Here is a 56,030-nt window from a genome sequence, read left to right on the forward strand (position 1 = left end):
GCCGCCCGGACCGGCCGAACCCATCTGCGAGGATTGCCCCCATGAACGACCCAGCGACCGCCGCACTGTGGCCCGGGGAGGGCACCGAGGCGGCACGGCGGCTGCTGCTGGCCGCCGTGGACTCCTTCGCCCGCCGCGGCTACCACGCCACCACCACCCGGGACATCGCCACCGCCGCCGGCATGAGCCCCGCCGCGCTGTACATCCACTACCCCTCCAAGGCGGCCCTGCTCGCCGAGATCTCCCGCACCGGCCACCGGGCGACGCTGGACCTGGTGGAGCAGGCCGAGGCCTCCGCCGCCGAGCCCGTCGCACAAATGCGCACCCTCGCCGAGTCCTTCACCACCTGGCACGCCCGCGGCCACACGGTCGGACGGATCGTCAACCACGAACTGCACGCGCTGCCCGAGGAGGACTTCGCGGCCGTCGCCGAACTGCGCATCCGGATCGAGGAGACGGTGCTGCGGATCATCGCGCGCGGCGTGGCGGACGGCGTCTTCCAGGTGCCCGACCAGCGGACGGCGGCCCGCGCCGTCACCTCGCTGGGCATCGACGTCTCCCGCTGGTACACCGAGCGCAGCAGCGAGTCGCCGGAGGAACTGGGCCGCCGCTACGGGCAGTTGGTGCTGCGCATGCTGGGTGCACCGGCTGCGGAGATCGACGGCTGACGACGGCCGAGCCACCATCGCCGCGCGCTCCGCTGGACGCCCCGGCTCCCGTTGACTTAGGTTAGCCTCACCTAATCAACAGGAGGCTCCCTGTGCTGCCCCAGCCCGCCCGCCGCAAGCCTTCGGCCGCCGAACGCGCCCGCACCCTGCTGGAGTTCGCCTCCTCCGCCGTCCTGGACATCCGCGGCGCCGACCTGGCCGCCCGCCCCGGCCTGCCCCCGCAGGTGCGCTGCACCCTGCGGCCGGACGGCGCGGTGGCCGTCCTGGTCGGCCGTGAGTCCGCCCTGCACCGGATCACCGCCCTCGCCCGCGGCCCCCTCACCGCCGAACTCGAATGCGTGGATGTCGCTCCCGTCGCCCTGCCGCACCGCATCCGCGGCCGGCTCCACGCGCAGGGCCTGCTCACCCGCTCCCCCGGCGAGACGCCGCCCGTCGGCGGGGGCGTCCTGCTGCGTCTGGACATCGACCACCTGGCGCTGGACGACCTGTGGGGCGACGAATGCTGCCTCGACCCCGCCGACCTGGCCGCCGCCGCCCCCGACCCGGTCGCCGCCGAGGAGGCCCGCCTGCTCCAGCACCTGGCCGCCGCCCACGCCGACCAGCTCCTGCTGCTCGGCACCCGGGCCCTGACCCGCCCCGACACCCCGCCGCTCCGGGCCGAGCACCTCCACGAAGTCCGCCCCGTCGCCCTCGACCGCCACGGCCTGCGCGTCCGCCTCCTCACCACCGACCCGGCCACCGCGCTGGACGCCCGCTTCGACTTCCCCCACCCGGTGACGCACCCCGACGACCTCCCGGAGGCCATGCACCGCCTGTTCGCCCACACCACCACCGCGGTGCGACCCGACTGAGCGTCAGCGGGGCGCGGCCAGAATGGAGAAGCGGCCGCCCTCGGGGTCGGCGAGGCGGGCGACGCGGCCGTAGCGGGAGTCGGCGGGGCCGTCGAGGACGCGGCCGCCGAGGGTGGTGGCGCGGTGGGCCGTGGCGTCGGTGTCGGAGACCGAGAAGAAGACCTCCCAGTGCGGGGCGAGGTCGTGGGCGAGGCGGAGTGCGGCCACGCTGCGGCCCTCGGAGCGCAGCACGACGCGCTCGTCCTCGTAGCGGACCTCGAACTGGGCCGGGTCGCGGCCGTCCCAGCGGAACACCTCGCCGTAGAAGAGCGCGGCGGCGAACGGGTCGGCGGTGCGCAGTTCGATCCAGGCGGGTGCGCCGGGGGCGGCCATCCAGGTGTCCTCGCCGGGCTCGCCCTCCCAGATGCCGAAGGTCGCACCGAACGGGTCGGCGGCCAGCGCCACCCGGCCCGCGTCGAACGCCAGCGGGCCGACGGCGAGCGTGCCGCCGCGTTCGCGGACGCCGTCGGCGGCGCGGTCGGCGCTCTCGATGCCGAAGTAGGTGGTCCAGGCGACCGGGCGCTCCCACGCGGCGTCCAACTGGCTGAGCCCGGCGACCTCGACGCCGTCCACGGTGGCACGCACGTACGGGCCCCAGCGGTCCGGGCCGGGGACGAACTCCCAACCCAGCAGCGGCCCGTAGAACCGCTGCGCGGCGTCCATGTCATGGACCGTCAGGCCCGCCCAGCACGGCACCGCGGGTACACAGCGCACCGTGGCCGTTCGCTCCGCCACCATCCCTCGGGCTCCCTTCGCCGCCGCCCCGGCCGCCCGGCCGGACCCGCGACCCAGCCTAGGCCGACGCCCCGGCCCGATCGCGCTCCGCCTCGCGGGCGAATCCGCCCCGTGTCCCCACCCGGCACGGCTCCCCGGCCGAGGGCACGGCAGTGCAAGCCGGACGGCAGACCCCCCTCCTCAACCCATCCCCCACACCCACCACCCGAACCACCCGACAGCCGAAGGCAGATCCCCACCCCCCACCCGGCGCGGGTCCCCCGGCCGGGGGCGTGGCGGTGCACGCCAGATAGCCGACCCCCCTCAACCCCTCCCCCACACCCGCCGCCCGGCCTCCCCCGACCACTCCGAACACCGCAGGCCCACCGCCCGAACCACCCGACAGCCGAAGGCAGATCCCCACCCCCCCACCCGGCGCGGGTCCCCCGGCCGGGGGCGTGGCGGTGCACGCCGGACAGCAGACCCCCACCCCTCAACCCGTCCCCCACACCCGCCGCCCGACCAACGCCGACCACCCCGAACACCGCAGGCCCACCGCCCGAACCACCCGACAGCCGAAGGCAGATCCCCACCCCCCCCCCACCCGGCGCGGGTCCCCCGGCCGGGGGCGTGGCGGTGCCATGGTCGGGGAAGTCGGATGGCGGGAAGGAGATTGGGCATGGACACCGGAATCGTGATCGTCGGGGCGAGCCTGGCCGGGGCGAAGGCGGCCGAGGCGCTGCGCACGGAGGGCTACGGGGGGCCGATCACGCTGGTCGGCGACGAGAACGAGCGGCCGTACGAGCGGCCGCCGCTCTCCAAGGGGTACCTGCTCGGCAAGGAGGAGCGGGAGAAGATCTACGTGCACCCCGCCGACTGGTACCGGCAGCACGACGTCACCCTGCGGCTGGGCGTCGCGGCGACCGCGATCGACCCGGCCGCGCACACCGTCACCGTCGAGGGCGGCGACCGGCTGCCGTACTCCAAGCTGCTGCTGACCACCGGTTCGTCGCCGCGCCGGCTGCCCGTGCCGGGCGGCGACGGGGAGTTCGTGCAGACGCTGCGGCGGGTCGGTGACAGCGAGCGGTTGAAGGCGGCGTTCCGGCCCGGCGCCCGGGTGGTGATCGTCGGCGCGGGCTGGATCGGCCTGGAGACGGCGGCCGCGGCCCGCGCCGCGGGGTCGGAGGTCACCGTGCTGGAGGCCGCCGAACTGCCGCTGCTGCGCGTCCTCGGCCGGGAGGTCGCCCAGGTCTTCGCCGACCTGCACCGCGCGCACGGCGTGGACCTGCGGTTCGGTGTCAAGGTCGAGGAGTTGCGGGCGGACGGTGTGCGGCTGGGCGACGGCAGCACGGTGCCGGCGGACGTCCTGCTGGTCGGCGTCGGTGTCAGCCCCAACACGGCGCTCGCCGAGCAGGCCGGGCTGACCGTCGACAACGGCGTCCGCACCGACCAGCACCTGGCCGCCTCGCACCCCGACATCTATGCGGCGGGCGACGTGGCAAACGCTTTCCATCCGCTGTTCGGCAAGCCGATCCGGGTCGAGCACTGGGCGAACGCGCTCAACCAGCCGGCCGTCGCCGCGGCGGCGATGCTCGGCAAGGACGCCGTGTACGACCGGGTGCCGTACTTCTTCACCGACCAGTACGACCTGGGCATGGAGTACACGGGGTTCGCGGAGCCCGGCGGCTACGACCGGGTGGTGTTCCGCGGCGATGTCGCCGGGCGGGAGTTCATCGCGTTCTGGCTGTCCGGCGGCAGGGTGCTGGCCGGCATGAACGTCAATGTGTGGGACGTGACCGACCCGATCCGTGAACTGGTCCGCTCCGGGCGCGGCGTGGACCCGGAGCGGTTGGCGGACCCGGACGTGCCACTGACCGGTGTCTGACGGGCCTGTCGGGTCAGTTGGGCTGTCTGACTTCCTCGTGGGCCTTGGTGAGCAGCTGCATGGCGAGGTCGTTCAGGGCGCGGGCCCCGGCGACCTCCTCGCCGACCCGCAGCTGTGGGCGGTCGGCGTGGTGACGGGTGGAGTAGCCGTGTGCGCGGACCTCCGTTCCGTCGGCGAGGCGGACCATCGCGGCAGCCTTGGTGCGGTTGCCGTCCTCCTCGAACTCCATTTCGATGTGCCATCCGACCAGCGTCCGCATGGCCGCCACCTCCCGGGTGGGTACAGGGTGTTCAGCTTTCCGGCTGGTTCGCCGTGCTGGGCTCCTCGGAGGCCGGTTCGCAGTCCTCGCGGCCGGTCTCCGTGTGCACCACCCGGATGGGGTGGTGCGGGTCGTCGATGTGGATGACCTGCTGGGGCTGGCCGCAGCGCGGGCAGAGCAGGGGGATCGGGTGCATCTCGGCCGTCCACGCGCCCCGCGGCGGGCGGCTCCCGGGCCCGCGTGGCCTCCTCATCCACCAGTGTGCCGCGCCCGGGTGCTCAGCGCTGGGCGGGCGGTGCGGGGTGCACGGGAACGGCGACCAGGACGGCCGAGCCGGAGTGCACCTCGAAGCGGGCGATCGCCGACGGGGCCAGTCCGGTGCCGCCGCCGGTGCGCAGTTCGGTGCGGCCGCCGTAGCCGGTGGCGGGGACGGCCCAGCTGGTGACGGTCTGCCGCGATCCGTCCGTACCGACGGCGACCAGGCTGCAACTCTGCGGGCCCGACACGTGGCCGAGGTCGAGGCTGATCCGGCTGCCCCAGGCGGCCGGGTCGACGCCGACCGTGGCGGACACTCCGGTGTTCGCGTCGGTGGCACTGAACTGCTGGGCCGCGACGGCGACTTGGGGCCCTTCGGTGAGCGCCCAGGTGACCGCGGGCCCGCCCAGCGCGAGGATCGCCGCCACCGCGGCCAGCACCAGCCGCCGCACCTTGGCGCGCCGCCGCTCGGTCACCACCTGCCCGACCAGCCGGTCCAGCAGCTCGGGCGGCGGCCCGTCCGGCTCCGCGACGGCCGGGGCGTTCTCCGGGCTTGCGGCGGGCGCGAGTTCGGCCAGCAGCTCGGTGACGGGGCCGAGCCGGGCGGCCTCGGCGATGCAGCGCGGGCAGTGCGCGAGGTGGGCGGCGAACCGGGCCTCCTGTTCGGGTTCGAGCACGCCGAGCAGGTGGGCGGCGAGGTCCTGATGCGGATCCCCGGCCGGACCGAGGTGCTCGTGGGGGGTGGTCATGGTGTCACTCCCCGTTCCTCCAGGGCGAGCCGGAGGGCTCGCAGGGCGTAGTAGAGCCGGGACCGGACGGTGCCGGGCGGGACGCCCAGGACGGCGGCGGCCTCGGTGGCGGTGCGTCCGCGCAGATACGTCTCGGTGATCGCGCTGCGGTGCGCCTCGGACAGCGAGTCGAGCGCGTCAGTGAGGGTCATCAGCCGCAGCACGCGGTCGAGTTCGTCCTCGGCGGGGATCCGTTCCAGTTCGCCGTCGGGGACTTCGCGGGGCCGGGCGCTCTGGCCGCGCCGGCTGTCGATGACGATCCGCCGGGCGACGGTGGCCAGCCAGGGCCGCAGGCTGCGGCGGTCGGTGTCGAGCCGGTCCAGGTGCCGCCAGGCGCGGACCAGGGTCTCCTGGACGACGTCCTCGGCGCGTTGGCGGTCGCCGCCGACCAAGTGCAGCACCATCCCGTACAGCGGGCGCGCGTGCTCGCGGTACAGGAGGCGCATCAGCCGGTCCTCGGCGGCGGGACCGGTGGGGCCCGCGGGACGGGTCCGGCCGGTCGCGGCGCCGTCGTGACCGGTGGTGCGGGGGTGCTCGGCCACGGCGCCATCCTCGCGCGGGTGCCGGTGCGGGTCGATCCGGGACGGCGGGTGCGGGGCGCGCGGCTGCCGGTGCGGGGCGCGCGGCGGGCCGGGGTTCTCAAGTCCGGCCCGGCCGGTGTCGATAATCGTGCCAGGGGTGCGGCGCGGGCGCCCGCGCCGCACTCCCTCGGCTCCGGCCGCCATTCCCGGGCCCGATCAGTACCCGCCGCCGGACGGCATGCTCGGCCCGGAGCCGGACATCGGCATCGCCTTGTCGCCGGTCGGGGTGGTCGCCCACCAGGTGCCGCCGACGCCCTGGCCGTTGGTCTGGCCGGGCTTGGTGTCGGGGGTGTAGCGGTACAACGGCCAGCCGTTCAGGGTGACTTGATGGGTGCCGTCGGGGCGGGTGACGGTGGAGACCAGCTTGGCGTCGATGCCCTTGAGCGCGGGCGCGCCGCTGCCGGTGGTGAGTTCGGGCGGCCAGAGGGTGGCACAGTCGCCGGTGCAGTGCGAGGCCGACGGGTTGTTGGTGTCCTGGTCGAAGCGGTACAGGGTGAATCCCTGCCCGTCGGTGACCAGGGTGCCGAGGGTGCCGTTGTGCTCGGTCATCAGCGTGGTCTGGGCCTGGCTGCCGCTGTGCATGGTGGTGGAGGAGCTGCTGCCGCCGCCACTGCTGCCGCAGCCGGCGATCAGTGCGGCGGCGGCCAGGGCACCGGCGGCGAGCATGGTGACGCGGCGGGCGCTGGGGGCCGTTCGGCCGGTGGTGGTCATGGGCTTTCTCCCGTCCGGGAGGGGGCGGTCGGCCGGGCCGCCGGATTGCCGGGCCCGGGGTTCGACCGGTTCGCCCGGGGGTACGTACGGCAGGTCCCGAACGTTCAGCGGAAGTCGGGCGCCCGGAATAGTTCCGCAGGTGGCGGGGTTGTGGCGGGCGTGGGTCCGAGACCGGGCCCGCTTCGGAGAGACCCGGCTGTGGAAGGCAGGTGGCGGCGATGAGCACGGTGGAACTGACCAAGGACAACTTCGACGAGGTGGTCCAGGGTGAGGACGGCAAGGGGTTCGTCCTGATCGACTTCTGGGCGGCCTGGTGCGGTCCCTGCCGCCAGTTCGCGCCGGTCTTCGAGCGGGCCGCCGAGAAGCACACGGACATCACCTTCGCGAAGGTGGACACCGAGGCGCAGCAGGAGCTCGCGGCGGCGTTCGAGATCCGGTCGATCCCGACGCTGGCGATCATCCGCGAGGGTGTCCTGGTCTTCGCCCAGCCGGGCGCGCTCCCCGAGGCGGCCCTGGAAGATCTGATCGGCCAGGCCCGCAAGCTCGACATGGCCGAGGTGCACGCGGGCGTGGCGGCGCAGAACGCCGCGAAGAACTGACGCGCACCGCAGGCCGGTTGACGGCTTGACGCCACGGAAGGGGCGCCGGGAATCTCCCGGCGCCCCTTCGTCGTGCCCGCATCCGTCGCGCTTCCGCCGTATCCGCCGCGTTTCGCGTGGCGTGCTTCGCGTGGCGTGCTTCGCGTGGCGTGCTTCGCGTGGGCAGCGCAAAGGCCCGCCGGGCGGCTCGGAAGCCGCTCGGCGGGCCGTGCGGGTGGGCTCAGCCGAGGGTGGGCTCAGTTGAGCGTGGCGTTCATCTCCCACTGGAGCAGCTCGGCCCCGTCCGGCCCGGCGGTGACCCGCTGGCCCTCGGCGCCGGTGATGCGCAGGGCGTCGCCCTCGTGCAGCAGTCCGGCGCCTTCGACGGCGGCCTCGCCGCGTGCCACGTAGAGGTGGACGAACGGGGCGGTGGCGAGTTCCAGCGTCTCGTTCGGGCGGACCCGGGCGACGTGCAGCGCGGCGTGCTTCTGCCGGATGCCGATCGCCCGCTGGTTGGCGTGCTTGCCCATGCCGGACGCGAGGGTGGTCCAACCGCCCTGGGCGAGCTGGTCGTTGATGTCGAGCTGCTCGTAGCCGGGGACGATTCCGGCGGTGTCCGGGATGGTCCACATCTGGATGAAGCGGACCGGGTTCTGGTGCTGCGGCTCGCCGGTGATCGTCCAGGAGTCGTTCTTCTCGCTGTGCAGGATGCCGGTGCCGGCGCTCATCCGCTGGGCGAGGCCCGGGTAGATGACGCCGTTGTGGCCTTCGGAGTCCTGGTGGACCAGGCCGCCGTCGAGCACCCAGGTGATGATCTCCATGTCCCGGTGCGGGTGGGTGTCGAAGCCGGTGCCGGGGGCGACGATGTCGTCGTTGGAGACCAGCAGCAGGCCGAAGTGGGTGTTGGCCGGGTCCCAGTGGCGGGAGAACGAGAAGGAGTGCTTGGAGTCCAGCCAGCCGGCGCGGGTGTGGAAGCGCTGGTCGGCGCGGCGCAGGTCGATCGTGGATGCCATCGGGTCCTCCTCCGTCGGGGTGTTGTTGAATCGTAAACCATTCTCCGGCTCGGTGCATTCCGCCACGCCCCGGCCGCCGGTCGCGGCGCGCTGCCGTGCGACTGTCGGACCCCCGGAGGAGACTGCTGCGGGACCGTGCACAACCGAGTTCCGGATGGTTCACGATGAGCGACGTACGGGATGTCCTGCTGGCCGTCGGCACGCAGAAGGGCCTTTTCCTGGGCCGCAGTTCGGGCCGCGAGAAGTGGGAGTTCAGCGGCCCGCACTTCCAGATGAACGCGATCTACTCGGTGGGCATCGACCGCCGGGGCGGGCGCACCCGGCTGCTGGTGGGGGCGGACAGCAGCCACTGGGGCCCGTCGGTGTGGTGGTCGGACGATCTCGGCGTCACCTGGCAGGAGCCGTCCAGGCCGGCGGTGCGCTTCCCCGAGCGGACGGGCGCCTCGCTGGAGCGGGTGTGGCAGTTGCAGCCGGCCGGCGAGGAGGCGCCGGGGGTGGTGTACGCGGGCACCGAGCCGGCCGCGCTGTTCCGCTCCACCGACGGCGGCGAGTCCTTCTCCCTGGTCGACGCGCTGTGGGACCACCCTCAGCGCGAGCACTGGGGCGCCGGTTTCGGCGGCCAGGGCATGCACACCGTGGTCACCGATCCCCGCGACGCGGACGTGCTGGCGGTCGCGGTCTCCTCCGGCGGCGTCTACCGCACCACCGACGGCGGGCGCAGCTGGGAGCCGTCCAACACCGGGATCCGGGCGGACTTCCTGCCGGACCGCTTCCCCGAGTACGGCCAGTGCGTGCACAAGATGGCCCGGGACGCGGGCGATCCCGACCGGCTGTACCTGCAGAACCACGGCGGGGTGTATCGCAGCGACGACACCGGCCGGACCTGGGAGTCGATCTCCGGCGGCCTGCCCGCCGACTTCGGTTTCAGCGTGGCCGCCCACCCGCACACCCCGGGCACCGCGTACCTGTTCCCGCTGGACGCCGACTACGCCCGCCTGCCGGTGGAGCGCCGCTGCCGGGTCTTCCGCACCACCGACGCGGGCGAGACCTGGCAGCCGCTGGAGACCGGCCTGCCGCACGAGAACCACTACGGCGTCGTCCTGCGCGACGCCCTGTGCACCGACGACGCCGAGCCGGCGGGCGTCTACTTCGGCAACCGCAACGGCGAGGTGTACGGCTCGGCGGACGGCGGCGAGAGCTGGTCGCTGCTCACCGCGCACCTGCCGGACGTGCTCTGCGTGCGCGCCGCGACCATCTGACCGATCGATCAGGCGTCGGCGGCGCGCAGGCGGTCGGCGACGGTGCCGAGGCTGTCGGCCAGGGCGGCCAGCTGCTGCGGGGTGAGCACGTCGATCAGCGTGTCGCGGACAGCCGCGACATGCCCCGGCGCGGCGGCCCGGAGCGTCCGCCAGCCCTGCTCGGTGAGTTCGGCGAACACGCCGCGCACGTCGCTGGGGCAGGAGCGGCGGCCGACCAGTCCGGCCTTCTCCAGCTGGGTGACCTGATAGGTCAGGCCGCTCTTGGAGGTGACCAGCCGGTCGGCCAGGTCGGTCATCCGCAACGAGCCGCCGGGGGCGGCGGACAGCTGCACCAGGATCTCGTACTGGGTGTGCGACAGCCCCGCGTCGTCCTTGAGCTGACGCTCCAGTCGGCGGGCGACCAGGTTGGTGGCCTCGACGAATCCGCGCCAGGCGGCCATCTCGGTCTCGTCGAGCCAGCGGGGTTCGTCCATGCCTCGCATCCTACTCCGGTTGTTCAAATTTGAACTCAGGTGTACTGTCGAAAGCGTGGTTCAAATTTGAACCACACCCGGACGGCACGCACCAAGCCAGGAGGACGGACCCATGAGCACCGCCACCACCGAGCGCATGCCCGCTCTCTACCTCTCGCACGGCGCGCCCCCGCTCGCCGACGACCCGATCTGGCCCGGCCAGCTCGCCGCCTGGTCCGCCGACCTGCCCCGCCCCAAGGCGATCCTGATGGTCTCCGCGCACTGGGAGGAGGCACCGCTGGCGATCGGCGCGGTGCGGACCATCCCCCTGGTGTACGACTTCTGGGGCTTCCCCGAGCACTACTACCAGGTCCGGTACGCCGCCCCCGGCGCGCCCGAACTCGCCGACTCCGTCCGCAAGTTGCTGCGCACCGCCGGCACCCCCGTGCAGGACGTGCCGGACCGGGGCCTCGACCACGGCGCGTACGTCCCGCTGGTCGAGATGTACCCCGGCGCCGACATCCCCGTCCTGCAGATCTCGCTGCCCACCCTCGACCCGCAGGAACTGCTGGCAATCGGCCGCAAGCTCGCCCCGCTGCGTGACGAGGGCGTCCTGATCGTCGGCTCCGGCTTCTTCACCCACAACCTGCGCGCCCTCTCCCCCGAGGGCCGGATCAGCTCCGTGATGGCCGAGTTCGACGACTGGGGCCGCCGCGCCCTGGAGGCCCGCGACCTCGACGCCCTGCTCGACTTCGAACACAAGGCCCCCGCTGGACGCCTCGCCCACCCCCGCACCGAACACTTCGCCCCGCTCTTCGTCACCCTCGGCGCGGGCGAGGCCGACCTCGGCGAACAGCGCAGCGTCATCGACGGCTTCTGGATGGGCCTGGCCAAGCGCTCGATCCAACTCGGCTGACATACCCACAGGAACATCCACCCGTCGCCCCCCTCTGGCAGGATGACCCGCCGGAGGGGGGTGCACTGTGATCGAGAACCGGGCGCCGCGGTGGTTCCGGGCGCGGTACTGCCTGCTGCTCACCGTCCTGGCCTGGACGGCAAGCGCACTGGCCCTCGTCCCCGCCGACGCGGCCGAGCGCCGGCTCGCCCGCTGCCTGGACAGCCCGGGCGTGCCGATGTGGGCGATGGTGCTCGCGGTCGCCGGGATCGCGCTGAACATCGCCACGATCGGCTGGGCGGTCGCGCAACTCGTCGTGGTGCTGCGCCGCGAGCACCGGCGGGTCAGCACCGGGCACGCCGTACTGGCGGTGGTGCTGCCGCTGTCGCTGCTGGCCGTGGTGCTGCAACTACTGGTACTGACTGCCGTCCACGACGGGCTGGGACCGCACCCGAGCCCCTGCTTCGGCTCCGCCCCGCTGCTGCCCGGCGCTCAGTAGCCGCAGGTGAAGCGCTCGCCGTGGTGGCGGGGCGTCTCCAGTTCGTCCACCAGAGCGGTCGCGAAGTCCGGCAGGGAGATGGTGGACAGGCCGTCCGGGGTGGCGACCAGTTCGTCGGTGGCGGTGCGGTAGGCGCCGGTGCGCTCGCCCGGCAGCAGGCTCTGCGGCGGGCTGAGCACCGTCCAGTCCAGGTCGCTGACGGTGCGCAGGTACTCCAGCGCGCGACCGTGCGCCCGCATCACCTCCAGCTGGCGCGGCGTCACCGACGGATCGTCCCACAGCCGGGTGCCGGCCGGGGTGGTCAGGCTGCCGGCGCTGCCGACAACCAGCAACCTCGGTGCCCGATCGGCGAGTTGACGCAGCCCCGCGACCAGCGCGTGCGCGGCCGGTTCGATCAGCCGCCCCCGGCCCGGACCGTCCCCGCCGCCGACCGCGCTCACCAGTACCTCGACCCCCGCCGCGACCCGCGCCACGTCCGCCGGGTCCAGCACGTCCCCGCGCTCCACGCTGATCGCCAGCCCCTGGTACTCCTCCGGCCGCCGCACCACCGCCGTCACCTGATGCCCCCGCGCCAGCGCCTCGGTCACCACACACCGACCGATCTCCCCGTTGGCCCCGACCACCACCACCCGCATACCCGACCAGCCTCCCGCTCCACCAGCCCGACCCCCCATCAGACCACGACGCCGGCCACCCGACCGGCAACGAAACCCGCTGCGCAACCCGCTGCGCGGGGCCGGGAGCGGGGGCAGGAGCGAGGCCGGGAGCGGGGCGGAGCGGGGCCGGGAACGGGGCGGGGCGGGGGCGCAAACCGCTGCACGGGGCTGGGAACGGGAGCGGGGGCAGGGGCAGCAGCGGGGGCGGGAGCAGCGCAGGAGCACGGGCGGGAGCGGGGCCGGGAACAGCGGCAGGAGCAGGGCTGGGAGCGGGGGCGGGAGCAGGGCCGGGAGCGGGAGCGGGGACGCAAACCGCTGCCCCGGGCCGGAAACCGGGGCGGGAGCGGGGGTGCGGACCGCTCCGCCGGGCAGCAGCGGGAATCCGTCGCGCCCGCAGGGCCCGCGGGGCCACGGGCGGCGCGCATGGGGGATGGTGCGCCGAGTTGCACGCGGGCCCCGCCGAGGAGCCGCCCCGCCCGCGTCCGGCTGTCGGCGCCGAAGCCCACTCGCTGCGCGGGCCGGTGCGGTCGGGGGTGGCGGGGTAGGAGTGTGGGCACCGGACGGCGAGAGGGGTGGCGGGTGGACGGGCTGGTGGCGGATCTGATGGCCGAGGGGGCGGAACTGGACTCCCTGGTGGCGGAGTTGGGGGCGGCAGGGTGGGAAGTGGGGACACCGGCGGCGGGGTGGACGGTGGCGCACCAGGTGTCGCATCTGGCGTGGACGGACCGGTGGACGCTGCTCGCGGCGCGGGACCCGGAGGGGTTCGCGGCCGCGCTGGAGCGGGAGTTCGCGGACGGGATGGCGGCGGTGGACCAAGGGGCGGCGGAGGGGGTCGGCGAGGAGCCGACCGCGTTGCTGGAGCGCTGGCGCGCGGGCCGGGCCGAGGTGGCCCGGGTGCTGGCGAAGGTGCCGGAGGACGTGCGGTTGCCGTGGTTCGGACCGCCGATGAAGGCCCGGTCGATGCTGACGGCCCGTTTGATGGAGACCTGGGCGCACGGGCAGGACGTCGCGGACGCGCTCGGCGTGGACCGCACCCCCACCGACCGTCTGCGGCACATCGCCCATCTGGGCGTCCGCACCGTCGGCTTCGCGTTCGCCGCGCACGGCCTGCCCGCCCCCACCGACCCGATCCGCTTCGAACTCCGCTCCCCCGGGGGCCAGTTGTGGACGTGGGGCGAGGAGGACGCCGACGACCGGGTGTCCGGCCCGGCGCTGGACTTCTGCCTGCTGGTCACCCAGCGCCGTCACCGCGACGACCTCGCCCTGACCGTCGAGGGCGACATCGCCCGTGCCTGGCTGCCGTACGCCCAGGCGTTCGCGGGGCCGCCCGGCGAGGGGCGCGAACCGCTGCGGTGAGGCCGACTCGACGGCTGGTCAGTTCCCTTCGAGACAGGCCGGCCCACCGGGCGTCGATGTGTAACTGCCCGAACCGCTGACCGTGAGCAGATCGATGTTGTGCGAGCCGCCAGGGCCGTAACCGAGCTCGGTGATGCGCCGGCACAGGGCCCGAGCCTGGTCCCGGGTGGTGTCGTCCGCGACGTGGACCTGGACGGTGTACGAAGCGCGGCCGGTGACGGACGTCTCGGCCGGCATGGAGGAGTAGGTGCCCTCGGCAACGTGCGGCAGGCAGCGAATCTCGTCCGGGAGCGGGCCCGCTCAACCGCCCATCCAGCTCTCGGTGGGGCTGGGCGCCACGCTGCAGGCGGGCCCGGGCCCGATCGGGCACACACCGTACCGGTGCCGGCAAACGCTTTCCGAAGCCGGTCCGGAGATCGCTGCCGGGCCGTCAGACACCGCCGGGGCCCGACGCGGCAACCGGTCAGGGCCGGCAGGCGGGCAGGCCGGGCAGTGACCTGTAGGTGGCGGGTCCTCTGACGGTGAGCACGTCGATGTGGTGCTCGCCGCCGGGGGTGTACCCGAGTGCGGTGATGCGCAGGCACAGCGCCCGGGTCTGGTCGCGGGTGGTGCCGTCCGTGACATCGACCGTCAGGGTGGTCGCGCCTGGGCGGGTTGAGGAGAGGTCGGTCGGCAGGTAGGAGTAGATGCCCCCGAGCACGTGCGGCAGGCAGCGGATCTCGTCCGGGAGCGGGCCCGACCAGCTGCCCTCCGCGCTCATGGTGGGGCTGGGTTCGGCGCTGCAGGCGGGCCCGGGAGCGGCAGTGCCGACGGGGGCGGCCTGCTGCTTGTCGGCGGTGCAGCCGGTGACGGCGAGAGCGGCTGCGGCGAGGGTGACGGCGAGACGTCCGGACATGGCCTCTCCTCCACGGTCGGGGTACACACCGTACCGGCGTCGATGAGCGCGCACAGCAGGTCGAGACGACCTGACGTACCGTCAAATGCCAAGCCGCAGCGGCGAGATGCGCGTCGCGACCAGATTCGTCGCGCCATGGGTGCGTTCGACGGTGCCGTGGATGAGCAGGCCGGCGCGTTCCAGGACGGTGCGGCGGTGGGCCTCCCACACGGGGCGGTTGCAGATGACGTTGATCAGGCCGGTCTCGTCCTCCAGGCTGAGGAAGAGGACGCCGCCGGCGGTGGGTGGGCGTTGGCGGTGGGTGACCAGGGCGCCGATCACCACGGGGGTGCCGGGCGGGACGTGCTGGAGCTGGGCGGCGGTGACGGCGCCGGAGCGGTGCAGGGCCTCGCGCAGGTGTTGGACGGGGTGGCTGGTGGCGGAGCTGCCGGTGGCCCACAGGTCGGCGATGGTCTCCTCGACGGGGGTCATCGCGGGCAGTGGCGGGGCGTCGGCGCCGGGGAGGGTGCCGGGCAGTGAGTCGGGGTCGGTGGCGGCGTACAGGCCGGCCGACCAGAGGGCCTGGCGGCGGCTCAGTCCGAAGCAGGAGAACGCGCCGGCGGTGGCGAGGGCCTCCATGATCGGCCTGGGCAGGGCGGTGCGGCGGGCGAAGTCCTCCAGGTCGGTGTAGGGGCGCCCGGCGGCGATGGTCTCGGCCTGGGCCTGGCCGAGGCCGCGGACCGAGGTGAGGCCGAGCCGGATCGCGGCCTGCGGGGTCCCGGCCGTGAGGGGATGCGGGTAGGACGGGTGCCGCCCGGGTTCCAGGGTGGGGCCGGGGGCGCTGACCGCGACGTCCACCGCGCGCACCCGTACGCCGTGCCGGCGGACGTCGGTGATCAGGCTGAGCGGGGAGTAGAAGCCCATCGGCTGGTTGGCGAGCAGCGCGCAGGTGAACGCCGCCGGGTGGTGGTACTTGAGCCAGGCGCTGGCCCACACCAGGTAGGCGAAGCTGATCGCGTGCGACTCGGGGAAGCCGTAGCTGGAGAAGGCCTCGATCTTGGTGTAGACGTCCTCGGCGGTCTCCGGCGGGATGCCGCGTGCGGCCATGCCTTCCAGCAGGCGGCCGCGCAGCACGGCGACCCGCTCCAGGGAGCGTTTGGCGCCCATCGCCTGCCGGAGCCGGTCGGCCTCGTCGGGGCTGAATCCGGCGCAGTCGATGGCGAGTTGCATCATCTGTTCCTGGAACAGCGGGACGCCGAGGGTCTTGGCGAGGGCGCGTTCCATGCTGGGGTGCGGGATCTCGACGGGTTCGACGCCGTCGCGGCGGCGCAGGTAGGGGTGGACGGAGCCGCCCTGGATCGGGCCGGGGCGGATCAGTGCGACCTCGACCACCAGGTCGTAGAAGTGCTGGGGTTTGAGCCGGGGCAGGGTGGCCATCTGGGCGCGCGACTCGACCTGGAACACACCGACGGTGTCGGCCCGGCAGAGCATCTCGTAGACCTTGGGGTCGTGTTTGGGGATGGTGGCGAGGTCGAGCCGCTCGCCGTAGTGCTGTTCGATCAGGTCGCAGGCGTCGTGCAGGGCGGCGAGCATGCCGAGGCCGAGCAGGTCGATCTTGACGAGTCCGGCGCCGGCGGTGGAGTCCTTGTCCCACTGGAGGACGGAGCGGCCCGGCATCCGGGCCCATTCGGTGGGGCAGATCTCGCCGACGGGTTCCCGGGTGAGCACCATGCCGCCGGAGTGGATGCCCAAGTGGCGTGGCAGGCCGTGGAGTTGGCTGCCGAGGTCGAGGACGTCGGCGGGGATCACGGCGTCGTCCTGGACGGTACCGTGGAACTCGACCTGCCGGGTGAAGGCGTCCACCTGCTCGGACGGGTAGCCGAGCGCCCGCGCGGCGTCGCGCAGCGCGAGCCGGGGCCGGTAGGTGATGACGTTGGCGACCTGGGCGGCGTGGGCGCGGCCGTAGCGCCCGTACACGTACTGGATGACCTCCTCGCGGCGGCGGTTCTCGATGTCGAGGTCGATGTCGGGCGGCCCGTCGCGGGCCACGCTGAGGAAGCGTTCGAACAGCAGGCCGTAGTGGACGGGATCGACGGCGGTGATGCCGAGGGCGTAGCAGACGGCGGAGTTGGCGGCGGAGCCGCGGCCCTGGCACCAGATGTTCTCGCGGCGGCAGAAGTCGACGATGTCGTGGACGATCAGGAAGTACCCGGCGAGGTCGCGGGTCTCGATCACGTCGAGTTCGCGGGCGAGTTGGCGGCGGGCCTTGTCGTTGCCGGGGTCGAAGCGCCGCGGTCCGGCCTCGGCGACCAGGGCGCGCAGATGGCTGCTCTCGGTGCGGCCGTCGGGGACGGGGTAGCCGGGCAGTCGCGGGTCGAGGGTGGAGAAGTCGAAGGCGCAGGCCCGGGCGAGGTCGACGGTGGCCTGCTGGACGCCGGGGAACCTGCGCAGCCGGTTCGCCATCTCCCGCCCGGAGCGCAGGTGCGCGGTGCCGGCGGCCATGGTGTACGGGGCGGCCTGCTCCAGGGTGCGGCGTTCGTGCAGGGCGGCCAGGGTCTGGGCGAGCCGGCCCTGCGCGGGCGCGGCGTGGTGGACGTTGTTGGTGGCGACCAGCGGCAGCGCGGTGCGGGCGGCGAGGGCGGCGAGGCGGTCGTTGCGCAGATCGTCGCCGGGCAGCCGGTGGTCGGTCAGTTCGACGTACACGTTCTGCGGCCCGAACGCCTCGGTGAGGGTGCGGAGTTGCTGTTCGGCGGCGTCCTCGCCGGCGGTCTCCAGGGCGTGCCGGACCCGGCCGCGACGGCAGCCGGAAAGCACCGCCCAGTGGCCGTGGTGGGCGTCGGCGAGCTCCTCGAACGCGTAGCGCGGGTTGTTCTTGGCGCCGCCGCGCAGTTGGGCGGCGCTGATCGCGGCGGACAGCCGCCGGTAGCCCTCCGGGTCGCGGGCCAGCACCAGCAGGTGGTCCTCCGGGCCGAGGGTGAGTTCGGCGCCGAACACGGTGCGGATGCCGGTGCCCTTGGCGGCCTCGGCCAGCCGGACCGCCCCGTAGAACCCGTCGTGGTCGGTGATCGCCACCGTCTCGATTCCCAACGCGACTGCCTCGTCGAGCAGTTGCTCCGGATCGCTGGCGCCGTCGAGGAAGCTGAACGCCGAATGGACGTGCAGCTCGGCCCACGGGACGGCGCCCTTCGGCGGCGCGGGCCGGGGGCGTTCGGGCTCCTCGGGGGCGTGCGGAACGGGGGTGCCCGCGCCGGACATCCGGCGTTGCAGCTCCGTCCAGGGGAGCGAGGGGTGGCTGGTGAATCCCATCGCGGGTGGTGCTCCGGTCTCGGGGTGGTCGGTGCGGGCGCTCCCCCCGAGCGCGCATGAACTGATGTTCCGTCAACTTCGTTCAGTCGTATGCTCCTTCGACGTACCAGCGGCCGCCCTCCACGGTGAGCAGCAGGGCGCGGCCGCCCTCCACCGCGACCTGGAACCTGGCCCGGCGGCGGGCGGTGCGCGGGTCCCACCAGCGTTCGACGGCCGGCCACGGGCCGGTCCAGCCGAGCACTTCGAGGGTGCGTCCGTGCAGCTCGACCCGGTCCGGCGGGGCGGACACCTCGGCGCGGCCGTCCACCGCGACGGGCTGCCCGTCGCGGTCCAGCACCAGCACCGGCACCGGGTCGGGCGGCACCACGGACGGCGACGGGTCGGTGAGTCGGCCCGGCCAGGGCGCGTCCGCTTTTGTGCTCTCGCGGAGTTCGGCGCTCTCGCGGAGTTCCGCCTCGTCCCACGGCAGTCGCGCCTGCTGCTCGCCGGGGGCCCGGCCACCCTCGGGGGCGCCGCGCCGCAGCCCGGCGTAGCCCAGCAGCGACTGCACCCGGGCCACCGCCCGCTCCACCCGGTCCTCCGCGACCGCCTCGCCCCACAGCGCCAACTGCCGTCCCCGGTCCGGGAACAGGCCGTCCGGGACGAGACGCAGCGCGGTGAACGCGCCGTCCGCATCGGTGAAGGTGCCGGTGGACTGCCAGGCGTTCAACTGCCAGCGGATCCGCTCGGCGAGAGCCGCCGCCGTCAGCCGTCCCTCGTGCTGCCACAGCCGGGCGACGGTACGGCCGCCCTCGCAGGACACCTCGACCGCCACGCGCTGGCAGGCCAGGCCGACCTCGGCCAGCCGGGCATGCAGACGCTCCGCGAGGGTGCGGCCGACGAACACCAGGGGCTCCGCCAACTCCTCAGGCGGGTCGAAGAGTTGCTCGACCGCGAGGTCCAGGCCCTGGTCCTTGGGGGCCAGCGGACGCGGGTCCAGCCCCCGGGCCTGCCGATGCGCGGCGCTCCCGATCGGGCCGAACCGGTTCGCCACCATGTCCGCGGCCAACTCCGCGAACGCCCCCACCGTCTCCACGCCCAGCCGGTGCAACAGCTCCGCCAACTCCGGCTCGCCCAGCGTCGCCACCGGGTACGGCGCGAGGAACTCCGGCGTCCGCCCGGCCGGCACCAGCAGCTCCGCGCGGGCCGCCAGCACGGCGGCGAACAGGCCGTCGGCGACACCGAGAAGGCCGCGAGGGGGTTCCGGCTGCGGCTGCGGCTGCGGCTGCGGCTGCGGCTGCGGCTGCGGCTGCGATGGTGGTTCCGGCGTGGACTTCGGCGTGGGCTTCGGGGCGGGCTTCGGGGCGGCGGGGGTGACCAGGGCGAGCGGGGCGGGGGCGTGCGGCGGGGTGGGCTCGGCGGAGCCGCCATCGATCACCGTGAGCGGGGGACGCGAAGCCTCCTGCTCGGTGAACACCTCGTTCACCCAAGCGGGTTCGGTCTCGTCGGCCAGCTCGTCGGTGGGCTCCTCCGGCACGGTGACCGGCCAGGTCAGGGCCAGGACGGCGGCAACCGCGTCCCGGATCCCGACCGTGAGCGCCTCCTCACCGCCGAAGTACCGGGCCGGGCCCTTCACCGGGATCGCACACAGCCCCGGCCGGAGCACCTCCACCCGCGGCGTGAACGCCTCCACCGCCGCGACCACCGGCTCGAACCGGCGCGCCTCCGCCTCCTCGTCCCGCTCACGCAGCCGCAACTCCGGGCAGAACCGCTGCGCCAACCGCAACGGCTGCCCACGGCGAACCCCCGCCGCCCGGGCCGTCTCCGAGGACGCCAGCACCCGGCCGCCCTCCACCACCGCCACCGCCCCCGCATCCCCACCCACCGGCGCGGTCGCGACCAACGGCCAGTCCGGACACCACACCACCAGCACCCGCTGCGCCGCCGGCCCCCACCCCGCACCCCCCTCCCGCGCGGTACCCCACAACGGCCCGCCGCCACCACGGCTCACGGACGACGCCGGCTTACGAATCGGATTGGGGTGCTTCATGGCTGGTCACTCGGAGAGAATCGGCGGAACGGAGAACGGGATCAGCGAACGGTCAGGAACACCCCCCAAAGCCGGGGGGCACCCGCCTGCACCACAGTCCGGACCCGAGGGGCCGCATCGGCGGAGGCGGCGGCCCAAGACGGCGAAAACGCCGTCGGCACTCCGCCCAGCCCACCGCACGGCGACCGCCGGGCCCACAGGCAAGGGACAGGGCGACGCAACGAGGACCGCAGGCCGGGGCTGCAAGCGCGTGCGCGCGGCGGCGGGACGGGACAGCGAAGCGCCCGGACCGTCGGGTGACCGACCACCACAACCCACACCCAGCTCGCCGTACGACGACCGCCAGGCCGACAGGCAAAGCCCAGGGGGACGCAACAGGCACCGCAGGCCGGAGCCGAAAGCGCGCGCCCGCGGCGGCGGGCCGGGACGGCGAAGCGCCATCGGCGACCCGCCCGGACCGCCCGGCGACCAACCACCACAACCCACCCAGCCCCCGGCACCGCCCAACTCGCCGCACGACGACCGCCGGACCGGCAGGCAAGAGACGGGGCGTCGCAGCCGGGCCGAAAGCGCATGCCCGCGGCGGCGAAGCGCCGTCGGCGACGTGGTGACCACCCAGGCTCGTTCGCCGCGAACCCGCTCGCCCGTGGCACCCGGTGGGGCCGCCCGCGTGACCACCGGGTCGGCGAACCGGGGCCGAACGGCAGCGACGGAAAAGACAGGTCGGCGCCGGGTGAAACCGTTGACACCGTGGGCCGTCGTTGCCGAAACCGAACAGCCACGGCAGGCCGGGAGGGTGCGGGGCCGGACCGGCTGGGTGTCGGTGGAGGGAGCGGAGCCGAAGGGAGGCGCATCTCAGACCGCCTCCAGGGCGGGCCGGGTGAGTGCGGGTTCGGCGGGGGCGAGGGGGCGGGCGGTGCCGGTGGCGTCGGGGAGCCAGAGGTGGGCGGTGCGGGGGCGGGTGGCGGTGCCGCGGCCTTCGGCGACGGCTTCGACCTGGCGGCCGGTGAGTTGGCCGTGGCCGTCGCCGAGGCCGAACCAGCGGCCGGTGCGGATGCTGAGGCGTTGGGTGGCGCCGGGCCAGGGGCCGGCGACCAGCAGGGCGCAGCGGGTGCGGCGCAGGACGGCGGTGAGGCGGGCGGCGAGGGTGGGGGCGACCGGGCCGGTGGGGCGCAGCAGGATCAGGCCGACGGCGCCGGCGAGGGCGGCGACCACGTCGGGCCAGTGCGGTCCGGGGTGGTCGGCGAGCAGCAGGCGGCGCAGGTCGTAGCCGTAGCCGACGGCGGCGGCCAGTCCGAGTTCGGGGAGTCCGACGGCGGCGGCCCAGGCGGCGTCGCCGGTCTGTTCGGTGAAGGCGCCGGCGCCGAGGGCGAGCAGCAGTCCGGTGTCGCCGGTGACGGAGACGGCGGTGCCGGGGCGCAGTCCGCCGCCGGGGAGCAGTGGGGCGAGGGCGGGGAGGACGGGCAGCAGTTCGGGTTCGGCGATGGTCGGCGTCGGCAGGGCGGGGGCCGGAATGCCGGGCCGCAGCGGGACGACGACCGTTCGATCGCGTTCGAGCGTTCGAGCACGGTCGGCCGCCCGAGCGGGGGCAAAGTGGGCGAAATCGCCCGTCCCGGACGGGTCGATCGATTCTGGTTCGAACATGTGCACGACTCCAGCATCGAACACTCGTTCGTAAATATTCAAGTCCGGGAATCTGACTGAGCTGCAGAAACACCCGCCCGGCAACCCTCGGTGACCACCCACGCCAAGGTCCGGCCGGGGTTCAGCGGACGCCGCTCGGGCGGAACTGGATGCTGATCCGCGGGCCGACCGCGCCGGTGCTCTTCGGGATGGCGTGCTCCCAGGTGCGCTGGCAGGAGCCGCCCATCACCAGCAGGTCGCCGTGTCCGAGCGAGCGGCGCACCGTCGGGCCGCCGCCGGCCAGGGGGCGCAGCAGCAGGGGGCGGGCCTGGCCGACCGAGAGGATGGCGACCATGGTGTCCTCGCGGTCGCCGCGGCCGATCCGGTCGCCGTGCCAGGCGACGCTGTCCCGGCCGTCGCGGTAGAGGCAGAGCCCGGCGGTGGCGAACGGTTCGCCGAGCTCCGTCCGGTAGTGGGCGCCGAGCGCGTCCCGGGCCTCGGCGAGGACGGGGTCGGGCAGCGTGGCGCCCTCGCGGTAGAAGGCCAGCAGCCGGGGCACGTCCACCACCCGCTCGTACATCTCGCGTCGTTCCGCCCGCCACGGCACCCCGTCCACCAGGCGTTCGAACAGCGCGTCGGCGCCGCTCAGCCAGCCGGGCAGTACGTCGATCCACGCCCCGTGGCTCAGCACCGTCCGTTCGATCCCGGCGAGTGGGCCGAGGGCGGGTTCCGCCTCCGGGCCGCCGGTGTCGAACAGCGAACCCTGCAGCTGGTACGTCATGCCGTCCAGCGTACGCTCCGTTCGAACATTCGTACGATAGTCGGAGAAGGCGAGGCCGCTGACCGGTTCGGTGCGCCGTCGGAGCGATTTTGACTGTTTGACCTAAATTGCCCGTTTATGAGAGAGAATCGCGGGATCAGTCGTCGTCTGATCCTCAAAACTGTCGCCGGTCTCGCGGCGGCGTCCCACGGGATCCTGACCGCCCAGCGCGCCACGGCTGCGGCCTCGACGTGCTTTCCGCAGCCGGAGGTGTCGGCCCGGGCGGCCGACCCGGCGCCGCAGATCGTCGAACAGACCCTGGACGTCCGCTTCACGGAGCTCTCCGTACCGGGCTACGGCCAGGTCACCACCCGCACCTACAACGGGACGATCCCGGGCCCGACCCTGCGCGTGCGCGGCGGGGACACCCTGCGGCTCACACACATCAACGGCCTGCCGCCCAACCGGCCCTTCCACGGCGACCACAACACGCCGCACCACGCCAACAGCTTCAACCTGCACACCCACGGGATGCACGTCTCCCCGTCCGGGCACGCCGACAACATCCAGCGGGTGTTCGCGCCGCGCACCGCCACCGAAGTGGCCCTCGGCGCAGCGGAACCGCGGTACACGAGCACCATCCACATCCCGGCCGACCACCCCGCCGGCACCTACTGGTACCACCCGCACCTGCACGGAGCCACCGCCGAACAGATCGTCGGAGGAATGGCCGGGGTGATCATCGTCGAGGGCGACATCGACGAGGTGCCGGAGATCGAGGCGGCCGAGGACATCGTCGTCTGCATCAGCGAGCTCAAGTTCGACGACGGCGAAGTCCCCGCCTTCACCTCGGGCAACTGGGTGACCGACATTCCGTCCACCTTCGCCGTCAACGGCGCCGTCAACCCGACCATCACGCTGCGCCAGGGCGAGGTCCAGCGCTGGCGGCTGGTCGCCGCGACCGCCTTCACCGGCCTGCACCTGCGGATCTCCGGGGAGTGCGAAGACCTGACGATGCACCAGATCGCCCAGGACGGCATCAGCTTCGCCGCGCCGGTCGCCCACGACGTGGTGCACCTGGCCATGGGCAACCGCGCCGACGTCCTGGTCCGCGGCGACAGGCCCGGCCAGTACCGGCTGCTGGCCGACGGAGTGCCCGAGCCGCTGATGACGGTCGAGGTCGCGGATGAGCCCGTCGAACCGCCGATGGAACTGCCGACCTCCCTACCCCTCGGCAGGCCGTTCCTCGACGAGAACGACATCACCGACCCCGACGCCGACCGCGAGGTGATCTTCCACGTGGACCCGCGGGTCCTCCCCGGCGCCTTCCCCAACGCCTACCGCATGCTGGGCAGCAACCCCACACCCCCGGCCGACCCCGACGGCGACCTCCGCCGCGACCCCGCCTACGGCCGCTTCGACCCCCACTACGTCAACCACACCCTGCGCCTGGGCACCGTCGAACGCTGGACCGTCCGCACCGACGAAACCCTGCCCGCTCACGCCCACCCCTTCCACCTGCACACCAACCAGATCCTCGTCACCCACCGCAACGGCGAACAACTCGACCCCCCGGTCTGGCACGACACCGTCGCCCTGGCCGGCGGCACCCCCGGCGACTCCGTCACCTTCCTGGTCAAGTACGCCGACTTCACCGGCCACGCCGTCGCCCACTGCCACCAGCTCCACCACGAGGACCTCGGCATGATGCAGACCGTCCACTACGTCGAGGCGTGAGCCGCCGGTCCAACAGGACGCGCACCGGCAGTTGATCGGCCGTCAGCAGGCCTGGCCCCGGCGTCAGAGCTGTTCGAAGTAGAAGCTGCGAATGAAGCAGTCCCGGGGCTGGCCGATCGCGAACAGCACGCAGTCGGTGACGGACTGGGCGGTGAGTACGTCGTCGGCGGTGCGGGAGGCGGTGTCCCAGGCGGGGGCGAGGGGGTCGGCGTCGTCGAAGTCCGGGGGGTAGAGGGCGATCACCCGGATGCCCTCGGGGCGCAGGCGGGCGGAGAGGACGTCGGAGAAACCGGACTGGGCGGCCTTGGCGGCGTAGTAGGCGGGGTGCGAGGCAGAGCGGTGGTTGCGCAGTTCGCCGACCGAGGAGACCAGGTTGACCACGTCGGCGGCGGACGAGGCGCGCAGCAGGGGCAGCAGGTGACGGGTGATCAGGACGGTGCCGGTGGCGCCCGAGGCGATGGTGTCGGCGATCGCGTCGTCGTCGGCGTCCAGCAGGTCGTCGCCGTGCAGGTAGCGGGCCCCGTTGTTGACCAGGACGTCGACCCGGTCGGTGCGGGACGCGACCTCGGCGGCGAAGGCCCGCACCGAGGCGGGGTCGGAGATGTCGCAGGCCAGGCCCTCCGCCTTCGCCCCACTGTCGGCGGCGATCTCCTCGGCCGTCCGCTCGGCCGCGTCCAGCCCGCGTGCCGACACCAGGACCCGCGCCCCCAGTCGCCCGGCCCGGATGGCGAGTGCCCGGCCGGTGCCGCGGCCCGCGCCGGTGATGACCACGGTGCGGCCGGTGAGATCCATGAGCTGACCCTTCGTCCACTTCCCAGTACTGAAGGAAGAATAGGACTGTTGATCGAGAAGGGGGGCGCAATGGCCGGGCGGGGTGCGACAGTCGCGGCGGGGTGCGAGTGCGGGGCCGAGGCGCGGCAGGACGCCGGTCAGGCGGTGATGGGTCCAGGTCCGGACGCGGGGGCGCCAACTCCCCTGCGGGGATCACCTCTTGGGCCGAGTGGCGGTGACCCGGGCGGCTGGGCTGGCGGCCGGGCCGGAGGGCAGCGAGCCGTTGTCGGCAATCCCCCGGCGCAGGGCCGGCCGGATGGTTGGATCAAGGCGGCGGTGTCGCCACGGGCGCCGCCGGACGGAGGGACGAGGACGATGAGCGGCACCGAGCGGGCGGGCAAGCAGGCGGAGGGGCGGCACCTGGCGGACAGTCACGATCTGATCCGGGTGCACGGGGCGCGGGTGAACAATCTGAAGGACGTCAGCGTCGAACTGCCCAAGCGCAGGCTGACGGTGTTCACCGGGGTGTCCGGTTCGGGAAAGAGTTCGCTGGTGTTCGGCACTGTCGCGGCGGAGTCGCAGCGGCTGATCAACGAGACGTACAGCGCGTTCGTGCAGGGGTTCATGCCGACGCTGTCCCGTCCCGAGGTGGATGTGCTGGACGGCCTGACCACGGCGATCATCCTGGACCAGCAGCGGATGGGCGCCGCCCCGCGCTCGACCGTCGGCACCGCGACGGACGCCAACGCGATGCTGCGCATTCTGTTCAGCCGGCTCGGCGACCCGTTCATCGGCCCGCCGCCCGCGTTCTCCTTCAACGTGCCGACGGTGCACGGCTCCGGGGCGATCACGGTGGAGCGCGGCGAGGGCGCGAAGGCCGAGAAGCGGACGTACTCGCGGGCGGGAGGGATGTGCCCGCGCTGCGAGGGGCGGGGCAGCGTCTCGGACATCGACCTGGGGCAGCTGTACGACGACGGGTTGTCGCTGAACGAGGGCGCGCTGACCATCCCCGGGTACAAGCCGGGCGGCTGGAACTACCGGCTGTACACCGAGTCCGGGCTGATCGATCCGGACAAGCCGATCCGCACGTACACCGAGAAGGAGCTGCACGACTTCCTGTACCTGGAGCCGACCAGGATGAAGATCGCGGGCATCAACATGACCTACGAGGGTCTGGTGCTGCGGATCCAGAAGTCGATGCTCAGCAAGGACCGGGCCGCCCTCCAGCCGCACATCCGGGAGTTCGTGGACCGGGCCGTCACCTTCACCACCTGCCCGGACTGCGAGGGCACCCGGCTGAGCGCCGCCGCCCGGTCCTCGAAGATCAAGGGCCTCTCGATCGCCGACGCGTGCGCACTTCAGATCAGTGATCTCGCCGGCTGGGTACGGGAGTTGGACGAGCCGTCGGTGGGGCCGCTGCTGGCCTCGCTGCGGCAGGTGCTGGACTCGTTCACCGAGATCGGCCTCGGCTACCTCTCGCTGGACCGCCCGGCCGGCACGCTCTCGGGCGGCGAGGCGCAGCGGGTGAAGATGATCCGGCACCTGGGATCCTCGCTGACCGACGTCACGTACGTCTTCGACGAGCCGACCACCGGCCTGCACCCGCACGACATCCGGCGGATGAACGACCTGCTGCTGCGGCTGCGCGACAAGGGCAACACGGTGCTGGTGGTGGAGCACAAGCCGGAGACCATCGCGATCGCCGACCACGTGGTGGACCTCGGCCCGGGCGCGGGTTCGGCGGGCGGCACGGTCTGCTTCGAGGGCAGCGTGGACGGGCTGCGCACCAGCGACACCATCACCGGTCGGCACTTCGACGACCGGGCCGCGCTCAAGCCCGAAGTCCGCACCCCCACCGGCGTGTTGGAGATCCGCGGGGCGAGCGCGCACAACCTGCGCGAGGTGGACGTGGACGTGCCGCTGGGCGTGCTGACGGTGGTCACCGGCGTGGCGGGCTCCGGAAAGAGCTCGCTGGTGCACGGCTCGCTGGTCAGCGGCGCGGCACTGAAGGGCGGCGTACCGGAGGGCGTGGTGGCGATCGACCAGAGCCCGATCCGCGGGTCGCGGCGATCGAACCCGGCGACCTACTCCGGCCTGCTGGAGCCGATCCGCAAGGCCTTCGCCAAGGCGAACGGGGTGAAGCCGGCCCTGTTCAGCGCCAACTCCGAAGGCGCCTGCCCGACGTGCAACGGCGCCGGGGTGGTGTACACCGACCTGGCGATGATGGCCACGGTGGCGACGGTCTGCGAGGAGTGCGAGGGCAAGCGCTTCCAGGCCGCGGTGCTGAAGTACCACCTCGGCGGCCGCGACATCGCCGAGGTACTGGCCATGTCCGTCGACGAGGCGGAGTCCTTCTTCTCCACCGGCGAGGCCCGCACCCCCGCCGCACACGCCGTCCTGAAGCGCCTCTTCGACGTCGGCCTCGGCTACCTGACGCTCGGCCAGCCGCTCACCACCCTCTCCGGCGGCGAACGCCAGCGCCTGAAGCTGGCCGCGCAGATGGCCGAGAAGGGCGGCATCTACGTCCTGGACGAACCCACCGCCGGCCTGCACCTCGCCGACGTGGAGCAACTCCTCGGCCTGCTCGACCGGTTGGTCGACTCCGGCAAGTCCGTCATCGTGGTCGAGCACCACCAGGCCGTGATGGCCCACGCCGACTGGATCATCGACCTCGGCCCCGGCGCCGGCCACGACGGCGGCCGCATCGTCTTCCAGGGCACCCCCGCCGCCCTGATCGCCGACCGCACCACCCTCACCGGCCGGCACCTCGCGGAGTACGTCGGCGCGTAGCAGCGCGATATCCGCACGACACGGCGCCCGCTCCGATCAATCCACCTGGTGTTCGCGGGCCCAGGCGCAGGCTGTGTCCAGGACGCCGATCAGCGAGCGGCCCACCTCGGTCAGGGCGTACTCGACGTGCGGCGGGTTGCCGCCGTGGTCGGTGCGGGTCAGCCAGTGGTCGCGTTCCATCGCGCGCAGCGTCTCGGTGAGCACCTTCGGGTTGACGCCGCGCAGTCGGGCCTTGAGTTCGGTGAAGCGGTGCGGCCCGCCCTGAAGGCAACGCAGCACCGCGCCGGACCACTTGTCGCCGACCTGGATCGGCGAGCGGTGCGCGCACTCCCGGAGGTCGAACACGCCTGCCTCGTCAGGGATGGTCATGCGTACGACCATAGCCGCACCTCGGACCCGGTTCCGTTGCGGTAACCGGGGGTGCCCGTCCTACCGTCGGCGACGACACCGAACGCAGCAGGGCACCGAGGAGCAGCCATGAGCAGGATCGTGATTTTCGGCGCAGGCGGACGGGTTGGCCGGGCGGCGGTCGCGGAGGCCGTCCGGCGCGGTCACGCCGTGACGGCGGTGGTCCGCGACCCGGCCAAGTACCCGGAGCTGGAAGGGAGTTCGGGTGTGATGCTGGTGCGCGGCGACGCGACGGACGCGGACGCCGTCGCCCGGGTGGCCGCCGGCCACGACGCGGCGATCAACGCCTCGGTGCGGCTGGACGTCCCCTCCGAGAGCTACTTCAACGCCGCCGCACGGGCTCTGACGGCAGGTCTGAGGCGGGCGGGCGTCGGACGACTGCTGGTGCTGGGCATCGCCACCACCTTGGAGACCGCGCCCGGGGTGCGCGTCATGGACGACCCTCAATTCCCCGAGCAGTACCGGACGTTCTCGCAGGGCCACGTCGCCGAGTTCGACCTCCTCACCGCCGAGGCCGGCGCCCTCGACTGGCTGATGGTCGTCCCGCCCATGGACCTCGCCGCCGACGCCCCCACCACCGGCCAGTACGTCACCGCCGTAGGCACCGTCACCGGCACCGGCCGCATCTCGCATGCCGACCTGGCCCTGGCCCTGCTGGACGAGATCGACACCCCGAAGCACCACGCCGTCCAACTCGCCGTCTCCCACTGACGATCCGCCACCCGGGTCGGGACTCTCACTGCGTTCACGTCGTCCGGAGGACCTGCTCGAACTCGGACCGGCGGCGCTCCTCGTGCCGGAACTCGCGCGGCGCACACCCGTAGGCTTCCCGGAAGGCCCGGCTGAAGTGGGCCTGGTGCCGGAATCCCCAGCGCGTGGCGATGTCGCGGATCGACAGTGCGGCGCTGACCCGCTCGGCGAGATCCCGCCGGGCGTGTTCCAGCCGACGGCTTCGTATCCAGCCGGCCACGCTGGTGCCGTCCTGCTGGAAGAGCCGGTGCAGGTAGCTGAGCGAGATGTGGTGTGCGGAGGCGACCACTGCCGGGGCCAGGTCGACGTCGTGCAGGTTGCGGGTGATGAAGTCCTTGATCCTCAACAGCAGGATCTCCGGTCCGCTGCCGGCCTCCGGGTCGTTCTCGAAGGCCGCGCAGAACAGGGCGGAGGCCACCCCGGTGATGATGGCCGAGAGGCGGGGGCCGTCCGCGGGCCGGTAGGTGTCCGCCTCGTGCGCCAGTTGACGCAGTATCTGGGCGAGCAGGGCCCCGTAGCCGCGATCGGCGGGCAGCAGGCGGACCGCCGGCCTGGCGACGCCACCGCGCGGCAGGGGCAGGCGGGCTCTGGGGATCTCCAGGGCGACGCAGGCGTGGAGTTCGCTGTCGCGGCCGGCCGCCCGCACGCCGACCGGGTGCGATGTGCTCAGCACGTACAGGCTGTTCGCGGGGCAGGTCGTCTCGGAGCCGGCATGGCTGACGTCCACGGATCCCGACAGTGGCAGGAAGATCCGCACGGCTTCCGGGTTCGCGGTGCGGAGGAGGCCAGGGGTGTGACGGCGCCGCCCCGAGGTGAAGGCCATGAACCGCACGACGAGCCCGTCCAGCCGGACGATCCGATGTGTCTCCTCGAAGGTCCCCGCTTCGGTTCCCTGCGGCCGCACAGCAGCGGCGACGCATGGTCGTAAGAGCACGTACCCTCCTGCGGAAGCCGAATTTGGGCGTACACGACAAGCCTGTCCGTGACCCTATCGACCGTCAACAAAGGACGCTCCAAGGATGTGCGCCGGTCCGGACGCTCCAGAAAACTCAGTGGACTGTGCGCCAAAGACAGCGGACGGAGCGGAGCGGGAGGCTGATCCCCTCGATCCGCCGTGGACCGTTCGAGCGGGTCGGGACCCGTGAACCTTCCGTCCCAGGAGGAACCCATGTCCCTCAGCAGGACTCTCAAGGCACTCACCCTCTCTGCCGCGGCCGGTGCGGCACTACTGATGGTCCCCGCCAACGCCCACGCCGCCGGCTACACCCCGCAGTCGGTGTGCGGTTCCAGCTATGCCACGCTGGACAGCTTCAATCTGCCGGGCGGCACGTCGACGGTGTACCTGACGTACAGCAGCGCGACCGGCAACAACTGCGTCGCCACCATCAAGAACACATACGTGGGCACCGCGACCCTGACCGGCGCCTTCCTGACCATCGGCACCAGCCCCAACTGGAAGGTGGACTCGGGCAATTACAAGTACTACGCCGCGACCTACCTGTACGCCCCCGGGCAGTGCGTCTCCTACGGCGGCCAGGACTACAACTCCAACGGCTGGTGGACCAAGGGTCCGTCCTGGTGCCACTGAGCACCTGTCCGGCCCGGTGCGACTGAGCACCCCGGCCCGTCCGGCCGGTTGATCCGGCCGACTGCCGGTACCGGTCTCCGGTACCCGCTCGTGCGGTTCGGTCCGGCTCCCGATCGGCGAGCCGGACCGGCCCGTCCGCCCCGCCGCCCTGACGCCGCTTCTCCGGCGCGGCAACCCCTCCGACCTGCGGATACCACCTAGGGTGGGCGCACCGTCGCAGCCGGAGAGCCCAGGAGGCCGGAGATGCCCGAAGCCGCCGTTCCCCCGCCGCCGCAGGTGTGGCCGACGCTGCGGGCGCGTGATGCCCGGGCGCTGATCGCGTTCCTGGTCGAGGCGTTCGGTTTCGAGGCGACCACGGTGTACGCGGACGGCGACCTGGTGGAGCACGCCGAACTGGCATGGCCGCTCGGCGGCGGTATCATGCTCGGCTCGGCGAAGGAGCCCACCGAAGGCGGGGAGGACCCCTGGCCGCTGCGGCCCGGCACCTTCGGCGCGTACGTGGTCACCGACGATCCGGACGGCCTGTACCGGCGGGCGGTCGGCGCGGGTGCCGAGGTGGCCGCCCCCCTGCACGACACCGACTACGGTTCACGGGACTTCACGGTGCGCGACCCGGAGGGCAACCGCTGGTCGTTCGGCACCTACCGGGGCGAGGCCCGCCACCACTGACGGCGTCGGCCCCCCCCGGCTCGACCGGCCGCTGAGCGACCGGACCCGGGGTTGGCCGGATCCTGTCATATTCCCGGAACCGTCCGGGCAGGGGTTGTAGCCTGGTGGGGTGCTTCTTCTTGTCAGCCGTCGCCACGTGGACCTGGTCCGCGCCACGAGCATGTCCTGTCGACGCTCCGGCTGATCAGCCCCCTCCGCATCCCTCGCCCGTAGCGGCCCACCGACTGCGCCGGGCACCGCCACCCCGGCGCGACCCGCCGCAGCGGCCGGGCCGTTCCCCGTGGACGCGCACCCATGACGATGCAGCACCCCAGGCAGCACCCCACAACAACCCTCCCGGTCATCGACCTCTCGCTCGCCGACGGCGACGCCACCGCGCGGGCCCGGCTCCACCGGGAGCTGCGGGAGGCCGCGACCGGAGTCGGCTTCTTCCAGCTCGTCGGCCACGGCGTGACCGCCGCCGAGACCGCCGGCCTCGGCTCCGCGATGCGCGCCTTCTTCGCCCTCCCCGAGGCCGACCGGCTGGCCGTCAGCAACCTCAACTCCCCGCATTTCCGCGGCTACACCCGCACCGGGGACGAACGCACCGGCGGCAGCCGCGACTGGCGCGACCAGCTCGACATCGGCCCCGAACTGCCGCCGCACGTACCGGCGCCCGGCGAGCCCGCGTACTGGTGGCTGGAGGGGCCCAACCAGTGGCCCGCCGCGCTCCCGGAGCTGCGCACCGCCGCCCTGCACTGGATCGCCCGCCTCGACGGCGTCGCCCGCCGGCTGCTGCACGAGCTCCTCGCCTCGATCGGCGCCCGCCCGGACTTCTACGACGACGCCTTCGCCCCGCATCCCCACCTGCACCTGAAGCTGGTCCGCTACCCGGGCACCGCCCCCGACGGCGCCGCACAGGGCGTCGGCACGCACAAGGACTACGGCTTCATCACCCTGCTCCTGCAGGACACCGTCGGCGGCCTCCAGGTCGAACGCGCCGACGGCACCTTCCTCGACGTCCCCCCGCTGGACGGCGCCTTCGTGGTCAACCTCGGCGAACTCCTCGAAGTCGCCACCGACGGCTACCTCAAGGCCACCAGCCACCGCGTCCTGTCCCCCGCGGGCGCCCGTGAGCGCTTCTCCGTCCCGTTCTTCTACAACCCCCGCCTGGACGCCCACATCGCGCCACTCGACTTCCCGCACGCCCACCACGCCCCGGGCATCACCCAGGACCCGTCGAATCCCCTGCATGCAGACTTCGGCGAGAACGAATTGAAGGGATTCAGCCGCGCCCACCCGGAGGTCACCCGCCGCCACCACGCCGAACTCCTCCCCCTGGGCTGACCGGGGCACCGGCCCGTCCGCCCGGCGGGGCCATGGACCGCCGGGCGAGACCGGTGTCACACTGCTGGTGTCACAGTGGTACTGGTGCGAGGGCTGGGTTGCGATGGGTGGCGGGGAGCCGCGGTTCACGGTGGACGAGCTGGCTGCCCGGGCGGGGGTGACGGTCCGGACGCTGCGGTTCTACGGGGCGAAGGGGCTGCTGCCGCCGCCGGAGCTGGGGCCGCGGCGGGTGGGCCTGTACGGGGCTGAGCACCTGGGGCGGCTGGAGTTGATCGAGGAGTTGCAGCGGCAGGGTCTGACGCTGGCCGCGATCGACCGCTATCTCGCGCAACTGCCCTCGGACATCGGCGAGTTGGACCTGGCGATCCACCGGGCGCTGGTGGCGTCGTGGACGCCGGAGTCGGCCGAGGAGGCCAGCCGGGCGCAGTTGGAGCGCCGGACGGGGCGGGCGCTGTCGGACGCGGATCTGGATTCGCTCGCGGCGATGGGCGCGCTGCACCGCACCGGGGACCCGGACGTGTTCAAGGTGGAGCCGGGGCTGCTGCCGCTGGGCGTGCGGGTGCTGGACGTGCCGATCCCGCTGGAGACGCTGGTGGCGGCCCGGGCGGTGGTGCGGCTGCACAGCCAGGCGACGGCGCACGATCTGCACCGGCTGTTCCGGGACACCGTGTGGCGCCCGTACCGGGAGAGCGGCCCGGATCCCGAAGAGCTGGAGCGGATGCGGGAGTTGACGGACCGGATCCAGCCGATGGTGGTGCAGGCGCTGGTGACGGCCTTCCAGCGCTCGCTCGCGGAGGAGCTGGCCCGCCCGGCGGAGCGGGCGGGCCAGGAGGAGCAGGGTCAGTCGCGGTAGTGGCCGCCGCTCTCGGCGAGGGCGACCAGCGAGGCCGGCGGGGTGAAGCGCTCGCCGTACGCGGCGGCGAGTTCGCGGGCGCGGGCGGTGAAGCCCGCCGGGCCGCCCGGGTAGCCGTTGATGTACTGCAGGACGCCGCCGGTCCAGGCGGGGAAGCCGATGCCGAGGATGGAGCCGATGTTGGCGTCGGCGACCGAGGTCAGCACGTTCTCGTCCAGGCAGCGGACCGAGTCGAGGGCCTCGGAGAAGAGCAGCCGTTCCTTCATGTCCTCGAACGGGATCTCCGCGCCGGGCCGCGCGAAGTGTTCACGAAGGCCGGGCCACAACCGGGTGCGCTTGCCGTCGACGTACTCGTAGAAGCCGGCGCCGCCGCTGCGGCCGGGGCGCTGGAACTCGTCGAGCATCCGGTCCATGACGATCTCGCCGGGGTGCTCGGTCCAGGTGCCGCCGGCCTCCTCGACGGCGCGGCGGGACTCGTTGCGGATCTTGCGCGGCAGGGTGAGGGTCAGCTCGTCCAGCAGCGACAGCACCTTCGCGGGGTACCCGGCCTGCGCGGCGGCCTGCTCGACGGAGGACGGGTCGAGGCCCTCGCCGATCATCGCGACGCCCTCGTTGATGAACTGGCCGATCACCCGGGAGGTGAAGAAGCCGCGCGAGTCGTTGACCACGATCGGGGTCTTGCGGATCTGCCGGACCAGGTCGAAGGCGCGGCCGAGCGCCTCGTCGCCGGTCTGCGGGCCGCGGATGATCTCCACCAGCGGCATCTTGTCGACCGGCGAGAAGAAGTGCAGGCCGATGAAGTCGGCGCTCCGCTCGACACCCTCGGCGAGCAGGCCGATCGGCAGGGTGGAGGTGTTGGAGCAGAGCAGCGCGTCGGGGGCGACCACGTGCTGGATCTCCTGGAACACCTTGTGCTTGAGCTCGGGGTTCTCGAAGACCGCCTCGATGACGGTGTCGCAGCCGGCCAGGTCGGCCGCGTCCGCGGTGGGGGTGATCCGGGCGAGGAACTCGTCGCGCTCCTCGGCGGACAGCCGTCCGCGCTGCACCTGCTTGTCCAACAGGCCCGCGGAGTAGGCCTTTCCGCGTTCGGCGGCCTCCAGCGTGACGTCCTTGAGCAGCACCGTCAGACCGGCCTGCGCGCACGAGTACGCGATGCCCGCGCCCATCATGCCGGCGCCCAGCACCGCGACCTTCGACGCCTTCCGCGCCGGAACCGAACTCGGGCGGGAGGCACCGGAGTTGACGGCCTGCATGTCGAAGAAGAAGGCCTGGATCATGTTCTTGGAGGTGGCCCCGCAGGCCAGCTCGGCGAAGTACCTGGCCTCGATGACGAACGCGGTGTCCACGTCCACCTGCGAGCTCTCCACCGCCGCCGCCAGGATGTTGCGCGGCGCCGGGTAGGGCGCGCCGTTCAGCTGCTTGCGCAGGTTGGCGGGGAAGGCGGGCAGGTTGGCGGCGAGCGCGGGGGTGCTGGGGGTGCCGCCGGGGATCTTGTAGCCCTTGGCGTCCCAGGGCTGCGCGCTGACCGGGTTGGCGGCGATGAAGGCGCGCGCCTGCGCGAGCATCTCCTCGGCGCTGGAGGCGAGTTCGTGCACCAGGCCGTGCTGGAGCGCCTGCGCGGGACGGTACTGGCGGCCCTGCAGCAGGACCTTGAGCAGGGCGTCGGTGATCCCGAGCATCCGCACGGTGCGGACCACTCCGCCGCCGCCGGGCAGCAGGCCGAGGGTGACCTCGGGCAGGCCGATCTTGCTGCCGGGGGCGTCCAGCGCGATCCGGTGGTGGCAGGCGAGGGCGATCTCCAGGCCACCGCCGAGCGCGGCGCCGTTGATCGCGGCGACCACCGGCTTGCCGAGGGTCTCCAGCTTGCGCAGCGCGCGCTTGATCCGCATCGAGTTGGCGAACACCTGCTCGGCGTCGTCCGGCCCGACCGAGGACAGCAGCTTGAGGTCGCCGCCGGCGAAGAAGGTCTTCTTCGCGGAGGTGACGATGACGCCGGTCAACTCCTCGGTGGCGGCGAGGCGTTCGACGGTGGCTTCGAGCGCGTCGGTGAACGCGGCGTTCATGGTGTTGGCGGACTGCGCGGGGTCGTCGAGGACGAGGGTGACCACGCCGTCCTGGTCCTGCTCCCAGCGGATGGGGCTCACGTCGGTCATTGTGTCGAATTCCTTGTTCGGATACGTGAGTGGACGGGTGGTCAGATGCGCTCGATGACGGTGGCGATGCCCATGCCGCCGCCCACGCACAGGGTGGCCAGGCCGTAGCGCAGGTCGCGGCGCTCCAGCTCGTCGATCAGGGTGCCGATCAGCATCGCGCCGGTGGCGCCGAGCGGGTGGCCGAGCGCGATCGCGCCGCCGTTGACGTTCACCTGGTCGTGGCGGAAGCCGAGTTCGCGCATGAAACGGAGCGCGACGGCGGCGAACGCCTCGTTGATCTCCACCAGGTCGATGTCGGCGGCGGTCAGCCCGGCCTTGGCGAGGGCCTTGCGGGTGGCGGGCGCAGGGCCGGTGAGCATGATGGTCGGCTCGGAGCCGGAGACCGCGGCGGAGACGATCCGGGCGCGCGGGGTGAGGCCGTAGCGCTCGCCGATCTCCTTCGAGCCGATCGCGACCAGCGCCGCGCCGTCCACGATGCCGGAGGAGTTGCCCGCGTGGTGCACGTGGTCGATGGACTCCACCCAGTGGTACTTCTGCAGCGCGACCGCGTCGAAACCGCCGAGGTCGCCGATGTCGGCGAAGGACGGCTTGAGGCCGGCCAGCGTCTCCACGGTGGTGCCGGGGCGGATGAACTCGTCGCGGCCGAGCACCACCAGGCCGTTGCGGTCGCGCACCGGGACGACCGAGCGGTCGAACAGGCCGTCCGCCTGCGCCTTGGCGGCGCGGGCCTGCGACTCGGCGGCGAACGCGTCCACGTCGGTGCGGGACAGTCCCTCGATGGTGGCGATCAGGTCGGCGCCGATGCCCTGCGGAACGAAACCGGTCTCGTAGGCGGTCATCGGGTCGGCGAACCAGGCGCCGCCGTCGGAGCCCATCTTCACCCGGGACATCGACTCCACGCCGCCGGCCAGGATCAGGTCCTCCCAGCCCGAACGGACCTTCGCCGCGGCCAGGTTGACGGCCTCCAGACCGGACGCGCAGAAGCGGTTCTCCTGCACGCCGGCGACGGTGTCCGGCAGGCCGGCGGCGATCGCCGCGACCCGGGCGATGTCGGAGCCCTGGTCACCGATCGGGCTGACCACGCCGAGCACGATGTCGTCGATCGCGGCCGGGTCCAGGGTCGGGAAACGGCGGCGCAGTTCGTGGATCAGACCGACCACCAGGTCGATCGGCTTGGTGCCGTGCAGGGAGCCGGTCTGCTTGCCGCGTCCGCGCGGGGTGCGGATCGCGTCGTAGACGTACGCTTCGGTGGTCACGGTGTCGAATGCCTTTCAGACGTGTGGGTCGGCCGGGTCAGCCGAGCAGGGAGCGGCCGACGATCTCTTTCATGATCTCGGTGGTGCCGCCGTAGATGGTCTGGACGCGCCCGTCGGTGAACGCCCGGGCGACCGCGCTGTCACTCATGTAGCCGGAACCGCCGTGCAGTTGCAGACAGCGGTCGGCGGTGCGCTTCTGCAGCTCGGTGGTCCACCACTTGGCCATCGAGGCGTCCACCGGCGTCAGGTTGTACTTGTTGTGCTCCAGCACGCAACGGTCCACGAAGGTCCGGGTGACGGCGCACTCGGTGGCCAGCTCGGCGATCTCGAAACGCACGTGCTGGAGCTTGGCCAGCGGACGGCCGAACGCCGTGCGCTGCTTCACGTACGCCGTGGTCTCCTCCAGCACGTACTCCGCGCCCGCGATCGCCGCGACCGCGATCGCCAGGCGTTCCTGGGCGAGGTTGCGCATCAGGTACAGGAAGCCCTGGTTCTCCTCGCCCAGCAGGTTCGCCTTCGGCACCCGCACGTCCTGGAAGAACAACTCGGCGGTGTCCTGCGCCTTCTGGCCGATCTTGTCGAGGTTGCGGCCGCGCTCGAAGCCCGGCATGCCGCGCTCCACCACCAGCAGGCTCAGGCCGTGCGCGCCACCCTCCGCGGTGGTCTTCGCCACCACCACGACCAGATCGGCCAGGATCCCGTTGGAAATGAAGGTCTTCGCGCCGTTCAGCACATAGTGGTCACCCGCGTCCACGGCCGTGGTGCGGATCGCCTGAAGGTCGGAACCGGTGTCCGGCTCGGTCATCGCGATCGCGCTGATCAACTCACCCGAGCAGAACCCCGGCAGCCAGCGCTGCTTCTGCTCCTCGCTGGCCAGCCCCGTCAGGTACGGGCCGATGATGTCGTTGTGCAGCCCGATCGCCAGGCCGCTGGCGCCGACCCGGGTGAACTCCTCGGCCAGCACCGCCGCGAACCGGAAGTCCGGGCTGCCACCGCCGCCGTACTGCTCGTCCACCGCGATGCCGAGCAGACCGGCCTTTCCGGCGGCCAGCCAGGCCTCACGGTCGACGATGCCCTGCTGCTCCCAGCGGGCGTGGTGCGGGACGACCTCCTTGGCGAGGAAGGCCCGGACGCTCTCGCGGAAGTCCTCGTGTTCCTCGGTGTAGAGCTCGCGCTGCAACGGGTGTCTCCTTCCGGAGGCTTGCGGGTCAGGAGGCTTGCGGCTTGAGTGCCGGGACGGCCCAGTCGCGGGCCACCTCGGCGGTGTGCTCGCCGGGGCGCGCGGGCGGGGTGCGCAGCGCGGCCGGGGTGGCGGAGAAGCGCGGGGCGACGCCGGGCTGGACGGTGCCGTGCTGCTCGGTATAGCTGCCACGGGCGGCCAGGTGAGGATGCGCGGCGGCCTGACGAAGCGTCAGCACCGGTGCCACGCAGGCGTCGTGGCCCTCGAAGAGCTCCGTCCACTCGGCCTGGCTGCGGGTGGCGAAACGCTGCGCGATCCGTTCGCGCAGCTCGGGCCAGCGGGGCAGGTCGTACTGCGCGGGGGCGTCCTCGCCGAGCTCCAGCAGCCGGGTGAACTCGGCGTAGAACTGCGGCTCCAGCGGGCCTACGGCCATCCAACGACCGTCGGCGGTGGCAAAGGTGCCGTACCAAGGGGCGCCGCCGTCCAGCAGGTTGACGCCTCTGCGGTCCTGCCACAGGCCGGCGCCGAGCAGGCCCCACAGCATGGTGGAGAGATGAGCGGCTCCGTCGATGATCGCGGCGTCCACGACCTGGCCGGTGCCGGTGGCCCGGGCGTGGTGCAGGGCGGCCAGCAGGCCGACCACCAGATACAGCGAGCCACCTGCGTAGTCGCCCAGCAGGTTGGCCGGGATCGCCGGGGGGCCGTCCGGGTCGCCGATCAGGCCGAGGACGCCGGAGGTGGCGAGGTAGGTGATGTCGTGGCCCGCACGGTCGGCGAGCGGACCGTCCTGGCCCCAGCCGGTCATCCGGCCGTAGACCAGCGCCGGGTTGCGGGCCAGGCACTGCTCCGGGCCGATGCCGAGGCGTTCGGCGACGCCCGGGCGGTAGCCCTCGATCAGCAGGTCGGCGCGGGCGGCCAGGTCGAGCACGAGGCCCTGTCCGCCCGGGGATTTCAGGTCCACCACGACGGAACGCTTGTTGCGGTTGGTCAGGTCCTGCTCCGGGGCCGGCCCGAGCACCTGCCCGCCCGGGCGGTCCACCCGCACCACGTCCGCCCCCAGATCGGCGAGCAGCATCGCGGCGAACGGGCCGGGCCCGATGCCCGCCAGCTCCAGGACCCGGACACCCGCGAGCGGCCCGGCAGCCGCGGCGGGGGGTGTTGCGGGGGTCATCGGCGAGCGCCTCCCAGGTTTGACAGTAAAGCTGTCACAGTGGCGATGATAGGGATGCGACTCGCCGGTAACAAGAGTCAACCGGACGGTCCGCGACACGCGATCCCCGATGATGGAACCGCGTCCGACCGCGCGTCCGACCTTCCGGAGGGAACCCACCATGCCCGACCGTGACACCACCGTCCTCGACAACCCCGTCGCCGCCTCGCTCGCCGGCCCGCACGCCCACCTCGCCCGCCACCACGGCCGGGCCTCCAGCTTCCTCCCCGAGGTGGCGAGCTTCTCCGCCATCACCGCCCAACCCGGCTCCTGGGACGACCTGATCGCACTCCTCGGCGTCGACGCCTTCGCCCTCCTCGTCAACTGCCCCGTTCTCCCGCCCGACCACCTGGCACCCGAATTCACCTTCGAGGGCTACCAGATGACCCACCCCGGCGCACTCTCCGCACTCCCCCGCACCGCCGCCGCTCACGTGGTCGAACTCGGTCCCCCGGACGTCCCCGAGATGCTCGCCCTGGCCGAACGCACCCGCCCCGGCCCGTTCCACGCCCGCACCCACGAACTCGGCACCTACCTCGGCATCCGGGAGAACGGCGCGCTGGTCGCCATGGCCGGAGAAAGGCTCAAGCCGCCGGGCTGGACCGAGATCAGCGCCGTCTGCACCGCCCCCGAAGCCCGCGGCCGCGGCCACGCCACCACCCTCATCACCACCCTCATCCACCAAATCACCGCCCGCGGCGACCGCCCCTTCCTCCACTCCGCCGCCGACACCACCGCCTTCGCCCTCTACCAACGCCTGGGCTTCACCATCCGCACCAAGGTCACCATCCGCGGCTACCGCACACCCTGAGACACCGCGCCCCGCGGAGCAGGCCTTCGGCCGGCAGACAGGAGAAGACACGGCGAAGCCGAACACACGGCGACGGGGTCGCCTCCTCGTGGGCGGATAGTCGGGTGATCCCGGGGCGCTGCCTGAATAGGGTTGCGCCGTGCCTGAGTTGAAGCAGTTGGATGCCTGCCACGGCCCGGCGATCCTGGCCTTTGAGCCGGCGAACCGCGCCAATGTCGCGTCCCGGAAGGTGCTGGTCAAGGCCGGGTTCGTCCCGGTCGGCCCGGCGGGCCCGGCCGACCTCAGTGGCGGGACGGGCACCTGGTTTCGGCGCGACCTGGCGGGCCGGTAGCTCGCGGGCCGGGCGTCAGCCAGGTGTTCGGCCGCGCCAGTGGCGGATTTCGAGGGCGGCGGCCACGTCGAGGGGGTGGTCGGCGAGGGGGCGCGGGAGGAGGGTGTCGGCGCGGGCGAGACGGCGGAGCAGGGTGTTGCGGTGGGTGAAGAGGCGGGCCGCGGCGCGGGTGGCGTTGCACTGTTCGGCGAGGTAGGCGCGGACGGCTTCGGCCGGGGGGCCGTCGAGTGCGCCGAGGACGCGGCGGACGAAGCGGTCGGCGCCTTCGAGGTCCTGGGTGAGGAGGGCGACGAGTTCGATCTCCTCGTGGGAGGCGAGGCGTTGGACGGAGGCGAGGCAGGCAAGCATGCGCTGGGTGGTGAGGGCGTCGAGGTGGCTGCGGCGGAAGCCGTTGACGCCGCCGGCGGCGGGGCCGAGGGCGATGCGGACGGCGGGGAGCCGGTCCAGGCCGGTGCGCAGGCGGTGCTGGTCGGGGCGGGCGGCGGTCCAGACCCAGCGGGTGGCCGCGCTCGCGGTGACGTCGAGGATCGGCGGCCGGCCCGCCGTCGCGGCCAACAGGTCGGCGGCGCGGTCGAGTTGGGCGAAGTCCTGGTCGAGGTCGTCGACCCACAGGACGGCGGCGGTGTGGGTGCCGGCGAGGGGGTACCCGAGCTGGGCTTCGGCGCGGGCGCGGGCGATGGGCGCGCCGTCCAGCAGCAGGGCGACGGCGTGCAGCCGTTCCGCGTGGTTGGAGCCGGTGAGCGCGGCGCGTTCGGCCCGGAGCAGGGCGGACATCCCGCCGACGCAGGCGTCCACGAACGCGGAGATGGAGCGGAGTGAGACGTCGAGGAGTTCGCGCAGTTCCTCGGGGTCGGTGGTGAGCGAGCAGGCGATCCGGGTCCACAGGCGGAGGGCGACGCTCTCGCCGGCGCGGTAGGAGTCGAGGGCGGGTTCGTCCAGGCCGCGGCGGACGATGTCGCGGGCGATCAGTCGCTGTTCCTCGCCCTCGGGGGCGGGGACGGGCGCGCCGGGGGCGGTGACGTTGGCGGCGGCCCAGCGCAGCAGGTTGGCCCGGTTGACGCGGCGCAGGCCGGCGGAGAGGACGGGGTCGTCGGCGATCGGCCGCCGGGTCTCGCCGGCGAGGGTCGCGGCGTCGAGTTCGGCGAGCCATTCGGGCTGCGGGTTGAGGGCGAACTCGGCGCCCTGGCGGATCAGTTTGCGGATCCGGGCTGGGGGCAGCGGCATGCCCGCCACCGTAGTAGTGCAGAGTGCACCGGGAAAGGGGCAGCTCGGTGCAGGTTGAACCTGGGCAACTGCCGCAGGATTTGTGGACGATGACGGGGTCTCGTCCGAGGACCGTCAGGAGTCGCCCGTGTCCACCGCCGCCGCGCACCGCCACGACCGGACCGCCGCGCCCGTCGAGCATCTGGATGTGCTGATCGTCGGCGCCGGGATCTCGGGTATCGGCGCGGGCCGTTACCTGTCCGCCGAACTGCCCGGCAAGGGGTTCGCGATCCTGGAGGCCCGGGCCGACCTCGGTGGCACCTGGGACCTGTTCCGCTACCCGGGCATCCGGTCCGACTCGGACCTGCACACCTTCGGCTACGCGTTCAAGCCGTGGCGGGAGAAGGAGTCGATAGCCGACGCCCCGCAGATCCTGTCCTACCTGCGCGAAACCGTCCGGGAGAACGGTTTGCAGGACCGGATCCGCTACCACCACCGGGTGCTGGACGCGAGCTGGTCCACGGCGGACGCCCGCTGGAGCGTCCGGGTGGAGCGCACCGACACCGGCGAGCGGCTGACCCTGACCTGCGACTGGCTGTTCTGCGCGATGGGCTACTACCGCTACGACCAGGGATTCACGCCCGAGTTCGAGGGGCTGGAACGTTTCACCGGCACCGTCGTCCACCCGCAGCACTGGCCCGAGGACCTCGACCACACCGGCAAGCGCGTGCTGGTGATCGGCAGCGGCGCGACCGCCGTCACCCTGGTGCCCGCGATGGCGAAGCGGGCCCGGCAGGTGACGATGCTCCAGCGCACGCCGACGTACATCATGCCGGTGCCGCGCCGCGACCACCTCGCCAACCTGCTGCGGCGGCTGCTCGGCGACGAGCGCGGCTACGCGCTGGCCCGGCGCAAGAACATCGCCCAGCAGTACGCGGTCTGGTCGTTCTGCCAGCGGCACCCGAAGACCGCCCGGCGGATCATCCGCTGGGTGAACGCCCGCCAGCTGCCCAAGGGTTACCCGGTGGACAAGCACTTCAGCCCGCCGTACGACCCGTGGGACCAGCGGCTGTGCGCCGTCCCCAACGGCGACCTGTTCAAGGCGATCCGCGCCGGCCGGGCGTCCGTGGTCACCGACCGGATCCGCACCTTCACCGAGCGCGGGGTGCTGCTCGAATCCGGCCGAGAGCTGGAGGCGGACCTGGTGGTCACCGCGACCGGGCTGAACGTGCAGGCCTTCGGCGGCATCCCGATGAGCGTGGACGGTGTGCCGGTGCGGCTCGCCGAGACCGTCGCGTTCAAGGGCATGATGCTCTCCGGCGTCCCCAACTTCGCGTACGCGATCGGCTACACCAACTCCTCCTGGACGCTGAAGGTCGGCCTGCTGTGCGAGCACTTCTGCCGCCTGCTGGCCCACATGGACCGGCGCGGGCACCGGATCTGCCGACCCGAGGTCGCCGACCCGGCGATGCCCACCCGGCCGTTCCTGGACTTCGCGGCCGGCTACATCCTGCGCGCCGTGGACGGGCTGCCCCGGCAGGGCGACCGGGGGCCGTGGCAGACCTCCACCAGCTACCGCGACGACGAGCGGACGTTCGGCGCCGGGCCGGTCACCGACCCCGAGCTGCACTTCTCCTGACCGCCCCGACCTGACCGCCCCGGCCTGACTGTCCTCCCGGGCTGCCCACCCCGGCCGGGCCGCCGCCCCTTGCCGCCTGCCGGGGGCGGGCGGACGCTGGGAGGAAGGCGCACCGGCCGCCCGTCGCCGGTGCGCACGGGAAGGTGACACGTCATGCAGAACCACTGGATCGTCGATCTGTCCTTTGAAGAGGACGAGTCCCGCACCACCTGCACCGCCTCGCTCAGCGGCTTCAGCGCGCCCGGCGCTCAGGGCACCGGCATGGCCCGACGCAATCCCACCGACGACGCCGACACCGTCATCGGTGAGGAGCTGGCCGCGGCCCGCGCCTGCCACGACCTCGCCCACAAGCTGGCCGGCCAGGCGGAGACCGGAATCGAGAGCCACACCCACAGCCCGGCGCACCTCCCGCTCTGAACACTCCGAGATCCGAACCAACCGAGCCTCTGAGTCTCTGAGCGGCGCCGAACTCCCGTGCGGGGCGGGCCCGTCCACCGGTCGGTGATCTTTTCGGACCATCGAACCGGCAGGTAGAGTGCGGCGATCAGTCGTGCCCACGGGGGGCACCAGCGAGACGAATCACCGGTGACCGCATGACCGTCTGGACCCGCCCCGCCCTGTGGTGGCGCTGCGCCATCGCCCTGTCCGCGTTCCTGGGGATCTACCTCAGCAACAGCTCGCTGGTGTACTTCACCCTCCAGAGCAACGTGCTCGTGCTCGGCTACTTCCTCGGCGCGGCCTACTGGATGGTCAAGCGGGGGACGGTGGACGCCCCCGCGCCGCGGCTGCGCGGCGCCGCCGTCCTGTACATCACCATCACCGGCATCGTCGCGCACGTGCTGCTCAACCACGGCGAGAACCCGCTGCCCGGCCTGGTCTCCGGCCCCGACCGCCTCCAGCACTGGTCCAGCTTCTTCCTGCACTACACCACCCCGCTGATGGTGCTCGCCGACTGGCTGCTGCTCTCCCCCCGCAACGCGTCCCGCTGGCGCGACCTGCCGCTCTGGCTCTCCTACCCCCTCGGCTACGCCTTCCTCACCGAGGCCCGCGCCGCCGCCTTCCCGAACTTCCCCCTCCGCTACCCCTACTTCTTCCTCGACCCCACCGAGAAGGGCTACGCCTGGGTCGGCCTCCAAATGGTCCAGCTCACCGTGGAGTTCATCGTCCTCGCCGCCCTGGTCGTCGCCCTCGACCGCCTCGGCACGAAGCTCCGCCGTACCCAACCCGTCACTCAGGAGGCCTGACGGCAGGTCGGCCCAGCCAATTCCCACTCCTTTGATAATCTGTCTGCATGACCGAGCGCACCTACAGCATCGGCGACGGACCGGCGACCAGAGTCAGCCTGTCCTTGCCCGAGGGCACCGCGGCCGCGATCCGGGAGCGGGTCGGCAAGCGCGAGTTCTCCGCGTTCATCACCGCCGCCGTCGAGCGTGAGCTCCGCGGCCGGATACTGGACGAATACCTGGCCGACTACGAGCGCCGCAATGGACCGATCCCCACAGCTGAACAGGATCGTGCCCGCCGGGTGTTCGACGAGGTGTTCGCCGGGGAGAGCGAATGGCCCGCCGCAAGCTGAACCACGAAGGAACGTTGGTCCTCGACTCCGAGGGATTCTCCAAACTGCTCGCGGACAACGAACCGGTGGTCGCTCTGGTCGCGGAAGCGCGCGCCAGGGGCATGGAGGTGGTGATCAGCGCGCTGACGATCATCGAGGCGGTGCACGACCGGACCGACCGGGCCCGGCTGAACTGGCTGCTCTCCGGCCTTCGCATCGCTCCGATCGGCGACGAGGAGGCCAAGGCGGCGTCGGCCCTCCTGCTGGCGGCCGGCCTGCATGGCCACAAGTACGCGATCGACTCCGTCGTGGCCGAACTCGCTCTGCGACAGCAGCGGCCCGTAGTGGTACTGACGTCGGACGTCGATGATCTCACCAAGCTCTGCGGCGGCCGGGTGCGGCTGGTTCCCGTGTAGCCGTCAGCGGGTGGAGCCCATCGGCTGTCCGCTGTACCAGTTGGGCCTGCTGTCGGTGCTCAGGCTCGGCCAGTCGCAGGCCTCCGACGGGATGCCGACCCCCCTACTGGTGCCGGGCCCAGGCGGCGAACGCCTCGTGAAAGCCCGGGAAGGTCTTGCGCACGCACCCGGGGTCGTCGAACGTGATCCCGGGCGTGCGCAGCCCCGTGACGGCGAACGACATGACGATCCGGTGGTCGCCGTGGGTGGCGATCTCCGCCGTCCTCGGCGCACCGGGCCGGATCTCGATCCAGTCCCGCCCGGTCGCCACGTCGATCCCCAGCCGCCGCAGGTTCTCCGCGCAGGCGTCCAGCCGGTCGCACTCCTTGACCCGGGTGTTGTACACGTCCTCGATCCGCACCGGCCCCGACGCGAACGGCGCGATCGCGGCGAGGGTCGGCATGGTGTCGGAGACGTCCCGCATGTTGACGGTCCCTCCGGTGAGCGTCCGGCCGGTGACGGTGGTGGCGTCCGCCGTCACCTCCACCTCCGCGCCCAACTGCTCCAGCACCTCGACGAACCTCAGATCCCCCTGCAGCGCGCCCTTCCCCAGCCCCGGCACCGTCACCCGGCGCCCCGTCACCGCGGCCGCCGCGAAGAAGTACGACGCCGTGGACGCGTCCGGCTCGATCGCGTACCGGGTCGCCGTGTAGCCGCCGGGCGGGACGCTGAAAATCTCACCCTCGCGCTCAACCTCGACGCCGAAGCTGCGCATCATCGCGAGCGTGATCTCGACGTACGGCGCGGAGACCAGGTCGGTGACCCGGATCCGCAGCCCGTCCTCGGTCAGCGGGCCGAGCAGCAGCAGCGCCGTCAGGTACTGCGAGGACAGCCCGGCGTCCAGCGTCACCTCCCCGCCCTTCACCCCGCTCGTCCGCACGCGATCCTGCCCTGCCGCGGCTCGCGCGAGACGGATCGTCTTACGCCTCGGACAAGCCGCGGGTGACGCGCTACGCGCCGGTGTCCCAGTTGCACGCGGTGGCGAGCGTCTTCTTGTTCTGTCAGTGCCGGGGACGGCGGGGGCGGGAGCGAGACCCTGACCGTGGGCGATGGTGGTGGGATCCTGGCCGGTGTCGCACCTCCTCAATGATTGTTCTGATTTCTTGCCGGTCTTCGTCAACGAGGCCCGGTTCTTCCGCGTCGAGTTCGTCGAACGCGTTCAAGGCGCGCTGGTACTCCTGCAGGATCGCGGCCTTGGGGCGGCCCAGGCCTTCGTAGGCTGCGGCGAGGACTGCTTGGGTATGTGCCCTGTCACGTCGGCTGCTCCAGGTGTGACCGCCCACCTCGTCGTACAGGGACAGCGCTGTTTGCGCTGCCGACTTTGCGTGACTGAAATACCCTTTTGAGTCAGCCGCGGCCTGTGAGCGGAGATATCGGCCCGTTGCTACGAGGACATTCGCCTTCAGACAGTGCGTTTTTGCCTTGTGGAGACGGTTTGCCCACGAGTCCTCGGGGTGCAGGTTGTCATACTGTGCCAGAGCCTCTTCCACTTTGTCCTGCGCGCTCTTGAGATCCTTCCGTGCAAGTTCGGCCAGCAGCGTTTCCGCCGAGTCATTCTGTCGGAATTCTTCCAGGGCCTCCTCGAGATCCTCCTGGCCCTCCGCCTCCCTCAGGGCTTCGCCTGCATTTCCGTCCTGCCACGAACCGGCCCTTCCCAGATATCCGGTCGCCATGCGGAACAATGCCATGGCATGTTGGGGCCGAACAGCTTCGCTGTATTGCCGTTCCAAGATGTTGTAGTTTTCGAGAGCCCGGGCATGCTGCCTGATGCTCTTGTCCCACTGCTCAGTGGCTGCATACATCTGGCCGATTTCGGAGAGAGCCTGTGCGTGGTCGCGGTGCCAGCGTGTGCTGCAGTGCTGACGAAGCTCCTCGTACAATTCGCAGGACTCCTGCGCCTTGGCCAGGGCTTCCGCCCATCGCCCACTCTCGCCGAGCTGCCAGGCAAACCCGCGTAGGACGAATGCCCTTTTCCCCTTGATGTCATCGGGCTGGTACTCGTCGGTCTCACGAACCTCCGAAAGCCGCTCAATCACATCGTAGGCTTCGTTGGCCACGTGCAGAGCTTCGCGTGGCCGACCGATATGGCAAGCCGTGGTGGCTTGCGTGCACAAGGCTTTCGCCAGGCCGAACGCCTGCCTGCGAGTGAGACTGTCCTGGCGCATTTGCTCCAGGAGCTGTACAGACTCTCGGGCACGCTCGTGAGCCTCCTCGAACTGACCGGCGTCATCGAGGCGGTCTGCGAGATCACTCAGCGCCTCGGCCAAGCCGAACTGGTGCTCCTCCGACCGCTGCAGTGGCTGAAGTGCACGATAGGTGTCCACCGCCTCCCAAGCGACCTCGCACGCACGGCGTCGCTGCCCAGAACTCGCCAAGTAATGTGACAAGCGCTGCAAGGCAGTGGCCAGCATGTCCCGGTTCTCCTCGGTGTGCGGCGCATTGATGCGCTGGAAGTGCTGCACCGCATGCTCCGCAACGGCCACGGCCAGCTCCAGTAGCACGTCAGGAGAGGGTACGTCGAGTTCCTTGAGGACCTGCGCAGCAACCTCCTGCGCGGACTTCTTCCGTAGCGTCGTGTTCAGTGCTGCCACCAGCGAAGCACCAATGGCGGCCGCAGACTCGTCGTGCTCTGTCATCGCGACCTGCTTGACCAGCCGGATGATAGGAGCCGCATGATCCCGTAGTGCCTGCTCCATCACCTTTCGGGCCACCTTCTGAGCCGGTGCATCCTTCATGGCCTCCCCGGTGGGAGCTGTGCCGTCCGGAGAAGAGGCGTCGCTTTCGGTGGTGAGCTGGAGGACGCGAAGCACCTTGAGCACCTGACGGGATCGGTCGGAAGTCGATCGCGGAATGCCAGGTCCCTTTCCATCGACGTCGAGCAGTTGACGCGCAAGATCGGGAAACGTCGCGATCACTCTGGCCCCGAGCCGCTCGGCAAGCCGGAGCGGCTGCAGCGAACGCAGATAGCCTTCCCCGATGAACTCCGCGTGTTGCCAGCGAGCGAACCCCCGTCTTCGCCACTCCGGCTCGTCCGCGAGGTCGGGGACGAGTCGGAGCCGGCGCGCGGCCTCCGTCTCCCCCTCTCCCTCGGTCCGGCCGGTGGCCACCGCCAAACTGGAGATGGCGACAACCCGTTCAAGGAGGACAGGATCGTCAGGAAGGCAGACGTTTCTGGCGGACTCCTGCCATCTCTGGCGCTGGACGTCGATGGCGTAGTCCAGCAGCGCATCCGACCGCGAGCGTGACGGCGGGCCGGCGGTGGCCGAGGGTGTCTTGCCCAGGCTCGCCCGCGCATCCACCAATGCTTGGATCAAGATCAGCAGGTAGCTGGCGAAGTCGGGGCTCTCCAGATTCGGCGCGCCGGCACCGGCATCCGCTGCAGCCCTGGCCACGACTTCGCTGCCAGGCACCGCATAGGGCTGTTGCTCGGGCTGTGCGTGCGTGGTTTCCCTTTGCTGGTACCAGCTTTTGAAGGCATCGAAGGCGACGTTGTAGACCTCCTCGCGGTCGGCCTTCTCCGGTGGGTCGAGAGGCGCAGGATCCTGTTCGTCGACCAGCGCCTCGTAGCGCCGCTTGAGCGCCTTCCACCACATTCCGCCGCTCTGGGCCACGGCCAGGATGCGCAACGGGAGTCGATTGCCTGTCTCCGCGGCCGTAGCGAGAAGAGCCTCCAGTTGGCCGGCATGGGTGTCGGCGTCATCAACGACGATCAACCGCTTCTCCTCGAAATCGCAGAATTTGGAGAAGTTGACCTCCAGTGGATCAGCGATTCCGGTGACCCAGCTCTCGGCGGCCATCTGCCGGCACAGTTCCCTGGAGAGACGGGTCTTGCCCACGGCGCCGCCCCCTGTGAGCAGCCGCAGCCGACACCCGCCCGGCAGCCGGCACCAATCGGCCAGCCCGGCAAGCTCCTCCACCCGGCCTTGGAAGGGCACGACGCTGTAACGGGCCTGCAGCAGGTCTGCCTCTGACCACTGGTCGGGGGGCGGCAGCGGAAGATAGGCCGGTCTGAGCAGCTCGTCCCCACTCCACACCGGGTCCAACTTCACCTGCTCCGTCGGCTCTTCACCTCTGGCCCGGAGCAGGCATTCATTTGCAGCACTGTCGCCGTCCGCCCCGAAGATGAGGTTGATCGGAACCGCCAGCAACCGCCCCTCGATCGTCGCGCGGTCTCTTACGATCACGCCCACCAGGTGGTCTCCGCTGAACAGAGCCGCCCCCGACATGCCACTCCACAAGGACGTACCCGAGCGGGTAGGAGAGGTCCCAGTCTCGATCTGGAAGTTCAAGGACTGGATAAATTCCCTGGAACCGCTCATGGGAAATATTGAGCCCCGGGCATCCTCGACGTTCATCAGGTTCTTCGGCCCGACCTTGTCCACTTGCGACTCGGGAAAGCCAAGCGCCTGGGCCGGGACCCGGTCTTTGCCGAACAGACGGCCGAGCCTCACGTCGCCGGGCCACCCATTGTTCCGGATGGCGAACGGGTCGGTATCCTCCGCGCGAGTAAGCAGCGCAAAGTCCAAGTCATTCTTGATCTCGACCCGGAACGCAACCCCTTCGTCCGGCATCAACGCATACCGGTCTTCGGCGTACCTGCAGAGCCTGCGCACCGTCGCTGTCGTGCCTGCCGATTGCACGCAGTGACCGGCGGTCAGTACAAGGTTCGGCGTCAACAGGTAGCCCGATCCGCGCTTCCCACCTGCGGAAATGCTCACCAGGAGTTCGGGATCGAGGCCTGTCATTGCGCTTGATCCTCCGAGGCGATGCGCATGTCATCGGGCACGGTGAGGCTGAGCTTGATCCGGTGGGTGGCTACGTTGCCGTGTTCATATTCGCCGCCCGCCTGAAGGACCCAAAACTGTACGCCACCTTTACCTGTCCCCTTGTTGGAAACTTGGACAGTGGCTTCGACTTCGACCCCGGAGACTCCGAATTGAAGCTTGTCACCGGCGGCTTTCTCCTGCGCCGATTTGAGTTCCTGGCGCAGCGCAGCAACCATCTCCGAGAGCGGCAGCGGTTCTTGCGGCACGTTTTCCTGCTGGCCCGTCATTGTCTCAGTCCCTCGCGGATGCGCAAGCCGTCATTGCGGTACGCGGAAGCGCTGCACGGGGCACGAAATTGGCACATACGGCAACCGAGTGGACAGCGGTTGCGCGTCCGCAGCGCCGATGAATCTTTCCCCATCGGGAGCATGGAATACGGATCTACGCTCTCCCTGGAGCAAGATGTCGCACACAAACCAGTATTGGCCTCCCAGCAGGAGCGTCAACTCGACCAGAGCGCCCGAGCTTGCTCCGCCGCAGCTGTCAGGCCCCGCCGGCCCTTTCCCGGGGCGGCGGGGCCTCACGCATGTGCGGTCCGGCTACGCGGTGCGGGCGATCTCCTCGCGGGTGACCGGGTGCGCGAAGGGCAACCCCTGGACGTAGCGGGCGAGTTCGTCGGCGGCGGCGGCGGCCATGCGGTGGAGTTCGCCGCCGAGGGAGCCGGCGATGTGGGGGGTGAGGAGGACGTTGGGGAGGTCGTAGAGGGGGGAGTCGGCGGGGAGGGTCTCGGGGACGGTGACGTCGAGGACGGCGTTGATGCGGCCGGTGAGCAGCTCGGCGGTGAGGGCGTCCTGGTCGATCAGGGAGCCGCGGGAGGTGTTGATCAGGGTCGCGCCGTCGGGCATCAGGGCGAGGCGGCGGGCGTCCAGCAGGTGCCTGGTTTCCGGGAGTTCGGGGGCGTGCACGCTCAACACCTCGGAGCGGGTGCAGAGTTCGTCCATGGAGACCAACTCGGCGCCCAGGGACACAGACTGGGTCTCCGTCACATAGGGGTCGTGGAGCAGGAGTTCGAACTCGTACGGCGCCAGCAGCTCCAGTACTCGCCGCCCGATCCGGGAGGCGCCGACGATGCCGACGGTGCGCCGGTAGTTGCCGACGGTGGCGTACCCGGCCTGCCAGTCGTGCGGGGCCCGCCGGGAGCGGTAGTCGGCGGCCAGGCGGAGTACCGGCTTGTTGCTGAACAGGATTGCGGCGACGGTGAATTCGGCGACCGGCAGGGCGTTCGCCCAGGCGGCGGAGGTGATGCCGAGGCCGCGGTCCCAGCAGGCGTCGGTGACGTGGTGCTTGACCGAGCCGGCCGCGTGCAGGACGGCGCGGAGCTTGGGGGCGGCGGCCAGGACGGAGTCCGTGAGCGGGGGGCAGCCCCAGCTGCTGATGATCACCTCGGCCTCCGCGAGGGCGGCCGCGCCCTCCGGGGAGGAGAAGTCGTCGATGACCAACTCCGGGTCGAGGTCGGCGAGTTCGGCGATCCGGGCCATGGTGTCGGGGGAGATCAACCGGGCGGCGAGGTCGCCGTGCATGGCGAGCAGGGCGCGCGGGCGGGTCCGGACGGTGGCGGCGGAGGGCGGTGCCTCGGCGGGCGGTGCCTCGGCGAGCGGTGCCTCGGCGGGCGCGGAGTTGGGCATGGCGGGGCTCCCCAGAAGGCGCAGTGGAAAAGGAGGGGGTTACTTGACGCTGCCGGCGGTGAGTCCGGCCTTCCAGTGGCGCTGGAGCAGCACGAAGGCGATGACCAGCGGCAGGACGGCGAGCAGCGATCCGGTGACCACCAGCGGGTAGTACTCGGGGAAGGCGTGGGTCTGGGCGTTCCAGGAGTACAGGCCGAGGCTGACCGGGAAGAGCCGGTTGTCGGAGAGCATGACCAGCGGCAGGAAGAAGTTGTTCCAGATCGCGGTGAACTGGAACAGGAAGATGGTGACGAAGCCGGGCATGACCATCTTCAGGCCGATCGACCAGAAGGTCCGCAGTTCGCTCGCGCCGTCCATCCGGGCGGCCTCCAGCGTCTCGCCGGGGAGGTAGCCGGCGCAGAACACCCGGGCCAGGTACACCCCGAAGGGGTTGACCAGGGAGGGCAGCAGCACCGCCCAGTAGGTGTTGACGATGTGCAGCTGGGAGGCCAGCAGGTACATCGGCAGGGCGAGCGCGGTGGTGGGCACCAGCACGCCGAGCAGCACCACGCCGAACAGCTTCTCCTTGCCGCGGAAGCTGTAGACGTGGAACGCGTAGCCGGCGCAGACGCAGATCAGCGCGCACAGCGCAGCCCCGATCCCGGCGTACAGCAGGGAGTTGAGGTACCAGCGGAAGTAGATGCCGTCGCCGGTGGTGGCCAGGTCGTGCAGGTTCTGGCCGAGGTGGAAGTTGCCGGCGCCGAGCGAGCGGCCGCCGATCAGGTCGGCGGTGTTCTTCGCGGAGGCGGTGAGCAGCCAGCCGAGCGGGAGCAGGGTGTAGAGGGTGGCGAGGACCAGCGCCCCGTTGACGGCGGTCTTCGACAGCGTCCAGGGGCGGCGGCGCGGCTTCACGGCGGTGTCGGCGGCGGGGCGGACGGGGGTGAGGGTGCTGCTCATCGGGCGGTCTCCGTCCGCTGCTCGGTCCGGTTCGCGGTCCGCTGCTCGGTCCGCCTCTCGTCGCGGCCGCGGGTGAAGCGGGTGACCACGAGGGACAGCGCGGCGGCGACCAGGGCGAGGATCACCGAGGACGCGGCGGCCAGGCCGTAGTCGTTGCGTTCGAACGCGGCGGAGTAGGCGTACATGTTGGGGGTCCAGGTGGAGACCACGCCGGGGGCGACGTCGTGCAGGATCACCGGTTCGGTGAACAGCTGGAGCGAGCCGATCACGGTGAACAGTCCGACCATCACCACGGACGCGCGGATCAGCGGGATCTTCACACTGAACGCGGTGCGCAGCGGTCCGGCGCCGTCGACCACGGCGGCTTCCAGCACCTCGCGCGGGATGGCCTGCAGCGCGGCGTAGAAGATCACCATGTTGTAGCCGGTCCACTCCCAGATCGCGATGTTGACGACCGCGGGCAGCGGGTGGCCGAGCACGTCGACCTGGGTGCCGGCCGAGCTGAGCACGTCGATCACCGGGCTGATGCCGGGGGTGTAGAGGTAGGTCCACACCAGGGCGGCGATGATGCCGGGGACGGCGTGCGGCAGGAACAGCGCGAGCTGGAAGAAGCGCTTGGCGCGGGCCAGCGCGGAGTCCAGCAGGAGTGCGACGGCCAGCGACAGGCCGAGCATCAGCGGGATGTACAGCAGGCAGTACTGGGCGGTGTTCCAGAAGCCGTCGCGGAACGCGGCGTCGCCGAGCGCCCGGGTGTAGTTGCCGAGGCCGGTGAACACCTGCTTGGTGGTGCCGCCGAAGCCGAGGCCGGAGCGGCGCTCGCTGAACAGGCTGAGGTAAACCGCGTAGCCGATCGGGATCAGCGTGCACGCGGTGAACAGCACCATGAACGGGGCGAGCAGGACGGCCGGGGCGCCGAGCGGTGCCCGGCGCCTGCGGGCCGGCCGGGCCACGACGGAACCGCCCCGGGTCACGGCGGAACCACCCCGGGCGGCGGGGGTGCCGCCGCCCGGGACGGAGGTGCGGCCGGACATCAGCCGGCCACCTTCAGACCGCGGTTCTTCAGCTCGGCGAGGGTGGCCTGCTGGGCGGCCTCGACCGCGGACGGCACGGTGGTGCCCTGGCCGAGCTTGCCGAAGGCGTCCTTCATCGAGCTGTTGGTGGCGCCCATGGACGGGCCCCAGGCCCAGTTCGGCTTGATGGACTTCGCGGCGTCCTGGTAGATCGCGTAGATGTCCTGGCCGCCGTAGAACTCGGTCTTGAACGCGGCCTTGGCGACCGGGACCAGCTCCGGGTCGGCCGGGTAGGCGGAGGAGGAGCCGGAGGCGATGCGGGCCTGGATGCCCTCGGGGGTGGTGGTCGCCCAGGTGGCGAACTCGACCGCGGCCTTGGCCTTCTTGCTGTCCTTGGAGACCGCGAAGGTGGTGCCGCCGAGCATGCCGGAGGCGGCCTGGCCGTCCCAGCTCGGCACCGGGGCGACGGCCCACTTGCCGTTGGCGGCCGGGTCGGTGCCCAGGGTGGACTTCAGCACGCCGCCGCCCCACGCGGCGCCGAGGTACGCGGCGGTCTCGCCCTTCTGCAGCGAAGCCGTCCACTGCTGGCTGAACGAGGGCTGGACGCGGACCAGGTCGTCGGCGATCAGGCCCTGCCAGTAGTCGGCGACCTTCTTGGTCTCGGCGCCGGCCATGTCGACCTTCCAGCTGTCGCCGCTGGTGCCGAACCACTTGGCGCCGGACTGCCAGACCATCGCCTCGAAGGTGCTCGGGTCGTCCGGGAAGAAGGTGGCGATGCGGGTGTTGGCGTCGGCGGCCTTCAGCTTCGCCGCGGCGTCCTTGAACTCGTCCCAGGTCTTCGGGACGGCGACCCCGGCCTTCTCGAAGAGGTCCTTGCGGTAGTACAGGGCCTGCGGGGAGGCGTCCAGCGGCAGCGCCCAGGTGGAGCCGCCCAGCGTGGTCAGCTCCATCGACTGCGGCAGGTACTTGCCCTTCAGGTCGGCGGAGACCAGCTTGCTGATGTCCTGCACCGCGCCCTGGCTGACGAAGTCCGGCAGTTGCAGGTATTCGACGTTGAACAGGTCGGGGGCGTTGCCGGCCTTCACCGCGTTGGAGATCTTGGCGTAGCCGCCGGCGTTGCCGGACGGGATCTCCTCGAAGGTGACCTGGATGTTCGGGTGGGAGGCGTTGAAGGCCTGCACCACGTCCTTGGTGCCCTTGGCCCAGCCCCAGAAGGTGAGCGAGACCGGCTTGCCGTCGCTGCCCGCGTCGGAGGCCGAGGCCGACCTGTCGCCGTCGCTGCCGCACGCGGCGAGCAGGGTCACGCCCAGGACGGTGGCGGTGGTGGCGGCGGCGAGACGGAGGGCTCTGCGGCGGTGGAGAGCGGGAGAGGGCATGGCACGGCTCCTGTGGGGGTCCTTGAAACGCCGGGTAGGTACCCGATCGCCCGATTTGAGCAGGTCGGGCCGGGTTGACCGCTATCTTGGGACGGCCTCCGATCAGACGTCAAGAGATCGGGATCAAATGATCTGCAATGATCAATCACTCTTGACCCTTCAAGCGGCGCTCAGCTTGACTCTTCAGCGCTTTCGCCGAGGTCACAATCGGATCAAGGAGATCATTCGATCAGCAATCCTTGACGGCGTGATCGCCTCTTCCTAGGGTCGGCCGGGTATCCCCAGCGCCCACCCGTGCCCACTTCGCGCCCACAGGAACCGAGGCCGCCATGCCGCACCCGCTCGCCCTCCCGCCGGAAGACCGCGCACTCAGCCCGTACACCGGCTGGACCAGGGCCCACTGGGAAGGCGCCGCCGACCACCTGCTGGCCGCCGTCCGCCGCTACGCCGGACCGGCCAATGCCCTGATCAATCTGCCCGGCACCCGGCCCAGCTGGTCCGGCCCCCGCTCGGACGGCCTGGAGGGTTACGCCCGCACCTTCCTGCTCGCCGCGATCCGGGTGGCCGGCGCCGACGGCGACGACCCCACCGGCCTGCTGGAGCGCTACGCCGAAGGCCTCGCCGCCGGCACCCGCAGCCCCACCACCGAACTCCGGCTCTCCGACGGCGACCTCACCTCCTGGGGCGCCATCACCGACCGCGGCCAGCCCATGGTGGAAGCCGCCTCCGTCGCCATCGGCCTGCGCCTGACCCGCCGCTGGCTCTGGGACCGCCTCGACCCCGCCGTCCAGGAACGCGCCGGCGCCTGGCTCGCCCAGGCCCTGCACCGCCGGCCCGTGGACAACAACTGGTGGCTGTTCCCGTTCACCGTCGGCGGCTTCCTCGCCGAGGCCGGCATCGACACCGACGCCGCGAACGCCGCCATCGACCGCGGCCTGGAACGCATCGACCGCTGGTACCTCGGCGACGGCTGGTACACCGACGGCCGCCCCCGCGCCATCGACCACTACAACGGCTGGGCGCTGCACCTCTACCCCGCCCTGCACGCCCACCTCGCCGCCGACCCCGCGCTCACCGCCCGCTACGGGAGCCGTCTGCACGCCTACCTCGCCGACTACTCCCGGCTGTTCGACGGCAACGGCGCACCCATCCACCAGGGACGCTCCCTCAGCTACCGGTTCGCCGCCGCCGCCCCGCTGTGGGCCGGCGCCTTGCTCGGCACCACCCCGCTCGACCCCGGCACCACCCGCCGGCTCGCCTCCGGCGCGCTGCGCTACTTCCTCGACCGCGACGCCCTCGACGAACACGGCCTGCTCACCCTCGGCTGGCACGGCCCCTACCCGCCGATCGTCCAGCCCTACTCCGGCCCCGCCTCCCCCTACTGGGCCTCCGGCGGCTTCCTCGGCCTGCTGCTGCCGCCCGACCATCCCGTCTGGACCGCCCCCGAAACCCCCTCCCCCGCCGAGACCACCGACGCCGTCACCCCCCTGCCCGCCCCAGGCTGGCTGATCCAGTCCACCG

The 56,030-nt window shown here is 71.9% G+C and carries 51 protein-coding genes and 2 pseudogenes (1 of these 53 only partly in view); 23 read left to right on the top strand and 30 right to left on the bottom strand.

Going from position 1 to position 56,030, the window contains the following annotated elements:
* Positions 1-41 precede the first annotated feature (41 nt).
* Together ACFV18_RS11195 and ACFV18_RS11200 are read left to right on the top strand one after the other, a co-directional pair.
* On the top strand, positions 42-668 hold the full coding sequence (locus ACFV18_RS11195) for a TetR/AcrR family transcriptional regulator (protein ID WP_380481728.1): 627 nt from the start codon (positions 42-44) through the stop codon (positions 666-668).
* Positions 669-760: 92 nt separating this feature from the next.
* Positions 761-1,519, top strand: coding sequence for a DUF2470 domain-containing protein (locus ACFV18_RS11200; protein ID WP_380481730.1), 759 nt, complete (start codon positions 761-763; stop codon positions 1,517-1,519).
* 3 nt (positions 1,520-1,522) lie between these two features.
* Here the strand turns inward: ACFV18_RS11200 and ACFV18_RS11205 are convergent, their stop codons facing one another.
* Entirely contained in the window at positions 1,523-2,221 is a 699-nt protein-coding gene (locus ACFV18_RS11205) for a VOC family protein (protein WP_380481732.1), read from the bottom strand.
* Between the two features lie 730 nt (positions 2,222-2,951).
* Between ACFV18_RS11205 and ACFV18_RS11210 the strand changes: the two genes are divergently transcribed.
* Positions 2,952-4,157: an NAD(P)/FAD-dependent oxidoreductase gene (locus tag ACFV18_RS11210; RefSeq protein ID WP_380481734.1), complete on the top strand. Its 1,206-nt coding sequence runs from the start codon at positions 2,952-2,954 to the stop codon at positions 4,155-4,157.
* A gap of 13 nt (positions 4,158-4,170) precedes the next feature.
* Here ACFV18_RS11210 and ACFV18_RS11215 read toward each other — a convergent pair whose 3' ends face one another.
* The 5 genes from ACFV18_RS11215 to ACFV18_RS11235 all read right to left on the bottom strand — a co-directional run bounded on the left by ACFV18_RS11215 (position 4,171) and on the right by ACFV18_RS11235 (position 6,751).
* Positions 4,171-4,416, bottom strand: coding sequence for a DUF1876 domain-containing protein (locus ACFV18_RS11215; RefSeq protein WP_380481736.1), 246 nt, complete (start codon positions 4,414-4,416; stop codon positions 4,171-4,173).
* Between the two features lie 31 nt (positions 4,417-4,447).
* Positions 4,448-4,612, bottom strand: a complete 165-nt coding sequence (locus ACFV18_RS11220) for a hypothetical protein (RefSeq protein ID WP_380481738.1) — start codon at positions 4,610-4,612, stop codon at positions 4,448-4,450.
* An 82-nt stretch (positions 4,613-4,694) separates the two neighbouring features.
* A complete protein-coding gene (locus ACFV18_RS11225; protein ID WP_380481739.1) occupies positions 4,695-5,420 on the bottom strand; it encodes an anti-sigma factor family protein in 726 nt (241 codons plus the stop codon).
* On the bottom strand, positions 5,417-6,001 hold the full coding sequence (locus tag ACFV18_RS11230; RefSeq protein WP_380481740.1) for a sigma-70 family RNA polymerase sigma factor: 585 nt from the start codon (positions 5,999-6,001) through the stop codon (positions 5,417-5,419). The genes ACFV18_RS11225 and ACFV18_RS11230 overlap by 4 nt, the downstream gene beginning before the upstream one ends.
* Positions 6,002-6,196: 195 nt before the next feature.
* Entirely contained in the window at positions 6,197-6,751 is a 555-nt protein-coding gene (locus ACFV18_RS11235) for a hypothetical protein (RefSeq protein ID WP_380481742.1), read from the bottom strand.
* 218 nt (positions 6,752-6,969) lie between these two features.
* Between ACFV18_RS11235 and trxA the strand changes: the two genes are divergently transcribed.
* On the top strand, positions 6,970-7,350 hold the full coding sequence (gene trxA, locus ACFV18_RS11240) for a thioredoxin (protein ID WP_380481744.1): 381 nt from the start codon (positions 6,970-6,972) through the stop codon (positions 7,348-7,350).
* Between the two features lie 236 nt (positions 7,351-7,586).
* Here the strand turns inward: trxA and ACFV18_RS11245 are convergent, their stop codons facing one another.
* Entirely contained in the window at positions 7,587-8,342 is a 756-nt protein-coding gene (locus ACFV18_RS11245; protein WP_380481746.1) for a pirin family protein, read from the bottom strand.
* Between the two features lie 164 nt (positions 8,343-8,506).
* On the opposite strand from ACFV18_RS11245, the gene ACFV18_RS11250 reads away from it, so the two are divergent.
* Positions 8,507-9,601: a WD40/YVTN/BNR-like repeat-containing protein gene (locus ACFV18_RS11250; protein WP_380481748.1), complete on the top strand. Its 1,095-nt coding sequence runs from the start codon at positions 8,507-8,509 to the stop codon at positions 9,599-9,601.
* A gap of 8 nt (positions 9,602-9,609) precedes the next feature.
* On the opposite strand, the gene ACFV18_RS11255 is transcribed toward ACFV18_RS11250, so the two are convergent.
* On the bottom strand, positions 9,610-10,074 hold the full coding sequence (locus ACFV18_RS11255; RefSeq protein WP_380481750.1) for a MarR family winged helix-turn-helix transcriptional regulator: 465 nt from the start codon (positions 10,072-10,074) through the stop codon (positions 9,610-9,612).
* 112 nt (positions 10,075-10,186) lie between these two features.
* On the opposite strand from ACFV18_RS11255, the gene ACFV18_RS11260 reads away from it, so the two are divergent.
* The gene (locus tag ACFV18_RS11260; RefSeq protein WP_380481752.1) at positions 10,187-10,969 is read left to right on the top strand and encodes a dioxygenase; all 783 of its coding nucleotides are present in this window, start codon (positions 10,187-10,189) and stop codon (positions 10,967-10,969) included.
* Positions 10,970-11,036: 67 nt separating this feature from the next.
* Positions 11,037-11,447, top strand: coding sequence for a hypothetical protein (locus ACFV18_RS11265; protein WP_380481754.1), 411 nt, complete (start codon positions 11,037-11,039; stop codon positions 11,445-11,447).
* Here the strand turns inward: ACFV18_RS11265 and ACFV18_RS11270 are convergent.
* Positions 11,441-12,082 (bottom strand): NAD(P)-dependent oxidoreductase, encoded by a 642-nt coding sequence (locus tag ACFV18_RS11270; protein WP_380481756.1) that lies wholly within the window; start codon positions 12,080-12,082, stop codon positions 11,441-11,443. The two genes, ACFV18_RS11265 and ACFV18_RS11270, sit on opposite strands and share 7 nt — an antisense overlap.
* 600 nt (positions 12,083-12,682) lie before the next feature.
* Between ACFV18_RS11270 and ACFV18_RS11275 the strand changes: the two genes are divergently transcribed.
* On the top strand, positions 12,683-13,459 hold the full coding sequence (locus ACFV18_RS11275; RefSeq protein WP_380481758.1) for a TIGR03084 family metal-binding protein: 777 nt from the start codon (positions 12,683-12,685) through the stop codon (positions 13,457-13,459).
* A gap of 18 nt (positions 13,460-13,477) precedes the next feature.
* Here ACFV18_RS11275 and ACFV18_RS11280 read toward each other — a convergent pair whose 3' ends face one another.
* From ACFV18_RS11280 to ACFV18_RS11305, 6 genes are all read right to left on the bottom strand, one after another.
* Complete coding sequence (locus ACFV18_RS11280) at positions 13,478-13,696, bottom strand: hypothetical protein (protein ID WP_380481759.1); 219 nt, start codon at positions 13,694-13,696, stop codon at positions 13,478-13,480.
* A 226-nt stretch (positions 13,697-13,922) separates the two neighbouring features.
* Entirely contained in the window at positions 13,923-14,354 is a 432-nt protein-coding gene (locus ACFV18_RS11285; protein WP_380481761.1) for a hypothetical protein, read from the bottom strand.
* A gap of 81 nt (positions 14,355-14,435) precedes the next feature.
* Positions 14,436-17,639 carry an error-prone DNA polymerase gene (locus tag ACFV18_RS11290; RefSeq protein ID WP_380481763.1) on the bottom strand — a complete coding sequence of 1,068 codons (3,204 nt, stop codon included), beginning with the start codon at positions 17,637-17,639 and terminating at the stop codon, positions 14,436-14,438.
* Positions 17,640-17,721: 82 nt separating this feature from the next.
* Positions 17,722-19,482, bottom strand: a complete 1,761-nt coding sequence (locus ACFV18_RS11295; protein WP_380481765.1) for a hypothetical protein — start codon at positions 19,480-19,482, stop codon at positions 17,722-17,724.
* Positions 19,483-20,523: 1,041 nt separating this feature from the next.
* On the bottom strand, positions 20,524-21,312 hold the full coding sequence (locus ACFV18_RS11300) for a hypothetical protein (protein ID WP_380481767.1): 789 nt from the start codon (positions 21,310-21,312) through the stop codon (positions 20,524-20,526).
* 121 nt (positions 21,313-21,433) lie between these two features.
* Positions 21,434-22,072 carry an alpha-ketoglutarate-dependent dioxygenase AlkB gene (locus tag ACFV18_RS11305; RefSeq protein WP_380481769.1) on the bottom strand — a complete coding sequence of 213 codons (639 nt, stop codon included), beginning with the start codon at positions 22,070-22,072 and terminating at the stop codon, positions 21,434-21,436.
* Positions 22,073-22,189: 117 nt separating this feature from the next.
* Between ACFV18_RS11305 and ACFV18_RS11310 the strand changes: the two genes are divergently transcribed.
* Positions 22,190-23,788 carry a multicopper oxidase family protein gene (locus tag ACFV18_RS11310; RefSeq protein ID WP_380481771.1) on the top strand — a complete coding sequence of 533 codons (1,599 nt, stop codon included), beginning with the start codon at positions 22,190-22,192 and terminating at the stop codon, positions 23,786-23,788.
* 63 nt (positions 23,789-23,851) lie between these two features.
* Here ACFV18_RS11310 and ACFV18_RS11315 read toward each other — a convergent pair whose 3' ends face one another.
* Positions 23,852-24,580: an SDR family oxidoreductase gene (locus tag ACFV18_RS11315; protein WP_380481773.1), complete on the bottom strand. Its 729-nt coding sequence runs from the start codon at positions 24,578-24,580 to the stop codon at positions 23,852-23,854.
* Between the two features lie 354 nt (positions 24,581-24,934).
* Here ACFV18_RS11315 and ACFV18_RS11320 point away from each other — a divergent pair, with 354 nt between their 5' ends.
* Positions 24,935-27,349 (top strand): ATP-binding cassette domain-containing protein, encoded by a 2,415-nt coding sequence (locus ACFV18_RS11320; RefSeq protein WP_380481775.1) that lies wholly within the window; start codon positions 24,935-24,937, stop codon positions 27,347-27,349.
* A 36-nt stretch (positions 27,350-27,385) separates the two neighbouring features.
* Here ACFV18_RS11320 and ACFV18_RS11325 read toward each other — a convergent pair whose 3' ends face one another.
* The gene (locus tag ACFV18_RS11325) at positions 27,386-27,718 is read right to left on the bottom strand and encodes a winged helix-turn-helix transcriptional regulator (RefSeq protein ID WP_380481777.1); all 333 of its coding nucleotides are present in this window, start codon (positions 27,716-27,718) and stop codon (positions 27,386-27,388) included.
* Positions 27,719-27,826: 108 nt separating this feature from the next.
* On the opposite strand from ACFV18_RS11325, the gene ACFV18_RS11330 reads away from it, so the two are divergent.
* The gene (locus ACFV18_RS11330; protein ID WP_380481779.1) at positions 27,827-28,468 is read left to right on the top strand and encodes an NAD(P)-dependent oxidoreductase; all 642 of its coding nucleotides are present in this window, start codon (positions 27,827-27,829) and stop codon (positions 28,466-28,468) included.
* 34 nt (positions 28,469-28,502) lie between these two features.
* On the opposite strand, the gene ACFV18_RS11335 is transcribed toward ACFV18_RS11330, so the two are convergent.
* A complete protein-coding gene (locus tag ACFV18_RS11335; protein ID WP_380481781.1) occupies positions 28,503-29,441 on the bottom strand; it encodes an AraC family transcriptional regulator in 939 nt (312 codons plus the stop codon).
* 234 nt (positions 29,442-29,675) lie between these two features.
* Between ACFV18_RS11335 and ACFV18_RS11340 the strand changes: the two genes are divergently transcribed.
* From ACFV18_RS11340 to ACFV18_RS11355, 4 genes are all read left to right on the top strand, one after another.
* Positions 29,676-30,095 carry a spore-associated protein A gene (locus ACFV18_RS11340; protein WP_380481783.1) on the top strand — a complete coding sequence of 140 codons (420 nt, stop codon included), beginning with the start codon at positions 29,676-29,678 and terminating at the stop codon, positions 30,093-30,095.
* A 243-nt stretch (positions 30,096-30,338) separates the two neighbouring features.
* Entirely contained in the window at positions 30,339-30,764 is a 426-nt protein-coding gene (locus ACFV18_RS11345) for a VOC family protein (protein WP_380481785.1), read from the top strand.
* Between the two features lie 294 nt (positions 30,765-31,058).
* Positions 31,059-32,090, top strand: coding sequence for an isopenicillin N synthase family dioxygenase (locus ACFV18_RS11350; protein WP_380481787.1), 1,032 nt, complete (start codon positions 31,059-31,061; stop codon positions 32,088-32,090).
* Between the two features lie 103 nt (positions 32,091-32,193).
* Complete coding sequence (locus ACFV18_RS11355) at positions 32,194-32,943, top strand: MerR family transcriptional regulator (protein WP_380481789.1); 750 nt, start codon at positions 32,194-32,196, stop codon at positions 32,941-32,943.
* Here ACFV18_RS11355 and ACFV18_RS11360 read toward each other — a convergent pair.
* From ACFV18_RS11360 to ACFV18_RS11375, 4 genes are read right to left on the bottom strand one after another with little or no spacing between them, the layout of a single operon-like run.
* Entirely contained in the window at positions 32,931-35,096 is a 2,166-nt protein-coding gene (locus ACFV18_RS11360) for a 3-hydroxyacyl-CoA dehydrogenase NAD-binding domain-containing protein (protein WP_380481791.1), read from the bottom strand. The genes ACFV18_RS11355 and ACFV18_RS11360 overlap by 13 nt on opposite strands.
* A gap of 41 nt (positions 35,097-35,137) precedes the next feature.
* Positions 35,138-36,352 carry an acetyl-CoA C-acetyltransferase gene (locus ACFV18_RS11365; protein ID WP_380481793.1) on the bottom strand — a complete coding sequence of 405 codons (1,215 nt, stop codon included), beginning with the start codon at positions 36,350-36,352 and terminating at the stop codon, positions 35,138-35,140.
* A gap of 37 nt (positions 36,353-36,389) precedes the next feature.
* Positions 36,390-37,532, bottom strand: coding sequence for an acyl-CoA dehydrogenase family protein (locus ACFV18_RS11370; RefSeq protein WP_380481795.1), 1,143 nt, complete (start codon positions 37,530-37,532; stop codon positions 36,390-36,392).
* 28 nt (positions 37,533-37,560) lie between these two features.
* Complete coding sequence (locus ACFV18_RS11375; protein ID WP_380481797.1) at positions 37,561-38,703, bottom strand: CaiB/BaiF CoA transferase family protein; 1,143 nt, start codon at positions 38,701-38,703, stop codon at positions 37,561-37,563.
* Between the two features lie 160 nt (positions 38,704-38,863).
* On the opposite strand from ACFV18_RS11375, the gene ACFV18_RS11380 reads away from it, so the two are divergent.
* Complete coding sequence (locus ACFV18_RS11380; protein WP_380481799.1) at positions 38,864-39,553, top strand: GNAT family N-acetyltransferase; 690 nt, start codon at positions 38,864-38,866, stop codon at positions 39,551-39,553.
* 211 nt (positions 39,554-39,764) lie between these two features.
* Positions 39,765-39,884 (top strand): annotated as a pseudogene (locus tag ACFV18_RS11385) (GNAT family N-acetyltransferase); the annotation flags it as partial.
* A 15-nt stretch (positions 39,885-39,899) separates the two neighbouring features.
* On the opposite strand, the gene ACFV18_RS11390 reads toward ACFV18_RS11385, so the two are convergent.
* The gene (locus ACFV18_RS11390; protein ID WP_380481801.1) at positions 39,900-41,108 is read right to left on the bottom strand and encodes a PucR family transcriptional regulator; all 1,209 of its coding nucleotides are present in this window, start codon (positions 41,106-41,108) and stop codon (positions 39,900-39,902) included.
* Between the two features lie 127 nt (positions 41,109-41,235).
* On the opposite strand from ACFV18_RS11390, the gene ACFV18_RS11395 reads away from it, so the two are divergent.
* The 5 genes from ACFV18_RS11395 (at position 41,236) to ACFV18_RS11415 (ending at position 44,697) form a co-directional block, all read left to right on the top strand.
* Positions 41,236-42,726, top strand: a complete 1,491-nt coding sequence (locus tag ACFV18_RS11395; RefSeq protein ID WP_380481802.1) for a flavin-containing monooxygenase — start codon at positions 41,236-41,238, stop codon at positions 42,724-42,726.
* Between the two features lie 153 nt (positions 42,727-42,879).
* Positions 42,880-43,143 carry a DUF1876 domain-containing protein gene (locus ACFV18_RS11400; protein ID WP_380481804.1) on the top strand — a complete coding sequence of 88 codons (264 nt, stop codon included), beginning with the start codon at positions 42,880-42,882 and terminating at the stop codon, positions 43,141-43,143.
* Between the two features lie 176 nt (positions 43,144-43,319).
* Positions 43,320-43,970, top strand: coding sequence for a Pr6Pr family membrane protein (locus ACFV18_RS11405; protein ID WP_380481806.1), 651 nt, complete (start codon positions 43,320-43,322; stop codon positions 43,968-43,970).
* 47 nt (positions 43,971-44,017) lie between these two features.
* Positions 44,018-44,302, top strand: coding sequence for a hypothetical protein (locus ACFV18_RS11410; protein ID WP_380481808.1), 285 nt, complete (start codon positions 44,018-44,020; stop codon positions 44,300-44,302).
* Positions 44,284-44,697, top strand: coding sequence for a DNA-binding protein (locus ACFV18_RS11415; RefSeq protein WP_380481810.1), 414 nt, complete (start codon positions 44,284-44,286; stop codon positions 44,695-44,697). Before ACFV18_RS11410 ends, ACFV18_RS11415 begins: the two co-directional genes overlap by 19 nt.
* Positions 44,698-44,800: 103 nt before the next feature.
* On the opposite strand, the pseudogene ACFV18_RS11420 reads toward ACFV18_RS11415, so the two are convergent.
* The 7 genes and pseudogenes from ACFV18_RS11420 to ACFV18_RS11450 all read right to left on the bottom strand — a co-directional run.
* Positions 44,801-45,616: pseudogene (locus ACFV18_RS11420) on the bottom strand (3-phosphoshikimate 1-carboxyvinyltransferase); the annotation flags it as partial.
* 121 nt (positions 45,617-45,737) lie between these two features.
* The gene (locus ACFV18_RS11425; RefSeq protein ID WP_380481812.1) at positions 45,738-49,481 is read right to left on the bottom strand and encodes a hypothetical protein; all 3,744 of its coding nucleotides are present in this window, start codon (positions 49,479-49,481) and stop codon (positions 45,738-45,740) included.
* Positions 49,478-49,789: a trypco2 family protein gene (locus ACFV18_RS11430; protein ID WP_380481814.1), complete on the bottom strand. Its 312-nt coding sequence runs from the start codon at positions 49,787-49,789 to the stop codon at positions 49,478-49,480. The genes ACFV18_RS11425 and ACFV18_RS11430 overlap by 4 nt, the downstream gene beginning before the upstream one ends.
* 312 nt (positions 49,790-50,101) lie before the next feature.
* Positions 50,102-51,082, bottom strand: a complete 981-nt coding sequence (locus ACFV18_RS11435) for a hydroxyacid dehydrogenase (protein WP_380481990.1) — start codon at positions 51,080-51,082, stop codon at positions 50,102-50,104.
* Positions 51,083-51,226: 144 nt separating this feature from the next.
* Positions 51,227-52,123 carry a carbohydrate ABC transporter permease gene (locus ACFV18_RS11440; protein ID WP_380481816.1) on the bottom strand — a complete coding sequence of 299 codons (897 nt, stop codon included), beginning with the start codon at positions 52,121-52,123 and terminating at the stop codon, positions 51,227-51,229.
* Positions 52,120-53,154, bottom strand: coding sequence for a carbohydrate ABC transporter permease (locus ACFV18_RS11445; RefSeq protein ID WP_380481818.1), 1,035 nt, complete (start codon positions 53,152-53,154; stop codon positions 52,120-52,122). The genes ACFV18_RS11440 and ACFV18_RS11445 overlap by 4 nt, the downstream gene beginning before the upstream one ends.
* Positions 53,154-54,509, bottom strand: a complete 1,356-nt coding sequence (locus tag ACFV18_RS11450) for an ABC transporter substrate-binding protein (protein WP_380481820.1) — start codon at positions 54,507-54,509, stop codon at positions 53,154-53,156. Before ACFV18_RS11450 ends, ACFV18_RS11445 begins: the two co-directional genes overlap by 1 nt.
* 329 nt (positions 54,510-54,838) lie before the next feature.
* Here ACFV18_RS11450 and ACFV18_RS11455 point away from each other — a divergent pair, with 329 nt between their 5' ends.
* On the top strand, positions 54,839-56,030 hold the 5' portion of the coding sequence (locus ACFV18_RS11455; RefSeq protein WP_380481822.1) for a DUF2264 domain-containing protein. The gene runs 719 nt beyond the window's last position; the window shows 1,192 of its 1,911 coding nt (coding positions 1-1,192); it begins with the start codon at positions 54,839-54,841; its stop codon lies off the right edge, out of view.

It is taken from the genome of Kitasatospora sp. NPDC059673 (assembly GCF_042734215.1).
GTDB lineage: Bacteria > Actinomycetota > Actinomycetes > Streptomycetales > Streptomycetaceae > Kitasatospora.

Bases quoted from the DNA above. Each gene is read 5' to 3' on its own strand.
- ACFV18_RS11195 (WP_380481728.1), top strand. From the start codon at position 42: ATGAACGACCCAGCGACCGCCGCACTGTGGCCCGGGGAGGGCACCGAG.
- ACFV18_RS11205 (WP_380481732.1), bottom strand. From the start codon at position 2,221: ATGGACGCCGCGCAGCGGTTCTACGGGCCGCTGCTGGGTTGGGAGTTC.
- ACFV18_RS11210 (WP_380481734.1), top strand. From the start codon at position 2,952: ATGGACACCGGAATCGTGATCGTCGGGGCGAGCCTGGCCGGGGCGAAG.
- ACFV18_RS11215 (WP_380481736.1), bottom strand. From the start codon at position 4,416: ATGCGGACGCTGGTCGGATGGCACATCGAAATGGAGTTCGAGGAGGAC.
- ACFV18_RS11220 (WP_380481738.1), bottom strand. From the start codon at position 4,612: ATGCACCCGATCCCCCTGCTCTGCCCGCGCTGCGGCCAGCCCCAGCAG.
- ACFV18_RS11225 (WP_380481739.1), bottom strand. From the start codon at position 5,420: ATGACCACCCCCCACGAGCACCTCGGTCCGGCCGGGGATCCGCATCAG.
- ACFV18_RS11235 (WP_380481742.1), bottom strand. From the start codon at position 6,751: ATGACCACCACCGGCCGAACGGCCCCCAGCGCCCGCCGCGTCACCATG.
- trxA (WP_380481744.1), top strand. From the start codon at position 6,970: ATGAGCACGGTGGAACTGACCAAGGACAACTTCGACGAGGTGGTCCAG.
- ACFV18_RS11245 (WP_380481746.1), bottom strand. From the start codon at position 8,342: ATGGCATCCACGATCGACCTGCGCCGCGCCGACCAGCGCTTCCACACC.
- ACFV18_RS11250 (WP_380481748.1), top strand. From the start codon at position 8,507: ATGAGCGACGTACGGGATGTCCTGCTGGCCGTCGGCACGCAGAAGGGC.
- ACFV18_RS11255 (WP_380481750.1), bottom strand. From the start codon at position 10,074: ATGGACGAACCCCGCTGGCTCGACGAGACCGAGATGGCCGCCTGGCGC.
- ACFV18_RS11260 (WP_380481752.1), top strand. From the start codon at position 10,187: ATGAGCACCGCCACCACCGAGCGCATGCCCGCTCTCTACCTCTCGCAC.
- ACFV18_RS11270 (WP_380481756.1), bottom strand. From the start codon at position 12,082: ATGCGGGTGGTGGTGGTCGGGGCCAACGGGGAGATCGGTCGGTGTGTG.
- ACFV18_RS11280 (WP_380481759.1), bottom strand. From the start codon at position 13,696: ATGCCGGCCGAGACGTCCGTCACCGGCCGCGCTTCGTACACCGTCCAG.
- ACFV18_RS11285 (WP_380481761.1), bottom strand. From the start codon at position 14,354: ATGTCCGGACGTCTCGCCGTCACCCTCGCCGCAGCCGCTCTCGCCGTC.
- ACFV18_RS11290 (WP_380481763.1), bottom strand. From the start codon at position 17,639: ATGGGATTCACCAGCCACCCCTCGCTCCCCTGGACGGAGCTGCAACGC.
- ACFV18_RS11300 (WP_380481767.1), bottom strand. From the start codon at position 21,312: ATGTTCGAACCAGAATCGATCGACCCGTCCGGGACGGGCGATTTCGCC.
- ACFV18_RS11305 (WP_380481769.1), bottom strand. From the start codon at position 22,072: ATGACGTACCAGCTGCAGGGTTCGCTGTTCGACACCGGCGGCCCGGAG.
- ACFV18_RS11310 (WP_380481771.1), top strand. From the start codon at position 22,190: ATGAGAGAGAATCGCGGGATCAGTCGTCGTCTGATCCTCAAAACTGTC.
- ACFV18_RS11315 (WP_380481773.1), bottom strand. From the start codon at position 24,580: ATGGATCTCACCGGCCGCACCGTGGTCATCACCGGCGCGGGCCGCGGC.
- ACFV18_RS11320 (WP_380481775.1), top strand. From the start codon at position 24,935: ATGAGCGGCACCGAGCGGGCGGGCAAGCAGGCGGAGGGGCGGCACCTG.
- ACFV18_RS11325 (WP_380481777.1), bottom strand. From the start codon at position 27,718: ATGACCATCCCTGACGAGGCAGGCGTGTTCGACCTCCGGGAGTGCGCG.
- ACFV18_RS11330 (WP_380481779.1), top strand. From the start codon at position 27,827: ATGAGCAGGATCGTGATTTTCGGCGCAGGCGGACGGGTTGGCCGGGCG.
- ACFV18_RS11340 (WP_380481783.1), top strand. From the start codon at position 29,676: ATGTCCCTCAGCAGGACTCTCAAGGCACTCACCCTCTCTGCCGCGGCC.
- ACFV18_RS11345 (WP_380481785.1), top strand. From the start codon at position 30,339: ATGCCCGAAGCCGCCGTTCCCCCGCCGCCGCAGGTGTGGCCGACGCTG.
- ACFV18_RS11350 (WP_380481787.1), top strand. From the start codon at position 31,059: ATGACGATGCAGCACCCCAGGCAGCACCCCACAACAACCCTCCCGGTC.
- ACFV18_RS11355 (WP_380481789.1), top strand. From the start codon at position 32,194: ATGGGTGGCGGGGAGCCGCGGTTCACGGTGGACGAGCTGGCTGCCCGG.
- ACFV18_RS11360 (WP_380481791.1), bottom strand. From the start codon at position 35,096: ATGACCGACGTGAGCCCCATCCGCTGGGAGCAGGACCAGGACGGCGTG.
- ACFV18_RS11375 (WP_380481797.1), bottom strand. From the start codon at position 38,703: ATGACCCCCGCAACACCCCCCGCCGCGGCTGCCGGGCCGCTCGCGGGT.
- ACFV18_RS11380 (WP_380481799.1), top strand. From the start codon at position 38,864: ATGCCCGACCGTGACACCACCGTCCTCGACAACCCCGTCGCCGCCTCG.
- ACFV18_RS11390 (WP_380481801.1), bottom strand. From the start codon at position 41,108: ATGCCGCTGCCCCCAGCCCGGATCCGCAAACTGATCCGCCAGGGCGCC.
- ACFV18_RS11400 (WP_380481804.1), top strand. From the start codon at position 42,880: ATGCAGAACCACTGGATCGTCGATCTGTCCTTTGAAGAGGACGAGTCC.
- ACFV18_RS11405 (WP_380481806.1), top strand. From the start codon at position 43,320: ATGACCGTCTGGACCCGCCCCGCCCTGTGGTGGCGCTGCGCCATCGCC.
- ACFV18_RS11410 (WP_380481808.1), top strand. From the start codon at position 44,018: ATGACCGAGCGCACCTACAGCATCGGCGACGGACCGGCGACCAGAGTC.
- ACFV18_RS11415 (WP_380481810.1), top strand. From the start codon at position 44,284: ATGGCCCGCCGCAAGCTGAACCACGAAGGAACGTTGGTCCTCGACTCC.
- ACFV18_RS11425 (WP_380481812.1), bottom strand. From the start codon at position 49,481: ATGACAGGCCTCGATCCCGAACTCCTGGTGAGCATTTCCGCAGGTGGG.
- ACFV18_RS11430 (WP_380481814.1), bottom strand. From the start codon at position 49,789: ATGACGGGCCAGCAGGAAAACGTGCCGCAAGAACCGCTGCCGCTCTCG.
- ACFV18_RS11435 (WP_380481990.1), bottom strand. From the start codon at position 51,082: ATGCACGGCGACCTCGCCGCCCGGTTGATCTCCCCCGACACCATGGCC.
- ACFV18_RS11440 (WP_380481816.1), bottom strand. From the start codon at position 52,123: ATGAGCAGCACCCTCACCCCCGTCCGCCCCGCCGCCGACACCGCCGTG.
- ACFV18_RS11445 (WP_380481818.1), bottom strand. From the start codon at position 53,154: ATGTCCGGCCGCACCTCCGTCCCGGGCGGCGGCACCCCCGCCGCCCGG.
- ACFV18_RS11450 (WP_380481820.1), bottom strand. From the start codon at position 54,509: ATGCCCTCTCCCGCTCTCCACCGCCGCAGAGCCCTCCGTCTCGCCGCC.